We start from the raw sequence: 57,671 nt of genomic DNA on the forward strand, positions 1-57,671 counted from the left end.
CCTGCCACAGTGGCGCGTCGAGCGCCGGTACCGGACGCGTGAGGACCGGAAAGTCGCGAAGGATCCGATCGAACGCGGCGACCGGCCGCACCCGCACGCGCAACGCCGCGAGCAGATCACCGACCACCGTGCCGAACGGGAACGTCGACGGAGCAGCCGGGTCGTCGACGCCGTCCCGGACCCGTCGTCGCAGCGCCTGGCGTTCCGGTTCGGGCAGCGCCTCGATGTAGTCGCCGAGCTCGGCAATGGGGTCGCCCGGCGCGGCGATCGGGAGATCGAGGGCAGTCAGCGCACGGATTCGCGCTGCCACGGTCCGGACCTCCTCGGGCGCTCCCTCGCCGAGTTCCACACGCAGCAAGGGGCTGTCGTGTTCGCCGCTGAGCATGCGCCAGCGCGCCAGCTGCGCGAGGTCCTCGAGGAGCAGGTCGAGCGCCGGTACATCTGTCACCGAACCCGCAGGCATCTCGGAGGTCCCGGGCGCGGAGGCAGCGGAGTCCGAGTCGCGCAGCACCGTCGCGACGAGTACCGCGCACACGATCTCGTCGACGGTGTCGCGGTCGGAACCACGCACCGCGAACAGGTCCGCCGGACTGCGGCTGAACAACTCGGCTGTGGTGGGCGCGTGCGGAAGACGCGCGATCACCGTCGCCGCGGCGGCATCGAGGTCGAGCGCGGCAACCGGCATCTCCACCTCGCGACGCAACGCATCCGCGAAGCGCAGGTCCGGGTGATCGGTGACGTAGATCCGGGCCAGCTCCGCGCACATCTCGGGGATGCCCGCCTCGTGCGCGGTGTCGGCCGGCGACTGGGCCTCCCACCACCGGGTGGTGGGAGCGAGCGCCGAGAGCGCGACGGTACGCGCCGACCCGTAACGATCGAGCCAGGGCATCAGCTCACTCCACGGCCGGTCCTCGAGTTCCTCGACCGACAATGCCCGCGACCACAGCGACACGACCTGTTGCTCCTCTTCCACGACCGAGGGGACGGCCGCGGACCCCGTTTCCGCGACCGACGCCCTGATCAGGACACCCGGCCGCCAAGCATACATTTCGGCCCGTCGACCGACCTTCCGCCGCAGCGTGCACGCTCAGCGGGACAAGTCCGCATCACGTCGCCGTCGCATCACGTTCGGTCTCGCTCTGAGCTTCCGCCCGCAACCGCAGCAACACCAGGCCCGATACCGAAGCCACGATGAGCGAGCCCACCGCGCCGTGGACATGGAGGGCGTACACGGCGACGCCGGCTCCCACCAGACCGATGAGCAGCGCAAACCAGAGCAGCGCTTTCCCTACGAACACACCCATTTCCCCGTACCTTCCGGCAAGTCTCCATCCGATCCGAAGGATAGTGTCACGTGTCACAGATCCTTCACCGGGCACGCGGTGTGTCCACGAATCGTGCTCGTCTTGCCGCGCGACCATACTGGGTCCGACGAGAACGATGCGCGAGAGGGTGGAGGCACGAGGTTGACCGATCCGAAGACCGGCAACGATCCTCAGGCGGACGTAGCGATCCTGCGGGACGTGACGCTGCGTGACGGCCTGCAGCTCACCGGGAAGATGCTGTCCACCGAACGCAAGGTCGAGGTGGTGCGGGCCCTGCTCGCCGCAGGAGTACCGGAACTGGAGATCGGGTCGCTCGCTCGACCCGATCTCGTGCCTCCGATGGCCAACACCCTCGAACTGGTGTCGGCACTCACCCCGGAAGAACTCGATCGGTGCTGGGTGTGGGTCGCGACACCGCGGCACGTGGAGAAGGCGATCGCGGCAGGCGTACGCCACTTCCAGTACTGCTTCTCGGTGTCGGACGCTCACAACCGTGCCAACATCGGCCGCGACACCGACGCGAGTCTCGAGGCGATGCCGGCTGCTGTGGAACAGGCACACGCCGTGGGGGGCAGCATCCAACTGTGTCTCGCCACAGCGTTCACCTGCCCGTTCGACGGTCCCGTCGACCCCGACCGGGTGCTGGAGATCGCGAACGACCCGCGTACCGACGGCGCGGCCGACATCGTCCTCGCCGACACCCTGGGTCAGGCGGTCCCCGGTCAAGTGTCGGCGCTGGTGACTCGGGTGCGCACGGAATCACCGCAGCGGCGCATCGTCTACCACGGCCACGACACCTGGGGCCTCGGTGTCGCGAACAGTCTCGCAGCGGTCGCGGCCGGCGCGAGCGTGGTCGACGGCGCGCTCGCAGGACTCGGCGGTTGCCCGTTCGCGCCGGGAGCAAGCGGCAACACCGCCAGCGAAGACCTGCTGTTCGCGACACGTCCGTCGTGGCTGACTCCGGCCGGTTTCGGTGCGCTCGTGTCCCTCGGCGAGGACCTCGTCACCGAACTGGGCGAACCGAACCGCTCCCGGGCGCGCCAAGGCGCACGCTCCGACGCGCAGGCCTTCGAGTGGGTGCTGCGGTGACGGCGCAAGGTCCGGCGACCGATCGGCGGGTGCCGTGCGGATTCTGATCGCACCCGACAGTTTCAAGGGCACGTACGGCGCGGCCGACGTTGCCGAGGCCGTCGCCACCGGCGCCGAGTCCGCAGGACATCACGCGACACGCATGCCCGTCGCCGACGGTGGTGAAGGCACCCTCGACGCACTGCTCGGCCCGCTCGGTCTCGAGCACGTCGAAGCCGACGCGGTGAATCCGTGGCGGGTGCCGTGCCGGGCTGTCTTCGGCATCGGCGCGGACGGCACCGCCGTCGTCGAACTCGCCGCGGCGAGCGGCATCACCACGCCGCACGACGGCCCGCGAGATGCGGTCACGGCGGATACATACGGCACCGGGATGCTCATGGCCGCAGCGGCGCAGCGCGGTGCCCGGCACATCGTCGTGGCGGCAGGCGGATCCGCGACCACCGACGGTGGCCTCGGCGCCATCGCCGCGATCGACGACGCCGGCGGCCTCGGTGGCGCGCGAGTGACGGTCCTGACGGACGTCACGACCCGGTACACCGATGCGGCGCGGGTGTTCGGACCGCAGAAGGGCGCCGATCCCGCGACGGTCGAGGCCCTGACCCGGCGTCTCGAGGACACTGCCCTGTCTCTCCCGCGCGACCCGCGTGAGGTCACCGGAACCGGTGCCGCGGGCGGGTTTTCCGGTGGCATGTGGGCACGGTTCGGTGCGGAACTGCGCTCCGGTGCCGACTTCGTGCTCGACTCCGTCGGTTTCGACGCCGCGGTGCGCGAGGCGGACCTGGTGGTCGTGGGCGAAGGCAGACTCGACGGGCAGTCGCGTGCGGGCAAGATCGTCTCCGCGATTCTCGCGCGCTGTGACGGCGTGCCCGTGGTCGCGGTCGTGGGCTCGGTCGGCGACGATCTCGGCGACTATCGGACCCGCTTCACAGATGTCGTGGTCGCGTCGGACACCGACGCGATGATCCGGGCGGGTGCGGGACTGCGCCTCTGACACGGCTTTCGGCGTCAGGGCGCGACGGGGCGCTCCGGTGCGCACGGATCCGGCTCTGCGGGTACCGCACCGTCGGGACCGATGATGCCGGGGCCGGTGGTACCGGAGCCGCGATCCGCTCCGGAGGGACCGGGCAGGTCGGGATCGGACGCCCGGGCGGGCCACGACACCGGCCGTGCGGCTTCGCACGGGTCCGGCGGCACCGCGACAGGCGTTTCCGGAACCGGCACCGCCACCGATGCCGATTCCTGTGCGGGTGCAGAGGGTGACACCGACGTGCCCGGATCATCCGGCGTGGAGCCGTTCGTCTGCGCGATCCCGCCCACGGCAACGGCGAGGCCACCACCGAGAATCGCGACCAGTGCGACGAGAGCGGCCAGCAGTGCCGCTCCCCCGCCCCGGCCCGGCGCAGCCGCGGCAGCGGCCACCGGTTCGGTCCGTTTCGCCGCGACGAGCGACGCACCGGTCGCGCGATGCCAGGGCACGCCGTGCGGAGTGACGAACGGGACACCCAGGATCGTTGCCAGTTCCCTCGCCGGACCGGCGTCGCCGGGCTGGAGGTCGAGGAACACCAGGGCTTGCGGCGTCCGTCCCGCGCGGGCGATCGCTTCGTCCATCGCCTCCGGCAGCGACTCGGAGTACCCGCCGAACACGTCACCGGACGGGGAGACCGACGCGAGCACGGCACGCGACCCCGCGTCGACGATCGACGCGGATTCGACGCCTCCGGTGCGGGTGTGGACAGCGAGCACCGGGGTCGAGGAGAGTTCCGGAGCACCCGCGAGGTACGCCAGGCGCGCGTCGTCGAGGTCGACGACCTGGACGGCGCTGTCGGTGACAGCCCCGATCGCGTCGGCGATGTCCCGGGTCTCGTCGCCGCCGCCGGGCGTCACCGTCAGCCCGATCGCCTGGATCGCCAACGAGGCCGTCGCGGCCCGCTCCGTCATGGCGACGACGGCTCTCGCCGCGGTGTCCGCAGCGGCCGCACCGCGTTCCGGAACCAGCCGCTGGGAGTCGAACGGTCCGAGCGAGGGCACGTCGGCGTCGACGAGTACCGCGCACACCTCACCGTCGTCCACGGCAATGCCGAGCATCGGGCGCATATCCTGTCCCCTCGCCGACTCGCAGGTTTCAGCACGGAAAGCACGAGCGTAGCCGACGGCCCGGAGACAACCGGGGACAACTCGCCACCGGGGTCACTGTCGGTAGCAGCCGGTGGTGAGGGCGACCGTCGACGCGACGTAGCTCCCGAACGTGATGTACGAACCGTCCGCGGCGAACATCCGGAACGCGAATCCCACATCCGGCGGCATGACGAGCGGTTCGTGGAATCCCGAACGCGCCGCGACCTTCTCGACGACGGCGGCGGCCCGGCTCAGCGCGTCGGCGGGCACCGGTACCTCGGATCCGTAGATAGGCAGATGCACGAGCGTGCCGACAGCGCCGTCGGGCAGCGTGCACGCGGTCGACGTTCGCGAGAACCGCGGCGTGAAGTGCAGGTCCGGAAACTCTGCGGACAGCGCGGTGAGGACGGTGCGCTGCACGCCGGTGTAGAACTCGACAGCACCTCGGCTGGTCGATGCCACCGGTTCCGGCTTCGCGACGGGCACCGGACGTGGACCGCAGGCGGGTAGGGCAACGAGAACAGCGAGCAGTACCGCCGCTCCGGTCCCGGCGCGCCTCATGCCGCACCTCGTCCCGCGGCGCCGGAGACGACCGCGGCGACCTGGTAGGAACTCGTCGAACCGGGCTGGAGATAGGAACTGTGCCCGGTAATCGCCGTGAGTGGTTCTCCGGTGGCCGACGTGCCCGCGCCCGACGGCAGGTGCCTCAGCCCGTCGAGGAAGCTCGGGTCGCCGCCGAACGTTCCCACGTCGGCGAACGCATCCCACCTGGCTTCCACCAGATAAGCTGCGCCCTCGGACAATCCGAGATCGCGAACGTCGTCCGTGCCGATTCCCGGCGCGCCCAGAAACACCGCGGCGTCGGCGTCGGCGCCCTGCTGGAGTGCGAGACCCGCGACGACGGCGCCGTAGGAATGCCCCACCACGGTGATATCGGGGGCGTCGGCCCTCGATGCCCCGAGACCGTCCAGGAAACCCGACAGGCGTGGTGCCGCGATCTGCGCCGCGAGATCGGAGACGGGGCTGCGCTCGGTGTACGCCAGTCCCCAACCCCATTGCGGCGCCTGATAGTTCAGCCACGTGACGGCGGCGACCCTGCCACCGCTCTCCGCGGCGTCGCCGAGGTGCTGACGCGCCTCGTCGCGCAACGCCGAGACCTGCGTGTCGTACCCGCCGAGACTGCCCTGGAGCGTGGAGCCGGCGCCCGGCACGAACACGGCCACACGGTCGGCCTCGTCGACATCGCCGACCGCGACCGCCGCCATCGCCTCCCGACCTGTCAGATCGAGGGCGAGGAGATGCCGGTCGTCTCGTGCCAGCACCTCGTCGAGCGCATCGAGCGCCGCGAGTTTCTTGGCCGTCTGCTCGAGTCCGGCGTCCGCGTCGATGAACAGGCCACCGAACACGGTGCCGCCGAGTTCGGTCTGCAACTGCGCCGCGACCCCTTCGAGTCGCCGGCGTTCGATGCCGAGCAGCGCGCGGTTGGCGGCATCGCGCGCGCCGGCCGGAATTCCGTCCAGTGCTCCGATCAGCGCGGGATGCCCGGAAAGCAGGGCGGTGCGGTCGCGCTCGTCCAGCCCGGCCCACCAGCGCGCGACCACGTCGGGCGGTGTACCCGGCGCGGGAGGCCTGGGCAGGTCGGGAAGCTCCGTGCGGGTGCCACCGAACCGCAAGGACGTGACCTGCTCGGCGGGGCCGGGCTCGTCGAGTTCGCGCGAGAGCATCCACGCCGCCTCGCGGTCGAGTTCCGCGGCGCGCGCGAGCATCGCCGCGACCCGAGCCTGGATCCCGGCACGGACGGCAGTGGCCGGCGACGCGCCCGGCGCCGGATGCACGGTGCCGTCGTCGGCGACCACGACACCGTTCGCGGCGGCGTCGGACCGTATCGCCTCGAGTTCGGCGCGGAGCGCCCGCAGTCTCGGTGCGACCAGGAGCGCGCAGTCGCGCACCCGGCGAAGCGAATCCGACTGGGCCGCAAGCGCCGCGGCGCACATCGCGAAATGCCGACCGGCAGCGTCGTGCGCGTCACCGCGCCATCGGCCTTCACAACGCGTCCGCATGGTCACCGCCTCGCGCACGTGCTCCACACCGGCGGCACACCGCCCCAGGCCGGCCTCGAAGTCGCTCAGCGCGTCCGGATCCCACCGGATCAGATCGTGCATCCTCATGATCTCCACCCCCTGCCGCGGCAGCGTAGGGGCAGAAATGCGGCCGGCCCGGCGGAGTGTCTCCGCCAGGCCGGCCGCTGTGGATGAAAGGGAAGACTGTGGATCGTCTCCCCGTCAGAGGTCCGAGATCGCCTCCAGCGGAGGTGTCTTGGCGGCACGATTGCCGGGCCACAACGCGGCCAGCACGCCGATCACACCGGACGCCACCAGCATCCCCACGACCTGCGACCACGGCACCGAGATGATGTCGAGTCCCTGGTCGGCGAGAGTCCGTACGAACGCCCAGCCGAAGGACAAGCCGAGGATCACCCCGACGATCGCACCGAACACCGCGATCAGCAGGGACTCGAGATAGATGGTGCGTCGCACCTGGGCGCGTTGCATCCCCACCGCACGCAGCATGCCGATCTCACGTCGCCGTTCGACCACCGAGAGCGCCAGTGTGTTGACGATGCCGAGGATCGCGATGACCACAGCGAGAGCGAGCAACCCGTACAGGATGGCGAGCAGCATGTCGATCTGCTGTGCCTGCTCACCCTTGAACTGCTCACGGTCGAGAACCTGGACGATCACGTATTCCTTGGTGGCGGCCTCGAGACCGGACCGCACGGCACTCGGGTCCGCCCCGTCCGCGACGTTCATCAGCACGACGATCGCCGACCGGGTTGCCGGGGGCGTGAACTGCTCGTAGATCTGCTGCGACATCACCCAGGGGCCGATGATCTGGCTGTCGGTGTAGACACCGGCCACGGTCGCGTCCACGGTGTCGCCGTCACGGCTCGTGACCGGGACCGTCGAGCCGACCGTCCAGCCCTTCTCACTCGCGGTGCTCTGGTTCACGAGCATTTCGTTGCCCGTGGCCTCCGGCTCGCCTTCCACCATCTGCAGATCGATCACGTCGTCGAGCACGCCCGTCACCGCCGTGCCGAAACCGTCCTCTCCGTCGAGATTCGCCCGCACGCCGTGGACCGGCACCACTTCAACCACACCCTCGACCCCTTTCGCCGCGTCGGCGGCCGGGAGCGGCACTCCGAACATCTGCGGTCCGGTGAGCATGAAGTCGGCTTGGACTCCGTTGTCGACGGCAGCGTCCACACTGGCCTTCGCCGACGAACCGAAGACACCGATCACGGACACGAGCATCAGGCCCAGAGTGAGTGCGAATGCGGTGGCTGCGGTGCGGCGCGGGTTGCGGGTCGCGTTGGTGCGCGCCAGCCGGCCGACGGCGCCGAACGGGCGCGCGAACACCGCACCGAGAGCACCCACGACGGGCCGCGACAGCGCCGGTGCGGCGAGCATGACCGCGACGACGAGCAGAAACGCTCCACCGCCGACGGCGGAGGCCGCACCTCCACCGGTGCCCTGCGCACCGAACACGACGAGCACGACACCCACGACGGCCGCGACAATGCCCGCGATCGTCCGCACCCGCAGGCCTTCGACGGTCCCGGTGGACTCCTCCCGCATCGCGGCGACGGGCGGCACCCGCGTCGCGCGGCGTGCCGGGGCATAGGCACTGACTGCGGTGACGACGATTCCGACGATCAGGGCCACGACGACCGTGCGCGGCGCCAGTTGCAGCGGACCGGACGGCAACCCGAGGTCCGCGGCGTTCAGTGCGGCACGCAGGCCGTAGGCGAGGGCAACACCCGCGGCGATACCGATGATGCTGCCGATCAGTCCGACGACGAGCGCCTCGAGCGTGACGGAGCGGCCGACCTGTTTCCGGCTCGCGCCGATGGCTCGGAGCAGCGCGAGTTCGCGGAGTCGCTGCGCGACGATCATCGAGAACGTGTTGTAGATGATGAACGTTCCTACCAGCAACGCGATGCCACCGAACGCGAGCAGGAAGTAGTTGAGGAAGTTCAGCGCTTCCGAGACCTGGGACTTCGTCTCTTCGGTGACCTCCGCCCCGGTCTGCACCTTCATGCCCGGCACAGCCGCCGCGATCTCGTCCCGCAGTTCCTCCGGGGACAGGGAGCCGTCGCCCGCGATGTTGAGGTATCCGACGTGCCGGCCATCGGTGAACAGCGTCGACGCCTGCGATTCGGTGAACATCGCCCCGATGTAGCCGCCGGTGTCGGTCTCGAGGTTGTAGATGCCACTCACCGTCACGGGGACCATGCCCTGCGCGATCGAGAGGATCGAGGTCTGGTCTCCGACTTCGAGGCCACCGCGCTCGGCGGCGCTGGCGTTGAGCGCGATCTGGCCGTCTTCGGCGGGTGGGGTGCCCTCGATGAATTCCTGTGACTCGCCGACGAATTCCTCGGGCGGGAAGTAGGCGTACCCCTCCACCGGGGCGCCCCCGGTCTGGATCGCGGCACCGTCGGAGCCGAGAAGGACGAGCGCACCGCCGATGTACGGGGTGGTTCGGTCGACGGCGGGAAGCGCCTCGACCGTCGCGATATCCTCCACCGGCACGCCGCTCGAACCGGATTCCTCGGCACTGACGCGAACGTCGACGCCCTGCGCGACGTCGCCGAAGATGCCGTCGAACGTGCGCTGCAGCGTGTCGGTGAAGACGAACGAACCGGTGATGAACGCCGTGCCGAGCACGACGGACAGCACGGTCAGCGCAAGCCTCACCTTGTGGGCGGCAAGGTTGCGCAATGCCACCTTGCGGATGGGATTTCCACTCATGCTCGGATCGCTCCTACTTCGCCAGAGGTGACATGGCGGCGGGATCGAACTGCTTCATGCGATCCAGGACCGAGTCGGCGGTGGGGTCGCGCATCTCGTCGACGACCCTGCCGTCGGAGAGGAACACAACGCGGTCGGCGTATCCCGCGGCACGCGGGTCGTGCGTGACGATCACGACCGTCTGCCCGAACTCGTCCACCGAGGCGCGCAGGATGGACATCACCTCTCCGGACGAACGCGAGTCGAGGTTGCCGGTCGGCTCGTCACCGAAGATGATCTCCGGGCGGCCTGCAAGCGCACGGGCACACGCGACGCGCTGCTGCTGACCACCGGACAGCTCACCCGGGCGGTGGCCGAGACGGTCACCGAGACCGAGTCGCCCGATGACGGTGTCGAGCCACTCCTGGTCGACTTTCCGTCCGGCGATGTCGACGGGCAGCGTGATGTTCTCGAGCGCGGTGAGCGTCGGGACGAGGTTGAACGCCTGGAAGACGAAGCCGACGCGGTCGCGCCGCAACTGCGTCATTTCCTTGTCGGACAGGCTCGTGAGATCGGTGTCGCCGATGAACACCTGCCCGGAGGTCGCGCTGTCGAGACCGGCGAGGCAATGCATCAACGTCGACTTGCCCGATCCGGACGGGCCCATGATGGCGGTGAATTCGCCGGTGGCAAATTCCACCGTCACACCGTCGAGTGCGTGAACGGCGGTTTCGCCGGTTCCGTAGATTTTCTTGAGATCCTGGGATCGGGCTGCGGGAGCCGAGTTCGATGGCATGAAACCATCTTCCTCGGCCGGACCCTCTTGCACCATCGGGGAGGACCCTGATCCCTGTTTCAGGGATTCTGCGGGTGCACCGCCTACCTGCACCGCCTATCTGCGTCGGCAGCGGATCAAGCCCAGCGTGCCTGCCCACCGTCGAGCGGAACCGTCGCACCGGTCAGGTAACGGGCGTCGTCGCTGACGATCCACGCGACCGCCCGGCCGATGTCTTCCTCGCAGTCGCCGATACGCCGCAGCGGGATGGTCGCGACGAACTCCGCGGCTTCCTCGGGGCGGTTCTCCGTCCACCACGCCAATCCCGGGGACATGGCGTGGGGCGCCACGGCGTTGACGCGGATACCGTCGACACCCCATTCGGATGCGGCGGCCCGGGTCAGCGATCTGAGCGCCTCCTTGACCGAGGCGTACCCGCCGTACCCGGACATGTCCCAGCGCACGGCCGCAGAACTGACCATGTTGACGATCGAGCCCCCACCACGCGCCTTCATCAGGGGATACACCGTCTGCATCGCGTGCAGGGCCGCCACCGGCCCGGTGCGGTAGGCCTTCTCCATCAGCTTCGCGGTCAGGTCGAGAACGGGTCCGAGCGGGTTGAGACTCGCATTGTTGACGAGGATGTCGACGCCCCCGAACAGCTCGGCTGTCCGCTCCACCGCGGCGGTGATCTGATCGAGGTCGGCGATGTCGCATCGGAGGGGCTCGGCTGTGCCGCCCACCTCCCGGATCTGCCGGACCGTGTCGTCGAGCTTGCTCTCGGTGCGGCCGGTCACCGCAATGGCGGCACCCTCGCGGGCCAGAGCCAGCGCGACGCCCTGTCCGATTCCCTGCCCGGCACCGGTGATCAGCGCGACCTTGCCGTCCAGCTTCCCCATGAAGTCTCCCCTGTCGTCGGTCGACCGAATCAAGCAGATCCCGCGACCGCGCGCGGCATTGCCGTCCCAGTGACCGGGAAGCTCCCCTACCCTGGTTCCATGCGGATAGGCGCGCACGTCCGTCAGGACGACGACCCCATCGGGCAGGGTGAGCGGCTCGGCGCCGATCTGGTGCAGCTGTTCCTCTCGGACCCGCAGAAATGGGACACCCCGGGTGAGCACCCGCGGAAGGATCAGATTCTCGCCTCGGACATCGACGTGGTCGTGCATTCGCCGTACGTCGTGAACGTCGCGAGTCTCAACAACCGGTTGCGGATGCCCTCCCGCAAGGCCGTCGCCGAGCATGCCGAGGCCGCGTCGCGAATCGGGGCTCTCGGCCTGGTGGTCCACGGTGGCCATGTGCGCGACGGCGAGAATGTCGCGGCCGGTGTCGAGAACTGGCGGAAGCTGTTCGAACGCCAGGAGGACAAGGGCGGCTTCCCGGTGCCGATCCTGGTCGAGAACACCGCGGGCGGTGATTTCGCGATGGCCCGGTACATCGACGCGATCGGCAGGCTGTGGGATGCCATCGGCGATTACGGCGCCGGTTTCTGTCTCGACACCTGCCATGCTTGGGCGGCGGGCGAGGATCTCGTCGACGTTGTCGATCGTGTCAAAGCCGTGACCGGCCGCATCGACCTGGTGCATCTCAACAATTCGAGAGACGAATTCGATTCGGCGCGCGACCGGCACGCGAACCTCGCCGACGGCACCATCGATCCGCAGTTGCTCGCCGAGATCGCCGTCGCGGCCGGTGCGCCCGTCGTCCTGGAGACGCCCGGCGCCGGTATCGCCGAAGACATCACGTATCTGCGCAAGCACACCGCGTAGGGCTCGGGAGGTGTCAGCCGGCCGGCAGGTCGCCGGTGAGGTAGCGCTGCAGCGTCGGAGCGACGATCTCCACGATCTGCTCCGACGGCAGCGACGCGAGCGGTTCGAAGGCGAGGATGTACCGCACGAGCATGATCCCCGTCATCTGCGTCGCCACGAGTTCCGCCCGAAGCCGTCCCGTTCCGACGGGGTGGTCGATCCGGACGAGCAGCGGCTCGAGCGCGACCTCGAGCAGCAGGGTCCGGATCAGACTGCCCTCGCCGCCCGCAATCTCCGAGCGGAACATCGCGACAGCGGCGTCGCGGTGCTCGGAGTCCCACAGTCCGATGACAGCGGTGGCGAGAGCGTGTCCGATGTCCTCGACGGGCGATGCGTACACCGGCGCAAGGACGTCGTGCGGATCGACGGGCAGTGCGATCGACGCGATGAACAGATCGACCTTGGAGCCGAAGTAGTGATGCACGAGGGCCGGGTCGACATCCGCTCTCACCGCGACCGCACGAATCGTGGTCTTGTCGAACCCGTTGGCAGCGAAGAGTTCCCGCGCGGCGTCGAGGATGGTCTCACGCGCGCCGGACGTTCCCGGCCGCCGTCCCGACCGCGGGCTCACTGTGTGCGACGACGGAGGGTGGCCGCCCCGAGTGCCAACGCCACCGCGACGAAGCCCACGACGACGAGAAGGTCGCGGATCATCAGGCCCGTGGTGCCAGGATGGTTGGCGACCTGCTGCAACGCTTCGACCGCGTAACTGAGCGGAAGGACGTTGCTGATCCAGCGGAGCCAGTCCGGGAGATCCTCACGCGCGACGAGCAGGCCGCACAGCAGGAACTGCGGGATCACGAGCACCGGCATGAATTGCACAGCCTGGAACTCGGTGCGGGCGAAGGCGCTGCACAACAATCCGAGCGAGACCCCGAGAACTGCCACCAGGATCGCGATCACGAGAACCCACGCGACCGCTCCCTCGGCGGCTACACCGAGCAGGCCGAAGGCTACGGCGCACGCAAGTCCCGCTTGCACCACCGCAGCCGACGAGAACGCGCTGGCGTATCCGGCGAGCAGGTCAAGTTTCGCCAGGGGTGTGGCGAGAATCCGCTCCAGAGTTCCGGAGACCCGTTCGCGTTGCATCGCAATGGACGTGACGAGAAACATGACCACGAACGGCAGTATCCCGAGCATGACGATCGCGATGCGGTCGAACAGGGTCCGGCCGTCGGGGCCGGCCGGGGTGTTCTGGTAGATGAAATACAGCAGGATCATCAGAAGAGTCGGCACCAGGGCGATCATCACGACTGTGCGGTGATCCGCCTTCAACTGCCGCAGGATTCGTTCGGTGGTGGCCGCATACGCAACCGGATTCATGACGGTGCCTCCGTCCTCGTGCGGATCAACCGAAGAAACGCGTCCTCGAGGCGGGTTTCCCCGGTTTGGTCGCGCAATTGCGCAGGGGTGAGTTGGCCGACGAGTCGGCCTTCACGCATCAACAGCAGGTCGTCGCAGCGGTCGGCCTCATCCATCACATGACTGGACACGAGCACGGTGACCCCACGTCGGGCAAGTGAGCGGAAGTGTTCCCACAGTTCAACTCTCAGCAGCGGATCGAGCCCAACGGTCGGCTCGTCGAGCACCAGGAGTTCAGGATCACCGACAAGCGCGCACGCGAGTGACACGCGTCCGAGTTGCCCACCGGACAGTGCGTCGGCGCGCGTGCGCGCGTGACTGGTGAGCCCCACTGCGTCGATGGTGGCCCCTACCGTGGCGCGAGGTCTGCCGTAGAGGGACGCGAAGTAGGAGACGTTCTCGGTGACGGTGAGGTCCTGGTAGACGCTCGCCGCTTGCGTGACGTATCCGACCCGACGGCGCAGTTCGGCGGTCCCGGCGGGGAGATCGAGCACGGTCACGGTGCCGGATTCGACGATCTGGCTGCCCACGATCGAGCGCATCAGCGTGGTCTTTCCGCATCCCGACGGGCCGAGCAACCCGGTGATCGATCCGCGCGAGACCTGAAGGGAGACGTCGTCGAGGGCGAGATGGGAACCGCGGCGAACGCGAAGATCGTGCACATCGACGGCGAGGGAGTTCGATGGAGTATTCATCGCTACTCAATTCATCGAGCGTTGAAATATGCGTAACGCCCACTGTCCGCCGTGACGTGATCGACGTCAAGCCCTCCGAGCGCCTTCCCGGATTCCTGAGTTGCGCGCCGTACCATGTGCCCCATGCTTCGCACCCGTATCGGCCTCGCCGTCTCTGCCGCCGCGTTGGTTCTCGCGGGTTGCTCCGCTTCCGACAGCGATCCGGCACCCTCGCCGGCCGTGTCGGTGAACACGCCGACCACGCAAGCGCCGGAGCCGGACTCCTCGAATGCCCCCACCGATGCGGCCGACAAGGTCTCCCCCGCGGGTGTGGGAGCGAAGCTCACGGTCACGGACATCCGGACCGGAGTGCACGAGGGCTTCGACCGCGTGGTGTACGAACTCGACGGCGAGGGCACACCGGGCTGGCGGGTCGGCTACGTGGCCGAAGCCGTCCAGGACGGGAGCGGCAACGAGGTCACCGTCGCCGGTGATGCCGTCCTGCAGGTCCTGATCGACGGATCCGCCTACCCGTTCGACAGCGGTGTCGAGCCGTACGCGGGGCCCGATCCCGTCCTCGCCGCGCCGGGCGGTTCGGTGGTCGAGGTCAGCGGCTCCGGCGTCTTCGAAGGCGTCACCCAGTCGTTCATCGGCGTCTCCGAGACCGGCACCCCGTTCGTGGTCTATTCGCTCGCCGACCCCGCCCGTGTGGTGATCGACGTCGCCCGCTGAGGCGAAGAGAGCAAAAGCGGTTGGGTCTCGGACCGCCCGTAACCCTAGGCTTGACCTCTACCGCACTCGAGGTTTTACCGTCGGGTGCGAGCTGAGGAGGCCCCCGTCCATGAGCATGGAAATCACCGCGTGGAACGCGATGTACAACGCGATGCACGCAGAGAGCGATCGACGCCCGTTCTCGCGGGCCACGCTGAAGCGGATCGCCGCGTTCGCCGGTCCGCACCGGCGGAACATCACCATCTATCTCCTCCTGAGCGTCTCGATCGCCGCGCTCGGCGTCGCGACACCGGTCCTCGCCGGCCGCGTGGTCGATGCGATCGTCGACAACGCCGCGGTGTCGGTGGTGGTGTGGCTCGCCGTGATCATCGCAGCGATCGCTCTCGTCGAGGCCGGACTCGGGATCGCCAATCGGTGGTTGTCCGCGAGCATCGGTGAGGATCTCATCCTGGATCTGCGCACCACGGTGTTCGACCACGTGCAACGCATGCCCGTCGCGTTCTTCACCCGTACGCGCACCGGCGCACTCGTCTCTCGCCTGAACAACGACGTGATCGGCGCGCAGCGCGCCTTCAGCGACACGCTGTCGGGGGTGGTCGGCAACCTGGTCACCCTCGTCATCACGCTCGTCGTGATGCTGGGAATCTCATGGCAGATCACCCTGCTCGCACTGTTGCTGCTCCCCATCTTCATCGTGCCCGCGCGCCATATGGGGACCCGGCTCGCGCAACTGAGCCGGGAAGCGGCTAACCACAACTCGGTCATGAACACCCAGATGACCGAACGGTTCTCGGCGCCCGGTGCCACGTTGATCAAGCTGTTCGGCCGGCCGTCCCAGGAATCCACGGAGTTTGCCGTCCGCGCGCGCCGGGTGCGCAACATCGGCGTGCGCACCGCGATGCTCCAGAGCGTCTTCGTCACCGCCCTGACCCTGGTGTCCGCGCTCGCACTCGCAATCGTCTACGGGCTCGGCGGCTTCTACGCGCTGCGCGACCAACTGGACCCCGGGTCGGTGGTCGCGATGGCCATGCTGCTCACCCGCCTCTACGCCCCGCTCACGGCGTTGGCCAGCGCCCGTATGGATGTGATGAGCGCGATGGTGAGCTTCGAGCGGGTCTTCGAGATTCTCGATCTCGAACCTCTCATCAAGCAGTCCCCCGACGCCCGCGACGTGCCGAAGGGACCGGTCTCGGTGGAGTTCCGCGACGTGAGCTTCGCGTATCCCTCTGCCGACAAGGTGTCGCTCGCGTCGCTCGAGGAAGTCGCGGTGCTCGATTCCCGCGGCGGTGAGACCGTGCTGCACGATCTGTCGTTCCGGGTGGAACCGGGCCACATGGTTGCACTCGTCGGATCGTCCGGTGCCGGCAAATCCACCGTTGCACAATTGATTCCGCGCCTCTACGACGTAGACTCCGGGTCCGTGTCGCTGGGCGGAGTCGACGTGCGCGACCTCAGCACCGATTCGATCCGCAGCACCGTGGGACTCGTGACCCAGGACGGACATCTGTTCCACGACAGTGTGCGAGCGAATCTGCTCCTCGCCCGGCCCGACGCCACCGAAGACGAACTGTTCGACGCGCTGCGCCGTGCGCGACTCTCCGACCTGATCCGGTCACTGCCCAACGGACTCGACACCGTCGTGGGCGAACGGGGCTACCGCCTGTCCGGCGGCGAACGCCAGCGGCTCACCATTGCGCGTCTGCTGCTCGCTCACCCCCAGGTCGTGATCCTCGACGAGGCCACCGCGCACCTGGACTCGACGTCCGAAGCCGCCGTGCAGGAGGCACTCACCGAAGCACTCGCGGGACGGACGTCGGTGGTCATCGCGCACAGACTGTCCACCATCCGGGCCGCCGACCAGATCCTGGTGGTCGAGGACGGCCGAATCGTCGAGCGCGGTACCCACGCCGAACTCCTCGCGGCCGGCGGGCGCTACGAAGAACTCCACCGAACCCAGTTCGCCGATTCAGGACCGAAGTCGTCCGCATTGGTCCCCACACTGGGGTCATGACTACGAACGAATCGGAACTGATCCTCTCGCTGCTCGACAACCAGTACTCGGCGCTCCGCAATGCGGTGTCCGACCTGACCGAAGAACAGGCACGTTCTGTACCGAGCGCGTCGTCGCTCAGCCTCGCGTCACTGGCCAACCATCTCGTGCAAGGGCATGCCGCTGCCGCCGACCGGATCGCGGGCACGGTGAACCCGGACCGCGATCCCGTCGAGGATTGGCAGTCCGCGTGGCTGGTCGACGACGCCGACAGCGCGGCCGACCGGCTCGCACGACTCGACGCCGTCGCCGACCAGTTCGCCGCGGTGCTGCGTGCCGAACCCGACCTCGATCGCGTCGTCGACCTGCCGGCGGATATCGCCAAGTGGCTGGTACACGACGGCCCACTCACCGTCCGGTTTCTTGCTCTGCACCAGATCGAGGAGTGGGCTCGTCATGCCGGTCATGCCGACGTCATTCGTGAATCGATCGACGGCGCGACCGCCGGTACGCTCAGCGGCGCGACGTGGTGACCTGACGGTCAGTCGCGGGCACGGAATCCGCCGCCGCTCTGCTCGCGACGGTCGCCGCGATCCTTGCGGTGGGTGAAGTCTCCGCTGCCGCGGCGGTCTCCTCCACCGGTTCGACGGTCGCCTCCGCGGTCGTCGCGGCCACGGTAGTTGTTGCTCGGGCGACCTCCGGGTGCACCCGAATCGGGCTGCAACTGGATGAGCACACCCGAGATGCGGGTTGCCCGCAGCGCGTCGAGCGTCTGCGCAGGCAGATCCTTGGGGAGTTCCACCAGGCTGTGGTCGGCGCGGATGCTGATGTGCCCGAAGTCGCCGCGGCGGAGGCCACCCTCGTTGGCGATGGCACCGACGATCGCTCCCGGCTGCACGCGGTGCCGCTTGCCCACCGAAATCCGGTAGGTAGCCATCTCCTGGCCGTCGCGACCGACCTTCGGTCCGTCGTCGAATCGACGCGCGGGACGCTCGCGCGGCTCGCGTTCACGGCGCGGAGCTGCGACGGGCTCGGGCTCGTTCTCCAGGAGGAACGACTCGCCGTCCCGCGACATCAGGGCCAGAGCGGCCGCGATGTCCGCGAGCGGTACGTCGTGCTCGCGCTCGTAATCCTCGATGAAGGTGCGGAACAACTGGAGGTTCTCGGACGTGAGCGCCTCGGTGATCGCGTCGTAGAACTTCGACACACGCTGCGCGTTGACATCGTCGATGCTCGGCAACTGCATTTCGGCGACCGGCTGGCGGGTAGCCCGCTCGATCGACTTGAGGAGATGCCGTTCACGCGGGGTCACGAACAGCAGCGCGTCGCCGGTGCGTCCGGCGCGGCCGGTACGGCCGATGCGGTGCACGTACGACTCGGTGTCGTGCGGGATGTCGTAGTTGACCACGTGGCTGATGCGGTCGACGTCGAGGCCACGTGCCGCGACGTCGGTCGCCACGAGGATGTCGAGGGCACCGCTCTTGAGCTGTCCGATGGTGCGCTCACGCTGCGCCTGCACGATGTCGCCGTTGATCGCGGCGGCGGAGAACCCACGGGCGCGCAGCTTCTCTGCCAGATCCTCGGTGGCCTGCTTCGTGCGGACGAAGATGATCATGGCCTCGAACGACTCGACCTCGAGGATCCGGGTGAGGGCGTCGAGCTTGCGCTGATGGGACACCGACACCCAGCGCTGGGTGGTGTTCGCAGATGTCGTCGTCTTCGACTTGACGGTGATTTCCTGCGGGTCCTTCAGGTACTTCTTCGACAGACGGCGGATCGCGCCCGGCATGGTCGCCGAGAACAACGCGACCTGCTTGGTCTCCGGGGTGTCGGCGAGGATCCGCTCGACGTCTTCCTGGAAGCCCATCGTCAGCATCTCGTCGGCCTCGTCGAGGACGAGGTATTCGAGTTCCGAGATGTCGAGGGTGCCCTTGGCAAGGTGATCGATCACACGTCCGGGGGTACCGACGATGACCTGTGCGCCGCGGCGCAATCCTGCCAGCTGAACGCCGTAGGCCTGGCCGCCGTAGATGGGCAGCACATGCAGCCCGGGGATGTGTGTGGAGTACTTGCCGAAAGCTTCCGCGACCTGCAGTGCAAGCTCGCGGGTCGGCGCAAGGACCAGCGCCTGCGGCCGCTTCTTCGTGGTGTCGATCCGCGAGAGGATCGGCACCGCGAATGCGGCAGTCTTGCCGGTGCCGGTCTGAGCGAGACCGACGACGTCCCGTCCCTCCAGCAGTGGTGGTATGGTCGCCGCCTGAATCGGCGACGGGGTCTCGTAACCCACGTCCGAAAGGGCCTGCAGCACACGGGGGTCGATGTCGAGATCGGCAAACGTGATAGCTGCGGTCTCCTGGTTGGGGGCGTCTTCTATTTCACTCATTTGACCAGCAGTTTATCGGATCGATGCGGCTTGCCGCGCCACACCCCGGCTATGAGAGTGCTTTCACCTCCCTGCCAGGGCGTGTTCGCTCACACCTTCGGGCACGCGACCACGCCTTCCCCGACAACGAGAGGACCACCGCTATGCCGGACTCCCAAGCCATCCCCACCCACTGGTACAACATCGCCGGAGACCTGGATGTCGCGCCGCCTCCGCACCTGCATCCCGGCACCCGGGAACCGGTGACAGCCGACGATCTCGCGCCACTGTTCGCGACGGGCTTGATCGAACAGGAGTTGTCCACCGAGACGGACATCGCGATCCCGGAACCCGTCCGCGAGGCGTATGCGAACTACCGCACCACGCCGCTGATCCGCGCCCGGTCGTTCGAGAAGGCCCTGGGCACCCCTGCCCGCATCTACGTCAAGTACGAAGGGGTCAGCCCTGTAGGCAGTCACAAAGTCAACTCCGCCGTCGCGCAGGCCTACTACAACTCCCTCGACGGGGTCACCCGCCTGACCACCGAGACCGGCGCCGGGCAGTGGGGCTCGGCACTGGCGTTCGCGTGTGCCAAGTTCGGTATCGACCTCGAGGTGTGGCAGGTGCGCGCCTCGTACGACTCCAAGCCCTACCGACGCTTCCTGATCGAGACCTACGGCGGCACGGTCCATGCGAGCCCGTCGGAGCTGACCGAGGCGGGACGTGCGGTGCTCGCCCGGGACCCCGGCACCCCGGGCTCGCTCGGCATCGCCGTGTCCGAAGCCGTCGAGGTCGCGGTGAAGGACCCGCACGCCCGGTACACGCTCGGCAGCGTGCTCAACCACGTCGTGCTCCACCAGACGGTGATCGGGCTGGAGGCGGTCGAACAGCTACGCGCAGCGGGCGAGGACAACGCCGACGTCGTGTTCGGCTGTGCCGGTGGTGGTTCCAATCTCGCCGGCCTGGCGTTCCCTTTTATCCGCGAAGTGATCCACGGTCGCGCGAAGACGCGTGTCGTGGCCGTCGAGCCGACCGCGTGCCCCTCCATCACGCAGGGTGAGTACCGGTACGACCACGGTGACATCGCCGGACTGACCCCGCTGCTGAAGATGCACACCCTCGGACAGGACTTCATTCCCGACCCGATCCACGCGGGTGGGCTCCGGTACCACGGCATGGCGCCGCTCCTCAGCCACACAGTCGAACTCGGATACGTCGAAGGCCGGGCGGTCCGTCAGACAGACGCCTTCGCCGCCGCCGTGGAGTTCGCGCGGAACGAGGGAATCGTTCCCGCACCCGAGGCGTCACACGCGATCGCGGCTGCCGCCGACTACGCCAGGGGGCTCACCGAGCCGGAGGTGATCGTGATCGGCCTGTCCGGCCACGGGCAGCTCGACCTGCCCGCCTACGACGCCTATCTCTCCGGGCGCCTGACCTAGCCGATCCGGCCGGCGGCCGGTCCACGACGTGCCGCTCGGCCATACTGGAGAGGTGCCGTATGCCTCTCGAGAGGACGCCGGGCGGCAACTCGCCCGCGCGGCAAGGCACCTGCGCGACGCTCGCGATCCCGTGGTGCTGGCTCTGCCGCGCGGGGGGATCCCTGTCGCGCGGGAAGTCGCCCTCGCGCTGGGCGCCCCGCTCGATGTCCTGGTGGTGCGCAAACTCGGGGTGCCGTGGCATCCCGAGCTTGCGATGGGAGCCATCGCGGAAGGCGGGTTCCGCGTCCTCAACGACGACGTCGTCCGGGTGAGCCGGATCGACGACGCCACGATCGCAGCCGTCGAAGCGCGGGAGCGCGCCGAACTCGAGCGGCGGGCCGACCTGCTGCGCGCCGGGCACGCGAGACTCGAGTTATCGGGCCGCACCGCGTTGATCGTCGACGACGGCATGGCTACCGGCGCCACGGTCGCGGTGGCGTGCCTGGCTGCGCGTGCGAGCGGCGCCGTTGTCGTGATCGTGGCCGTCCCCGTCGCCTCCCCCGAGGCTGCCCGCCGGGTTGCCCGGGTCGCCGACGAGGTGCTCTGCCCCTGGATTCCGCGCGACACGAACAGCGTGGGCGCCGCGTACGACGACTTCCATCAGCTCGAGGACGACGAGGCTGTCCGGATCCTTCGCAGCAGTCGACTGTGATCTGCAACTCATCGACCATGTAGCATCGTGCCCATTACCCGGCGGTAGGTTGTGTTGTGCACATCACGCTTATCGGACTGTAAATTATTCGCAAATCGGACGCCCGGGTGATGCAAATCCCAATGAACTGTGATGCAATGCACACCGCAGATTCAAAAAGATGGAGGGTCGCAGTGAGTGAGATTGCCGTACCACAGTCGTTCTCGATTCCGGAGAACGTCTCGATGGCCGATTCGGTGTTCCGGCACGAGAAGGAGTCCCCGGAGTTCGTAGCGTTCGAGCGGCCCATGGACGGCAAGTGGGTGAAGGTCTCCGCACGAGAGTTCGCCGACCAGGTCCGCAGCGTCGCCAAGGGCCTGATGGCCTCGGGCATCGAGCTCGGTGACCGCGTCGCGATCCTCGCCGGGACCCGCTACGAATGGGTCCTGCTGGACTACGCGATCTGGACCGCGGGTGGCGTCACGGTGGCCATCTACGAGACCTCCGCCGCCGATCAGTCCAAGTGGATCCTCGAAGACTCGGGCACCTCGATTCTCGTGGTGGAGAAGGACGAGTACGCCGACGTCGTGCGTGAGGTCGCCGACGCCGCACCTGCCCTTCGCGAGATGCTCACGATCGAGCCCGGCTCCGGCGGCAAGAGCGCCGTCGACGAGCTCATCGCCCGCGGCGCCGCGATCACCGACGAGCAGGTCGAGGAGCGCCGTGCCCAGGTCGTCGCGGAATCCGGCGCGACCCTCATCTACACCTCGGGCACCACGGGCCGCCCCAAGGGTGTGCTGCTCAAGCATCGTCACCTTTACGCCGAGTCGACGGCGTGCGCCATCGCCCTGCCCGACAGCATGCAAGCCGGCCGTCGCACGCTGCTCTTCCTGCCGCTCGCGCACGTCTTCGCGCGCCTGATCTCGTTCTCGGCCTTCGACAGCCGGGTGACGGTCGCGCACACCTCGGACCTGACGACCCTGCTCGACAAGTTCGCCGAGTTCCAGCCCGACTTCATCCTGTCGGTGCCCCGGGTCTTCGAGAAGGTCTACAACTCCGCGAAGCAGAAGGCCTACGACGGCGGCAAGGGCAAGATCTTCGAGAAGGCCTCCGACGTCGCGATCCAGTACAGCCAGGCGCTCGAGACGGGCGGACCGGGCCTGGGCCTGAAGATCAAGCACGCGGTCTTCGACCGGCTCGTCTACGGCAAGCTGCGTGCTGCTCTCGGCGGCAAGGCGAGCATGGCCGTCGCCGGCGGTGCCGCACTCGGCGCACGCCTCGGACACTTCTTCCGCGGGGTCGGCGTCAACGTGCTCGAGGGCTACGGCCTTACCGAGACCACCGGCGGCATCATCATGAACACCCCCGCCGCGCAGAAGGTCGGCAGCGTCGGCAAGCCCTTCAACGGCTGCGCCGCGAAGATCGCCGAAGACGGCGAACTGCTGCTCAAGGGCCCCCAGGTCTTCGAGGGCTACTGGCAGAACGACGAAGCCACCAAGGACGCGATCCGCGAGGGCTGGTTCCACACCGGCGACATCGGAGCGATCGACGAGAACGGTTTCGTCTCGATCACGGGCCGCAAGAAGGAACTCATCGTCACCGCGGGCGGCAAGAACGTCGCTCCGGCGATCCTCGAGGATTCGCTGCGTGCGCACCCGCTGATCAGCCAGGTGATCGTCGTCGGTGACGCGAAGCCCTTCATCGGTGCGCTGATCACGATCGATCAGGAGGCGCTTCCGGGTTGGCTCGAGCGCCACAGCCTGCCGGCCGGCACTCCCGTCAGCGACCTGATCAAGAACGCAGACCTGATCGCCGAGATCGACACTGCTGTCGCCGACACCAACAAGAAGGTGTCCAAGGCCGAAGCGATCAAGAAGTACCAGATTCTCGATACCGACTTCAGCATCGAGACAGGCGAATTGACGCCGACGCTCAAGCTCAAGCGGAACATCATCCACGAGAAGCACGGCTCGGAGATCGCCTCGATCTACAACTGATCGAGACAGTTCTACGTAGTAACGCTGCACACTGTGCCCCTCGCCCAACCGGCGAGGGGCACAGTGCGTTTCACCCATCCCGGTCACGCCAGCGGGCGCGCCGCCGCACCCGCCGCGTTCACGACACCTCGAGCACGAACCCGGCGACCTCTTCCGTCACGAGCCGGTGTCCGGGCTCGTGCAGCAGGTCGTGCCCGGCATCGGCATAGTCCCGCCACCGCAGAGTGGGGATGGACGCGGCCCACTCACGCACGGGTCCGACGGGCGCCAGCCTGTCGTCGAGGCCGTGCAGGGCGAGCGCCGCCGAGCCGGTCGTGGAGAGCAGAGCCGCGGTCTCCGGAACCGCAGCTCGGCGCGGCGTGCCACAGAGCACGACACCGACGAACCGTGCCGCATCGGAGCGCAGGAGCGCGAGAGACGACGCCGCGCCGAGCGAGTGGCCCATGAGCACGAGCGGCACTCCACTCGATTCGGCGATCGCGGTGAGCGTTGCGAGATCCGCGGCATGGTCCGCTATGTCTCCGGCCCGCCCCGGTTGCCCTTCCGACAATCCGTGCCCCGCCAGATCGAGGCCCCACAGTGCGATGCCGTGCGCGGCGAGTCCCCCGGCGAACCGGTGGTAGTGACCGGTGTGCTGACCCATCCCATGCGCGAAGATCACTCCGGCGCGGGGCTCGTCGACGGACCACTGCCGCCAATGCATCCGGCCGGTGCTTCCCGGGAAGAACGGCATGGGCGCATTCTTCCATCCGGGTCACCAGCCGGGGGTTCACCAGCAATGGCCCTCGCCACGGTAAGTGGGTACTTCGGCGCAGGTCTCGCCGTCCACGACGTACAACCGAGCGAAACGCTCACACAGTTCACCGGCCTTCGCGTGCCGGAACCAGACCCTGTCGCCGATCGGGATGTCCCGGGCCGCACGACCCGTCACCGGTGTCTGCACCTCCCCGGCACCCTCGTTACGGAGCAATCTCAGTCCCGCAGGCCGCACGGGCCGCGGCACCCGCGAGCCGGAGGCCGGTCCCGAGGCGATGTAGCCGCCGCCGAACAATGTCGTGATCGCCGCTGTGGGTTTCCGCACCGCGGGCAACGCGAAGAAGAGCGACGGCTGGGGGGTGAAAGCGCGGTAGTGGTCGAACAGCGTGGGTACGTAGAGTCCGGATCCGGCGGTGACCTCGGTGACGACCGCATCGGCGGAGCTGACCTCGAGAGAACCCGTTCCACCGCTGTTGACGATCTCGAGGTCGCCGATGACCGCACGCACCGCGTCGACCACGGTCCCGCGCCGGGTGGCGAGCTCGGCAGCGGACGCGCGCTTGACCCAGCGGACCGGAGCCGAAGAGTCCGGGAGACCGGCGATCTGGGCTTCGTAGAACATCACTCCGACCACGGTGAAGCCGGCGGAGTCGGCACGGCGCGCCAGCGCGGCCACTTGGTCCGGGGTGCGCAACGGCGAACGTCGCACCCCCAGATGCACCGGTCCGACGCGAAGCGATGCGTCGACGTCCACGCACACCCGTGGCCGTACGCGCGCCGCCCCCATGGCATTACGGATGATGCTCAGGTGCGCGTCCGAATCGATCATCAACGTGATCGAGTCGAGCGCGGCGGGGCGAGAAGCCAATTCGGCGAGTGCGCCGCGATCGACCGTCGGGTAACCCATCAGCACGTCGCGTGCTCCTTGTTCCACGAGCCACAACGCCTCCCGCAGGGAGTACGCCATGATCCCGCGGAATCCCTCACGCTCCGTCAGTTCGGGACCGAGAACCTCCTCGAGGACCGCGCGGCACCGCACCGATTTGCTTGCGACCCGGACGGGCGTGCCTCCCGCACGCCGGAGCAGGTCCTGTGCATTTCCGCGCAGGGTCTGCAGGTCGAGTGCAGCGAAAGGCGGATCGAGTTCGGCGGTGGCGGCGTCGAGTCGGTCGAGGGCAGCGTGGAGCACGGCACATCCATCCGGTTGTCGGTCGGAAACGTCGATCGGGTCGATCAAGGTCGTTCGATGGCGCGGGAGGCGATGATCCCCGCAAGGTTGTCCAGTTCGATGGTCACCGCGTCGTTGTCCTGATCGACGAGCCAGCGGAGCACGAGCCCGTCGAGCAGCGCCAGCGCCAGTCGCGCGAGGCTGGGGACGGGTTCGATCCATTCGGTGCCGGATCGGTCGGCGCACGCCAGCAGGAAGTGGCCCGCGTGGTCGTCCATCCGCTGGTACTGCAGTGCCGCGATGTCGCCGCTCGCAACGGGCGAACCCGCACCGGTGGGCGCGATCCCGGCGGGCCGGTGCCGCAACGAGTACGCGGTGATCTCGTAGGTGAGCAGCTGGCGTCCGGCCGTGAACTCGAGAGCGGGCCACATCGCGGTGAGGCCCGCGTGCAGGAGCTGACGGAGTCCGATCAGCCCCTCCGGGCCGGGCCCGTCGTCGGGAATGTCGAAGGCCGCGTTCATGGCCTCGCCCAGCTGGTCGATGAGCGTTTCCGCCATCGCGATGACGAGCGCTTCCTTGTTCTCGAAGCAGTAGTGCACGACACCGAGGGATACCCCGGCCTTCTCGGCGACCGCACGGACGGTCACCGCGCCCACTCCTCCCTGCTCGGCGAGCGCGAGCGCGGACTCGACGAGTTGTGCCCGGCGCTCATCCGCGGGCAACCGATTCAGCATGGTCCGATCGTAGATCGCGGTGTCACTCCGGTGTGGCTATTGACCTGAACGGTTGTCCAAGATCATGATTGTGCGATGGCAACCTGGCACAACTGGGCGCGGACCGAAGCGGCGTCACCCCGGCGTTTCGACACCCCCCGCACGATCGACGATCTCGTCGCCGTGGTTGCCCGCGCGTCCCGGCGCGACGAGCACGTCAAGGCGGTGGGCGCGGGCCATTCCTTCACAGGCGTCGCCGTCACCGACGGCACGCTGGTGTCGCTCGGCGCCCTCTCGGGAATCCTCTCGACGGAACAGACCCCCACCGGAGCCCTCGTGACCGTGTCCGCGGGCACGCGCCTGCGCGACCTGAGTTCGATGCTATGGGAGATGGGACTGGCGGTACCCAACCTCGGCGACATCGACGTCCAGACCATCGCAGGTGCCATCTCGACCGGAACACACGGCACCGGAACGGGTTTCACAGGCCTCGCGGCTTCGGTGCGGGGACTGACCATCGTCCTCGCCGACGGAAGTGTGGCGGAATGTTCACCCGAGCGCGACCCGGCGCTGTTCGAAGCCGCCCGGCTGGGCCTCGGCGCGCTGGGCATCCTCGCGACGGTCACCCTCGACTGCGTACCGGCGTTCCGGCTGCGCGCACACGAAGCGCCGTCGTCCTTGCACGAGACACTCGAAAACATCGAATCGCTTCGGACCGGCGTGGACCACTTCGAGTTCTACTGGTTTCCCCACACCGACGGTGTGCTGACCAAACACAACACCCGACTGGGCGGCGCCGCCCCCACCCAGCCGGTCGGACGGTTCCGAGGACTGCTCGACGACGAGGTCCTCTCCAACGGCGTGTTCGGAGCCTTCCAGCACGTCGGCACCCGCGCTCCCGGCGCCATCCCGCAGCTCAACCGGATCGCCTCGCGCGCCCTGTCCGCCCGCACCTTCGTCGACCGCAGTTACCGGGTGTTCGCCTCCCCGCGCCGGGTCCGGTTCCGCGAAATGGAATACGCCATCCCGGTCGGGACCCTGCCGGAGGTGCTCCGCGAGATCGACTCCTGGCTGGAGGCAAGCGGCACCCGGATCGGGTTCCCCGTGGAAGTGCGCTTCGCCGCACCGGACGACGTCTGGTTGTCGACCGCGTACGGCCGCGAGACCGCGTACGTCGCCGTGCACCAGTTCCACCGGCGCGACCATCGCGCGTACTTCGATGCGGTCGAGTCGATCATGCGTGCCGTGGGCGGCCGTCCGCACTGGGGAAAGATGCACGGACGCGCCGCCGGCGACCTGCGCGCGACCTACCCACGATTCGATGATTTCCTGGCCGTACGCGATCGGGTGGACCCCGCCCGCATGTTCGCCAATCCGTATCTCGACCGGGTGCTCGGCGCATGACGGACGCCGCCGCGCTCAGGTGAACGCAGCTCGGATCGAATTGCGCGCGAGGAGCTTCCGCTCCTCTTCGGTGAGACCGAGCTCGTCGTGCAAGGCAGCGAATACGTCGTCGATGTAACCGCCGAAGTACGCGGGATCATCGGAGTTGATGGTCACCGCCAAGCCTGCATCGAGCATCCGGTGCAGCGGGTGCGCTGCCAGCGAGTCGACGACGTGCAACCGCACGTTCGACAGCGGGCAGGTGGTAAGCGGGATCTGTTCCTCGACGAGGCGCTCGATGAGGGCAGGATCTTCCAGCGAACGAATCCCGTGGTCGATGCGTTCGGCACCGAGCAGATCGAGCGCCTGCCACACGTACTCGGGCGGCCCCTCTTCGCCGGCATGCACGGTGATGTGCAAACCCTCCGCCCGGGCGCGCGCGAAGACGTCTTCGAAGAGTGACGGCGGGTACCCGACCTCCGCCGAATCGAGGCCGAGCGCGACGATCGGAGCCTGAAGGCGCATCAGCTCACCGAAGATCGCGTGGGCGTCCGGTACCGGATGGTCGCGCACGATCGAGGCGATCATCGCCGCGTCGACGCCGAACTCCCGGCGGGACACCGCGACGGCATCGGACAGCCCCTCCACCACCTCCGTGAGCGGGACTCCGCGCACCACATGCGCCTGCGGATCGAAGAAGAACTCGGCGTGGGTGATCCCGGCACGTGCAGCGCGCGCAAGGTACGCACGGGCGAGATCGGAGAAGTCCTCAGCGGTGCGGAGAACCTCCATGTTCGCGTAGTACAGATCGAGAAACGACTGCAACCCCGTGAACTCGTGCCCGGCCAGGAGGTAGTCGACGTCCCCGTGCGGCAACGTCACGCGGTTGCGTTCGGCCAGTTCGAGCATCATTTCCGGCTCGAGCGTGCCTTCGATGTGCACGTGCAGTTCGGCCAGTGCATCTTCCGGTGACGCGTGCTGTCCCACGTCGCCGAGGTCGTCCCTCGATGTCACGGGCGTGTCCCCTCTGCCGGCCCTACCGGCCCTGCCACACGGGTGGCCGCTTTTCCGCGAACGCCGTCGCACCCTCGCGCGCATCTTCGGAGACGAACACGGGAGCGGCCAGTTCCATCTGCTTGGAGAATGCTTCGTCCGACGCCCAGTCCACCGACTTGGCGATGATCTCCTTGGTCACCGCCACGGCCAGCGGACCGTTGGCGGTGATGCGCTCGGCCAGCGCGAGAGCGCCGTCGAGTGCCGCACCGGGCTCGGTCAGCGTGTTGACGAAACCGAAGCCGTGGGCTTCCTCCGCAGTGAAGGAGTCGCCGGTCAGAGCCAGTTCCATCGCCTTCTGGTACGGAATGCGGGACGGAAGCCGCAGCAGGCCACCGCCTGCCGCGACCAGACCTCGTTTGACCTCGGGGATGCCGAACTTCGCGTTCTTCGCCGCGACCACCAGGTCGGTCGCGAGAACCAGTTCGGTGCCGCCGGCCAGCGCGAAACCTTCGACGGCCGCGATGAGCGGCTTGCGGGGCGGGGCTTCGGTGAAGCCGAGTCCCTTACCGGGGATCGCAACGTTCTCACCCGCGACGAATGCCTTGAGGTCCATCCCGGCGCAGAAGTTCCCGCCGGCGCCGGTCAGCACACCGACCGAGAGTCCGGCGTCCTCGTCGAGGGTGTCGACCGCGTCGGCGAGACCGCGACTGACCGCCGCGTTGACCGCGTTCCGCGCGTCGGGCCGGTTGATGGTGATGATGAGGACTCGGCCACGACGCTCGAGCAGGACTTCGTCGGACATGAATGCATCCTTCTGTTGTGGGGTGCGGACCGTCCCCGCTCGCCCGGCCGGAGAATTCGGTTACCCGGTGTATACCGGACGCCGGCGGTCGCGAGATGTCCTGTCCCACCGCTCACGCCACCCGCACGGCCACCGGATAGACGAACCCCTCGTCGTCGATGTACACCTGGTCGCCGGTACGGAACCACCCGTCGTCGGAGAACGTGTCGGCCGTCCCTACCGGGTCGTTCCAATAGCGTCTCGCCACGCTGGGGCCCCGGCACAGCAACTCACCGACACCGCTTTCGGCGCCGGGGCCGAGAAGTCCCACCTCGATTCCCCCGAACGGGACACCCACACTGCGGGGATGCTCCTTGCGGTACTCGGACGGCAGCAACAGCCCGATGCCGCCCGTCTCGGCCACTCCCCATCCGCGGACGCATCGCGCGGAGGGGAACGACGCACGAGGATGCCGCCACGGCACCCTGATCCCGCGCGAACCCGACGCGACCACCGTGCCGCCGAACGCCAGCGTGGGCAGCAACTGCACGCTGCATCCGACCGACGTCGACAGCGGCGCGGTGATGACCGTGCGGGCACTCTCCCCCGCCAGATTCATCGCGCGCGCGACTGCTTCGATCGTCGACAGCACGTTGGTGTTGGTCAGTTCGACCCCGTGCATGCCTCCGCCCCATCTGCGCACGTAATACAGCAGTGCAAGTTCGTCCGGCGACGCTCCGCCGTCGAGGAACGCGATGCCGTCGGGCGGTGGACCCTGAAGGCAGAGCACCGCACCGCTGTCGGACACGATCCACTCGAGTTCGGCTTCGCTGCACGCCGGATCGGGCAGAACGGGTACGGCACCGGCGAGTACGACGCCGAGAAACGCTCGCAGCCACTCGAAACCGTTGCAGTAGTCCACGACCACCCGGTCTGCCGGTCCGACCCCTTGGTCGAGCAACCCTCCCGCGACCCGCGCCGCCGCCGACCACAGGTCGCGATACGTGAGGGTGTTTCCCGAACGATCAACCGCTGCAACATTGTTCGAGAATCTGAGTGCACTGCGATCGAGAAGTTCTGCCAGGCACGTTTCCAGCCCTTCGTACTGGAGGATGCCCCCGGAACGACGCGTGACGCGCTCGTCCCTCAACCACCCGGCCCCAGCGGGAATCTCCACCACCGCCAATGACATGCCACCTCCCACGGCTGCGCGTGGTTGAACTATATGGCGCGCGTCACACTCGGGGGGCGTGAACGACGAAGCGGCGTAGAACGCACACGCCGGGTCACAGTGCAGCGCTCTCGGCAGCAGTCTGCGCGCCCGCCTCGCGCCGCAGTCTCTGGCTCCGCGGACGTTCGAAAGCCAGCGACGCGACGAGACCCACCAGCAGGACTGCCGTCGGCAGCCACATGGACTGGGCCATCGCCGCCGCGAACGGTTCGCGCAGGGAGACCGGCATCTCGAGGGCATCCATCTCGGACGCACCACCACTACCCAAGCCGTTCGTCGACAGTCGCGCTGCCATGAGCGATCCCAGTGCCGCGCTGCCGAGCACCGCCCCGACCTGCCGGGTGGTGTTGTACACACCGGAACCTGCACCGGCGAGGCCCCGCGAGAGGTGATTGGTGGCGGTCGCCGACAACGGCGACCAGATAGCGGCGCTCGCGACGCCCATCAGCCCGATCGGCAGCAACAACTGCAGAGTGGACGTATCGGGGGTCATGACCAGCGACAGCCATGCGAACGCGATGGTGAGGAGGGCGAACCCGCCGGACGCGATCACCCTCGGATGCACCCGGTCGACGAGACGGCCCACGCCCGGTGCGAGCACCCCGCTCAGCACCGCCATCGGAATCATGAGCACTGCTGCGCCGGTCGGGCTCAGCCCCCGCACCGCCTGGGCGTAGAACATGAACGGCAGCATCACGGACGTGATCGCGAAGCCGATCGAGGCGATCCCCACGTTCGCCAGGCAGAAGTTGCGGTCTCGGAACAACACGAGCGGCACGAGTGCCTCGCCGCGGGTGACCGCCTGATACCGGACGAACGCCACCAGCAACGCGATGCCGGCACCGATCAGCAACCACACCCTCGCGGACCAGTCGTACGAGTTGGCTTCCTGGATGCCGAATACGAGACAGAACAAGCCCAGACCGCTCAATATCACGCCGGGAATGTCGAGGCGGTGAGCGTGAGTGGGCAGAACCGGCACATACCGGACGGCGAGAAGGAACCCGACGATGCCGACGGGGACGTTCACGAAGAAAATCCACTCCCACCCGAGAGTGTCCACCAGAACACCGCCGGCGAGGGGACCGGCCAACGTCGCGATGCCTGCCACCGCCCCCCACAACCCCATGGCACTGCCACGACGGCCGGGCGGAAAGATCCGGGTGATCACGGTCATTGTCTGCGGCGACATCATCGCGGCGCCGAACCCCTGGAACACGCGCGCCACGATGAGCATCTCGACCGTCGACGACATGCCGCACCACAGCGACGCTCCTGTGAAGACGACGAGACCGCTCAGGTACATCCGCCGGGGGCCGAAACGATCGCCCAGCCGTCCGGTGACCAGTAGCGGCACCGCGTACGCGAGCAGGTAGGCGCTGGTGACCCAGACGACGCTGTCGATGTCGGTCTCGAACGCACGCAGGATCGCCGGGTTCGCCACGGCGACGATGGTGCTGTCCACCAGGATCATGAAGAACCCGAGGCACAGCGCAGCCAAGGCCGCCCATTGCCCACCGGTCCCCTCCGACGTAGCCGCACCGCTCCCCTCGGTAACACCGCTCACGAAAACCCCTCCGCTCCTCGAAGGTCTACGGTATCCCGGTGGACCCGCATCTCTCGAGCATCGCCACCTTGGCATGGTGCCGTGCACTCGGACTCGCCGACACCGCACTCACCACGCCCGGTGCGGTACTGCGCGTGGACGCGACGACGCGGACCCTTCGCATCCTGCGGGTGGGCGACGCCGTCGCGGTGGTCGGTCCCGAATCGGCCGTGTCGGCGATCGCGGAACTCACGCCCGACCGAATCGACGAGACCGCGGTACGCAACGCCACCGGCGGGCGCGCGGTACGCATCGAGGATCTCGGACTGTGCGCCGACTGGGTGGACGCGACGCGCGTACGCGACCCCCTCGTCTCCCACGAGGCCGAGGACCTCGCCGAACTCTTGCGTCACTGCCCTCCCGACGACGTGACCGAAACCGATCTGCCGCTCGCGTGGCCGAGCCGATCGTTCGTTCTGCTCGACGACGATCGCCGGCCCCTCGCCGGAGCGGGCTACCGCGAACTGCATTCGCTGCTCGCCGACGTGCGTGTGATCTCCGCACCCGAGTACCGGCGGCTCGGACTCGCCGCGACCGTGACGACGCTCGCGACCCACGACGCGCTCGACACAGGCTTGATCCCCATGTCCCGGGTGCGGCGGGGCAACGTCGCCGCCCGTGGACTCGCTGCCGTGTCGGGGTACACCGAATGGGGAACACAGATGACCGTGCGACTACCCGCCGACCCGTAACACGCGTCGGCCCGAGACAGAGCGAGGTGCGCCGTGGCCGAGAACCGCGGATCAAACAAGAAGACCGGCGGCACCTACGTCGAGCCCGGTTCCGGCTTCACGCGTGACACCCGGTACATCGACACCCGCATCACCGCCGACGGCCGCGACGGCTATCCCGTCGAACCCGGGCGTTACCGGCTCGTCGCGGCGCGGGCGTGCCCATGGGCGAACCGCGCCGTGATCGTGCGGCGACTGCTGGGGCTCGAAGACGCGCTGTCGCTGGGCCTGTGCGGTCCCACGCACGACGAACGCAGCTGGACCTTCGACCTCGATCCCGGCGGCGTCGACCCGGTACTCGGCATCCCGCGGCTGCAGGACGCCTACTTCGCCCGGTTCCCCGGGTACGACCGGGGAATCACCGTTCCCGCGATCGTCGACGTCCCGACAGGCGAAGTCGTCACCAACGACTACGCGCAGATGACGCTCGACTTCTCCACCGAGTGGACGCAATATCACCGGGACGGCGCACCCGAGTTGTATCCGGAGAGGTTGCGGGACGAAATCGACGAGGTGGCCGACGCCGTGTACCGCGACGTGAACAACGGCGTGTACCGGTGCGGGTTCGCGGGTTCGCAGGCGTCGTACGACCAATCCTTCGACCGGCTGTTCGCGCGACTCGATCAGCTCGAGGAACGACTGGGCACCCGTCGTTACCTCGTGGGCGATTCGATCACCGAGGCCGATGTGCGACTGTTCACGACTCTGGTGCGCTTCGATCCGGTCTATCACGGCCACTTCAAGTGCAACCGGAATCCGCTCACGGCGTTTCCCGCGCTCTGGGGATACGCCCGAGACCTGTTCCAGACACCCGGTTTCGGCGACACCGTCGATTTCGTGCAGATCAAGCAGCACTACTATCTCGTGCACACCGATATCAATCCGAGCCGGATCGTTCCGCGAGGGCCCGATCTGTCGAATTGGCTCAGTCCGCACGGACGGGAAGTCCTGGGCGGGAGACCGTTCGGCGACGGCACTCCGCCACCGCCGCCGCGCGTGGCCGAGAGCGTGCCTCCCGACCACGCGCCGCGTCGTCACTCGCCGAATCCGTGACCGGGGTAGGTGCCGATACTGAAGTACACGCCGTGCGGGTCGCGGCAGGTGAACCCGTGTGATCCGTAGTCCTCGTCACGGAGTTCGACGGTGATGGTCGCACCGGCGTCGACGACCTTCCGGTACAGGTCGTCGGCTATGGAGTCCTCGGGTACGACGAGATACACCGAGCCGTCGTCGGGCTGCGGCCTCAACGCGGTCTCACGCTTGACGGACCCGAGCATCAGTCCGCCGCCGTACGGCCACGTCAGTTCGGCGTGGTCGACGCGGTCTCCCTCCCCGTAGACGGCGCTTTCGGCGAATCCGAGGGTGTCGACGAGGAAACGAATCGCGGCCCGCGCGTCGCTGTAGGACAGGCAGGGCCACACTCCGGGGGCCTGGCCGAGCGATCCGCTGCCGGTGGTTGTCGTCGTTGCTGTGGTATCCGATGTGTTTGTCATGGCCCCAGTCTTCGCGCCGGCGGCTCACTCGTCTTGGACGATTGGGAACACTTCCTCGGCCAGCCAGCGGGACGGCGGCACACCGGCGAGGTCGCGCCACTCCCGGGCCAGGTGGGCTTGGTCGTAGTAGCCGCACACGGCGGCGACGTCTGCGAGGCGATGCGGTCCCGCGGTACGCAACAGGTTCCGTGAGCGGTGAAAACGCGCGACCCGCGCGACCTCTTTGGGTGGGAGGCCGAATTCCGCGACGAACCGTCCGGTGAGATGCCTTCGGCTCCACCCGAGTTCGTCGGCCACTGCCCGAACCGGACGTCCCGGATCGGACACCAGCATCCGCCACGCCTGCGAGAGTGCGCTCTCTATTTCCACGTCGCCACTCGCCACGAGGCGTCTGGCGAGGACGCGATCGAGAATGGCGAATCTCGCCGGCCACGTGGGCGTGCCGGCCAGACCGTCGTTCAGTTCCCGATAGTCCACGCCCAGCACGTCCTCGAGATCGACAGCCCACGACCCCAGTGCGGCGGCGGGTACGCCGAGGAGGGCGCGGGCGCCCGAGGGTGTCAGCGACAACTGGATCCCGTGCTGGAATCCGGTGTGCGCGATGATCACCGGCTCGGACGACAAACCACTCGCGAGTGCGTCGAATATGTCGGGCGGTCCGACGTCGGGAAGCAGGGCAATCGGCTCGCCAAACGTGATAATTACCGTAACTTCCGGTGACGGCATACCGCGGTGGATTCCGGGCGGAAAGCCCGCCAGCCGATATCCTTCGTACCAACGCACGAACGGTCTCAGCAGCGGCGCAGGCCGCTGCCGAGCACCCTGGGAAACCCCAACTGCGCCAGACGAGCCGGTCACACGACAAGCGTAACCAGCTCCCGCAGGAAAGAGGACAGAAGCCGAATGAAGGACACCACGGGACCCGTCGAGAAAATGCTCGTGCGGTTGCTCGACAACGGCAGCAGGCTGCAGGGACCCGCAGTTGCGAAGTACGTCGAGCTCCTGCGTCGCGCGCATCCGGACGAAACCCCCGCACAGATCATCACTCGTCTCGAAAAGCAGTTCCTGCTCGGCGTCACGGGCAGCGGGTCCGCAGTGGGCGCGACCGCGGCCTTCCCCGGAGTGGGCACCGTCGCGGCGATCGGCGCGGTGGGCGCAGAGACGATCTTCTTCCTGGAAGCGTCGGCGCTGCTCACCCTCGCGATTGCGGCCGTACACGGCATCGAACCCCACGACCACGAACAGCGACGGGCACTCGTGCTGGCGGTCGCGCTCGGCGACGCCGGCAAGGAGATCGTCGCGGCGGCCACAGGTACGTCGATGAAGAACTTGCCGAAAGCGCTCACCGGCCAACTCGACAACAAGCAGTTGAAAGTCGTGAACAACTCGCTCGTGAAGGGGTTCGTTCGCAAGTACCTCGCCAAACGGAGCGCACTGGTGCTGGGCAAACTGGTCCCCGCCGGAATCGGTGCGGCGATCGGTGGTGCGGGCAACCGTGCGATCGGCAAGCGCACCATCACCAACGCCCGCGACGCCTTCGGCCCGCCGCCTGCGACGTGGAGCGAACTCCGGACGGTGCCTCCCGCGGTCTGACGGTGGACGCGCCGTCGGGCGCCCACAGCACCAGGACGCGTTGACCCGCCGGGATGCTGCGATCGGCGACGACGACATCGCGCGTCGTGCGACGCCGATTGCAGCCCCGGAACCGCTCCCCGGGCACGTTTCCGTCCTCCCGCGTGGACTCGGTCGTCTGCCCATTCCCGTGATACGGACATCGTGAGTCGTCGCGGTCCTGCACGTAAGCTCACGAAGGCTCGTGGCACGGTGCCGCGTGGCCGAGTGCAAGGGGGTTCTCACCGGTGACAACACCGTCAGCGCACACGCCGTACGGCGGTGCAGGATTCGGTGGGCAGCCGTCTGTGCCGCCCGCGGGGATCGTCGTCCAGGGACTGACCAAGGCGTTCGGCACACACACCGCGGTGGCCGACCTGAGTTTCACGGTTCCTCCCGGTTCCGTCACCGGTTTCCTCGGCCCCAACGGTTCCGGTAAGACGACCACGCTGGGCATGGTGCTCGGCCTCATCCGCCCGACCTCCGGAGCCGCTTTCATCGACGGTGTCCCGTTCACGGACCTCGAGCACCCCGCACAGATCGTGGGCGCGGTACTCGACGCGCGCAGCGCACACCCGAAACACACGGCTCTGACACACCTGCGCGTGTACTGCGCGGCAATCGGGGTTCCCGACACCCGCGCGACGCAGATGCTCGATCTGGTCGGTTTGGCGCCCGCCGCGAGGCGCCATATCGGTGAGTTCTCGCTCGGCATGCGCCAGCGCCTCGCGCTCGCGACAGCGCTGCTGGGGCAGCCGCGGTATCTGGTCCTCGACGAACCGGCCAACGGTCTCGATCCCGAGGGCATGGCCTGGCTGCGCGATTTCCTCGTCTCCTACGCCCGCAACGGCGGGACGGTGCTGATCTCGAGCCACATCCTGCGCGAGGTCGAACAGATGGCGGACCGCCTCGTCATCATCAGCAACGGAGCACTGGTGGCCGCGAGCAGCATGGAGGAACTCCGTGCGACGTACCGGCCACGTGTCCTGGTTGCCGCATCGGACCCTGCCCGGCTCGCCACCGCCCTCGCCGCGGCCGGGCACACCGACGCGCAGGTCCAGCCCGACGGGCGCCTGGCGGTCGTGGGCCTCTCGGCCGACCGGATCACCACACTCGCCGCCGAATCAGACGTCACCCTCTTCGGCACGACGGTCGAAAGTGTCGACCTCGAGCAGGTGTACCTGTCGATGACCGTCGGTCGCTACACGGCTACGCACCCCGGACCGGGCGGCCCGTGGAGCGGCCCCGGCGGGGGACAGACGCCGTACCCGCCCCAGCACTACCCGGCCCAGCAATATCCGCCTCAGCAACACCCCGGCCAGCAGTATCCGAACCCGCAGTACCCCGGACCCCACCAGCAGTACGCGCCGCAGCCGTATCCCCCGCAGCCGTACTACGGCCCACCGCAGCAACAGCCGACCGGATCAGAAGGACCCTCCGCATGACCGCGCTCCTGACTGCCGAGTTCCGCAAGGTACTGAGCCTGCGCTACTGGTGGATTCTCGGCATCGCTCCGCTCCTCGTCGGATTGTTCTGCGGGGCGCTGACGCTGCCGGTGATGCGTCAACTGGAAGACGTGGTCGGCGAAGACTTCGCGGAGGCCGCCGCAGCGGCAGTGGGTATCTCGCTGGCCCTGGCACTGGTGTTCCTCTTCTCGGCGTTGTTCGGGGTGGTCAACACCGGCAGCGAATTCCAGCACCGGACCGTGATCACGACGTTCCTCACCACGCGGGGCCGCGACCGGGTTCTCGCGACAAAACTGGCGGTCGTCGCGATCTTCGGTCTGGCGTACTGTCTCGTCGCCGAAGCCGTTTCCGCCCTGACCATCTTGTTGTTCGGCGGCGGGTTCAGCGGTGCCGATTTCGGAACGGTCGGCGCGGTCCTCGGGACCGGTCTGCTCTGCGCGGTGCTGTGGGCGCTGATCGGCGCGGGACTCGGACTGCTCACCGGCTCGATGACGGGTTCCGTCCTCGCGATCTGCGCGTGGATCCCGTTCGGTGAACTGATCGTCTCGCTGGTCCTGCACGGGATCGGGCTGGGCGCGATCGCGCAATACCTGCCCGGACAGGTCACCTGGTACACGCTGTTCTCGGTGGTCGAAATGCCGGACGACGCCGAGATGGCGGTGCGGTGGCCGCTCGCACCCCTCGTCCTGATCCTCTGGACGGTGCTGTTCTGTGGCCTCGGCTGGTGGCGGACCCGCAACCGCGACTTCGTCTGACCCCGCGCGCTCACCGGTGTCACCGGGCGGCGATAGTGTCGATTCGATGGCACACCTCACAGCACCGGAGTCGCCTCCGACCGGCTGGATACGTCGGCTCGGAGGCGAAGCCCTGCGCCACCGCAATCAGGCGCTGGGGGCGCTCGCGGTCACGATCGTCGCTGCACTGATCGACATCGCGTTCCCGCTGCTGACGAAGGTCGCACTCGACAGCGCGACCGGACAGGGCGACGTCGCCCCGGACGACACGCGACTGATCGGGCTGGCCGCAGGCGCGATCGCTGCCGGTGCGGTCGTCCGGTTCGGATGTCAGTACGGCCGGCGCATGCTCGCCGGACGCTTGTCTCTGAACGTTCAGCACGACCTTCGGCTCCGCCTGCTCGGATCGCTGCAACGGCTCGACGGTCACGGACAGGACCGGATCCGAACCGGCCAGGTGGTATCCCGGTCGATCACGGACCTGCAACTCGTCCAGGGACTGCTCGCGCTCGTACCGATGTCTGCGGGTGCGCTGTTGCAGTTCGTTCTCTCCGTCGTGATCATGCTCGCGCTGTCCCCGCTGCTCACCCTCGTCGCAGTGGTGGCGGTGCCGATCATCGTGACGGTGGTCCGCGTCGTCCGTCCCACACTGTTCGCGGCCACGTGGTCGGCACAGCAGCGTGCGGCGGATCTCGCGCAGCACGTCGAGGAAACGGTCACCGGCGTGCGGGTGGTCAAAGGTTTCGGACAGGAAAGCCGGGCGGTCGACCAACTCGAGGACCACGGGCGCCGGCTCTACGCCGAACGATTGCGCGCGGCCCGGGTGAACTCCCGGTTCGCCGCACCGATGGGCGCCATCCCTCAGCTGGGACTGGTAGCCACCATTGCGATCGGCGGCTGGCTCGCCCTCGAGGGCACGATCACCGTCGGTACGTTCGTCGCGTTCACGGCGTATGTCGCGACGACCACCGCGACGACACGGACACTCGCCCAGGTCGTGATCATGGCGCAACTCTCCCGTGCGGCGGTCGAGCGTGTGTACGAGGTGATCGACACCGAGCCCGATGTCGCGGATCCCCCGTATCCGGCGACTCTCCCCGAGGGTCCGCTCGGACTGGCCTTCCGCAACGTCACCTTCGGTTTCGAACCCGGCCGCGATGTCCTTCGCGGCGTCGATCTCGAGCTGTCTCCCGGCGAGACCGTCGCGGTCGTCGGCCCGGCCGGTTCCGGGAAAACCGCCATGTCGCTGCTCGTCCCGCGTTTCTACGCGCCCCACGCAGGATCGGTGTGCGTGACCTCGAACGGCGAGGACGTCGACGTCGCATCGCTTCGCGCCGCCGACGTGCGTTCGGCGGTGAGCCTGGTCTTCGACGAACCGTTCCTGTTCTCCGACACCGTGGCCTCCAACATCGCCCTGGGTCGTCCCGACGCGACCGACGAGGAGATCCGAGCCGCCGCCACCGCGGCACGGGCCGACGAGTTCATCGAGGCGCTGCCCGACGGGTACGACACCGTCGTCGGCGAACGGGGATTGACTCTGTCCGGCGGACAGCGACAGCGCGTCGCACTCGCGCGGGCTCTGCTCGTCGACCCGCGTGTCCTGATTCTCGACGATGCAACGTCGGCGGTGGACGCGGAAACCGAAGCCGCGATCTACGCCGCGCTCCGGGCACAGCCCCAGCGCACCACCCTCGTGCTCGCCCATCGCCGCTCCACGCTGGCTCTCGCCGACCGCGTCGCGGTGCTCGACGGCGGCCGGATCGTCGACGTGGGCACCGCGGACGAACTCGACGCACGCAGTCCTGTGTTCCGGCGCCTTCTGTCGAGCAGCGAGGTTCTCGACGAGGACCGGCCCGACGAGCCGAAGTCCCTCGACGCCCATGTCCTCTGGCCCGCCGAATTCGAGCCCGAGGCCACCACACCGACTGCCACCGGGGCACCCCCCGCTCCACGCGGCCCCGGAGGCGGTGGACCGGGCAGCGGCGCGCTCGGCGCCGTCGCTCCGACACCGGAGTTGCGCGCAGCGGTGGCCGCACTCCCACCGGCTACCGAGACCCCGGGTGACGCCCCGGCATTGCGTTCGGAGGCGCTGCGCCGACCCGATCCCGAGTTCCGCTTGTGGACGACGCTGCGGCCGGTGCGACTGTTGCTCGCCGCCGTAGCGCTGTGCTTGGCGGTCGAGTCGCTCACCGGAATCGCTTTTCCGACGATCGTGCGATTCGCCGTCGACCGCGGCGTGACCCCCGGCAACCCGCAGGCGCTGTGGGAAGCGGCGTTCGCGGGCACAGTCCTCGCGCTGATCGGCTGGGCGGCGGTGGCGATCCTGACGATCCTGACCGCCCGGGCCGGCGAGCGGGTCCTGTTCGGACTGCGCGTCCGCAGTTATGCGCACCTGCAGAGACTCGGACTCGACTACTACGAACGGGAACTGTCGGGCCGGATCATGACGCGCATGACGACGGACGTGGATGCGCTGTCCCAGTTCATTCAGACAGGTCTGTCGACCGCAGTGGTCAGCGTGCTGACGCTGACCGGCATCTCCGTCGCACTGATCGTGACCGACGGGTCGCTGGCCCTCGTGGTTCTGGCCGCGATCCCCGTCCTCATCGCGGTGACATTCTGGTTCAGGGCCATCTCACGCGATGCATATGCGCAGTCCCGTGAGCGCATATCGCAGGTCAACGCGATGTTCCAGGAGAACGTGACGGGTCTGCGGGCCGCGCAGGCCTATCGCCGTGAGGAGAACGCGGCCCGACTGTTCGCCGAACGTGCCGACTCGTACCGTCGCAGCCGCATGCGGTCGCAGCGAGCGATCTCGCTGTACTTCCCCTTCATCTCGCTGCTCTCGGACCTGGCGCTGGCCGCGGTCGTGTTCGTCGGCGCGCGCGAGGTCGCGTCGGGTGCGGCAACCCCCGGTGTGCTCATCGCCTTCGTGCTCTATCTGAATCTGCTCTTCGCTCCCATCCAGCAGTTGTCGCAGGTGTTCGACGGCTACCAGCAGGCACGCGTCGGGCTGCGTCGCATCGGCGACCTTCTGCGCACCGAGAGTTCCCTCGAAACCGGGCCGACCGGGGACGTTCCCATTTCCGGTCACCTGCGCGGCGACGTGAGCCTCCGCGGCGTCGGGTTCCGGTACAGCGGCGCCGACAGCGACGCGCTCACCGACGTGGATCTCGACATTCCGGCGGGCGCGACCGTGGCTCTGGTCGGCCGGACCGGCGCCGGAAAGTCGACGGTCGTCAAACTGCTGGCGCGGTTCTACGACCCCACCTCCGGTGCGGTGCGCGTCGACGGAACCGATGTGAGGCGTTACCGCCTGCCGGACTACCGCGCAAGGCTCGGCGTGGTGCCGCAAGAGGCACATCTGTTCACCGGGTCCATCGCGAGCAACATCGCCTACGGCCGGCCCGAATCGAGTCGGGAGCGCATCGAGAGTGCGGCCCGGGCCGTCGGTGCTCTGGACATGATCGCCGGGCTGAGCGGCGGTATGCACCATCCCGTCGGCGAGCGCGGGCAAGGACTGTCCGCGGGGCAGCGCCAGCTCATCGCGCTCGCCCGCGCGGAACTGGTCGACCCCGACCTGTTGCTGCTCGACGAGGCGACCGCGACCTTGGATCCCGCCACGGAACGCGCGGTGCTCGAGGCGGGGGCGACGGTCACGCGTTCGCGCACCGCGGTCGTCGTCGCGCATCGCCTCGCAACGGCAGCGCGCGCCGACCTGATCCTGGTGGTGGACGGCGGACGGATCGTCGAAACCGGACCCCACGAGACACTGCGGCATGCCGGCAGTCTGTACACCACATTGTGGCAACTCGCCAGCGGAGCGCTCGTGCCGGAGACCGTGGGCGACGGCGTCGTACGCCCGCCCTCGTCACAGATCACACGTGAGTCCTCGCATTTGTAACGGGGTCCGTTCTGCGGCGATGCACGATTGAGGGAATAATCGGCGGTCGAGAACCGTCGTCGATGGTGACCCCGTCGACTCAAACTGTGAGGTGGCTCTCGGGCATGGATGATCAGTTCGGATCGTCACACACCCACCAGCTAGCCTCATATACATAGGCGCTCCGATCGGGTACCGAAGAAAGAAACGAGGCGAACAACTGCCGTGAGCAGCAGCTCTACATCACAGTTCGGACAGAACCAGTGGTTGGTTGACGAGATGTACCAGCGGTTTCAGGACGATCCGTCGTCCGTGGACGAAAGCTGGCACGAGTTTCTCACCGACTATTCTCCCGAGGCACACGTGGCCGGAGGTTCCAACGGCGCCGAGGTGAAGACCGCCGAGAAGTCCACTCAGCCCTCCGCCACCACGACGGCCCCGGCCGCTGCACCCGCAGCGCCGAAGGCGTCCGCCTCGTCCACCAAGGCTCCGGCGAAGTCCACCGGCAACGCCGGTAACTCCGCTGCGAAGTCGGCTGCCGCGCCGGCGAAGCCTGCCCCGGCCAAGCCTGCGACCGCGTCCAAGCCTGCTCCGAAGCCGGCGAGCGCCTCTTCCGACAAGAAGTCCGAGGAGACCAAGGTTCTCCGGGGCGCGGCTGCTGCCGTCGCGAAGAACATGAACGCCTCGCTGTCGATCCCGACGGCCACCAGCGTTCGCGCGGTGCCCGCGAAGTTGATGTTCGACAACCGCATCGTCATCAACAACCACCTCGCCCGCACCCGGGGCGGCAAGGTCTCGTTCACTCACCTTCTCGGCTACGCGATCGTCCAGGCGGTCAAGGCGTACCCGAACATGAACAACCACTACGCCGAGATCGACGGGAAGCCCCACCTCGTCACCCCCGCGCACACCAACCTCGGTCTCGCGATCGACCTGCCGGGCAAGAACGGTTCCCGTTCGCTCGTCGTCGCCGCAATCCGCAACTGCGAGACGATGAACTTCGCGCAGTTCTACTCGGCGTACGAGGACATCGTCCGCCGCGCGCGCGACGGCAAGCTCACCGGCGAAGACTTCTCCGGCGTCACCATCTCGCTGACCAACCCGGGCGGCATCGGCACCGTGCATTCGGTACCGCGTCTGATGGGCGGACAGGGAGCGATCATCGGTGCGGGTGCGATGGAGTACCCCGCCGAGTTCCAGGGCGCATCCGATGCCCGTATCGCCGAGATGGGCATCGGCAAGCTGCTCACGCTGACCTCGACCTACGACCACCGGGTCATCCAGGGCGCCGAGTCGGGTGAGTTCCTCAAGACCGTCCACCAGCTGCTGATCTCCGACGAGTTCTACGACGAGATCTTCCACACGCTGCACATTCCTTACGAGCCGGTCCGCTGGCGCAAGGACGTGCCCGAGGGTCTGGTCGACAAGAGCACCCGTGTGCTCGAGCTCATCGCCGCCTACCGCAGCCGCGGCCACCTCATGGCCGACACCGATCCGCTGCAGTTCGTCCGCGACAAGTTCCGGTCGCATCCGGATCTCGACGTGATCACCCACGATCTGACGCTGTGGGATCTCGATCGCGAGTTCAACGTCGGCGGCTTCCACGGCAAGCAGAAGATGAAGCTGCGCGACGTCCTGTCGGTGCTGCGTGACGCGTACTGCCGCCACGTCGGTATCGAGTACACGCACATCCTCGAGCCCGAGCAGCAGCAGTGGATCCAGGAACGCGTCGAGGCGCACCACGTCAAGCCGACGGTCGCCCAGCAGAAGTACATCCTCAGCCGCCTCAACGCCGCCGAGGCGTTCGAGACGTTCCTGCAGACCAAGTACGTCGGCCAGAAGCGTTTCTCGCTCGAGGGCTCCGAGTCGGTCATCCCGATGATGGACGCCATCATCGATCAGGCCGCCGAGCACCAGCTCGACGAAGTCGCCATCGCGATGCCGCACCGTGGCCGCCTCAATGTGCTCGCCAACATCGTGGGCAAGCCGTACTCCCAGATCTTCACGGAGTTCGAGGGCAACCTGAACCCGGCCGCCGCACACGGCTCCGGTGACGTGAAGTACCACCTGGGCGCCGAGGGCACCTACATCCAGATGTTCGGCGAGAACGACATCAAGGTGTCGCTCACCGCCAACCCGTCGCACCTCGAAGCCGTCAACCCGGTGCTCGAGGGCCTGGTTCGCGCCAAGCAGGACATCCTCGACAAGGGCGAGAGCGGCTTCACCGTTCTGCCGCTGCTGCTTCACGGCGACGCCGCGTTCGCGGGTCAGGGTGTCGTGGCGGAGACCCTCAACCTCGCACTGCTGCGCGGCTACCGCACCGGCGGCACCGTGCACATCGTGGTCAACAACCAGGTCGGCTTCACCACCGCACCGGAGCACTCGCGTTCGTCGGAGTACTGCACCGATGTGGCGAAGATGATCGGTGCGCCGATCTTCCACGTCAACGGTGACGACCCCGAGGCGTGTGTGTGGGTTGCGCAGCTCGCCGTGGACTTCCGCGAGAAGTTCCACAAGGACGTCGTGATCGACATGATCTGCTACCGCCGCCGCGGCCACAACGAGGGCGACGATCCCTCGATGACGCAGCCGGCGATGTACGACGTCATCGACACCAAGCGCAGCGTCCGCAAGAGCTACACCGAGGCCCTGATCGGCCGCGGGGACATCTCGCTCAAGGAAGCCGAAGACGCCCTGCGCGACTACCAGGGTCAGCTCGAGCGTGTCTTCAACGAGGTGCGCGAGCTGGAGAAGTACCAGCCGGAACCGTCCGAATCGGTCGAGCTGGACCAGACTCCTCCTGAGCGTCTGAAGACTGCTGTCGACAAGGAGGTGCTCGAGCGGATCGGTGACGCGTTCGCCGATGTGCCCGAGGGCTTCAGCGTGCACCCGCGCGTCAAGCCGGTCATCGAGAAGCGTCGCACGATGTCGCGCGAGGGCCACATCGACTGGGCCTACGCCGAGCTTCTCGCATTCGGTTCGCTCGTCGAGCAGGGCGCACTCGTGCGTCTGGCCGGCCAGGACTCGCGCCGCGGCACCTTCACGCAGCGTCACTCGGTGCTGATCGACCGCAAGACGGGCGAGGATTACAGCCCGCTCGCGGCAGTCGCCGCCGAGGCCGGTAACGGCGGACGCTTCATGGTGTACGACTCGGCCCTGACCGAGTTCGCGGGCCTGGGCTTCGAGTACGGCTACTCGGTGGGCAACCCCGATGCACTCGTGCTGTGGGAGGCGCAGTTCGGCGACTTCGTCAACGGTGCGCAGTCGATCATCGACGAGTTCATCTCGTCGGGTGAGGCCAAGTGGGGCCAGCTTTCGGACGTCGTGCTGCTGCTGCCGCACGGCCACGAAGGTCAGGGCCCCGACCACACCTCGGGCCGTATCGAGCGCTGGCTGCAGCTGTGCGCCGAGGGCTCGATGACCGTGGCGATGCCGTCGACGCCGGCGAGCTACTTCCACTTGCTGCGCCGGCACCACCTGGACGGCATCCGCCGCCCGCTCGTGGTGTTCACGCCGAAGTCGATGCTGCGCAACAAGGCTGCGGTCAGCAACATCGAGGACTTCACGGAGGGCAAGTTCCGGTCCATCCTCGAAGAGATCCCGTACGAGGACAACACCGCCGATCGCTCGAAGGTCGAACGGGTCCTGCTGACCTCCGGCAAGATCTACTGGGAACTGCTCGCGAAGAAGCAGAAGGAAGGCCGCGACGACGTCGCGATCCTCCGTGTCGAGCAGCTGTACCCGGTGCCGCGTCGCCGTATCGCCGAGACGCTCGAGAAGTACCCGAACGCGTCCGAGTTCTTCTGGGTCCAGGAAGAACCGGCGAACCAGGGTGCATGGCCGTTCTTCGGTCTGGCGCTGCCCGAGATGCTCCCGGAGAAGCTGGCCGGGATCAAGCGGATCTCGCGTCGCGCGATGTCCGCGCCGTCCTCGGGATCGAGCAAGGTCCATGCTGTCGAACAGCAGGAGATCCTCGAGAAGGCCTTCACGCGGTAGAAGCCCCGTTGCGGTCCCTCACGGGGGCCTGACGGTTCTCATGCGAGCCGGGTCGGTTCGTCCTACGGGACGACCGGCCCGGCTCGCGGGGTTTCGGCGGCGACCGGCTCCGACGGCAACCCGCCGCTCGAGACCAATTGAGCCGACGCCACCACGGCAGGGAGCGCGGCGACCGCCAGATCGACGAACTGCTCGCGTGTGAGCGCGGAGTCGTGGTTCGGGACCGTGTCCGGGTCGTGCGCGGGAGTGGGCGAGATGCCCTGCTCCTGCAGCCACGCGATCGTGATGTCCTCGACGAACGCCACCCATCCGCGGACCGCGAGGCGGACCGCAGCGTCGGCGTCGATGCCGATGCTCGGCAGGTGCGTGACCGTGCGCTCGACCATGGCGCGCCGGGTCTCCTCGAAGACCGCCCGCATGTCGGGGTCGCCGCTGACCGAGCCCCGCAGCATCGACACGTAGGTGTCGGGTCGCTCGGTGACGTAGTCGACGTACGCGACGACGGTGCCGCGCAGCATCTCCATCGGGTCCAGACTCTCGTCGGGTGCGGTCCGTTCGAGCATGTCGCGGCTGACGTGCTGCACGACCGCCACCTGGAAATCGTGCTTGGACCCGAAGTAGTGGAACAGCAGCCCGCGCGACACCCCGGCGCGGTCGGCGATGTCCTCGACGGAGATCTGGTCGAGGGAACGGCTGGCGAGAAGCTCCACGCCGAGCTCGATCAGTTGAGCACGGCGTTGCTGTGGACTCAGGCGGGTTCGCCGCCCTCCTTTCACGGAGCTGTTGCCTTTCACCGTTCCATGCAAGCATTCTTATTGAATAATGGTCAACAACCTATTGACCACGTCACGCCGACCCCTTAACCTCAGATACATGAGTCTTCCGGTTACAGACACCTCCGCCGGTGAGAGCACCCGCCGGATCGATACGCTGATCATCGGCAGTGGGTTCGCCGGACTCGGCGCCGCCATCAAGCTCTCGCAGGCCGGCAAGGAATTCCTGGTCCTCGAACGCGCGTCCGAGGTGGGTGGCACCTGGCGCGACAACACCTATCCCGGTGCCGCGTGCGACGTGCCGTCGAACCTCTACTCCTACTCGTTCGCGCTCAATCCCGGGTGGACCCGCTCGTTCTCGCCCCAGCCCGAGATCCAGGCGTACATCACCTCCGTGGCCGACAAGCACGACGTCCGTCGGCGCACCGTGTTCGGTTGCGATGTACAGGACGCACGCTGGAACGGTGCCACGCACCGCTGGGACGTGCGCACCACCCGTGGCGATTTCAGCGCCAAGAACCTCGTCTCCGCGGTCGGCGCCCTGTGCGAGCCCTCGCTGCCCGACATCGCGGGTATCGACCGCTTCGGCGGCGAGATCTTCCACTCCGCCCGGTGGAACCACGATGCAGACCTCACCGGCAAGCGGGTTGCCGTCATCGGGACCGGCGCCTCGGCCATCCAGATCGTGCCCGCCATCGCCGGCACCGTCGCGCACCTCGACGTGTATCAGCGCACGGCTCCGTGGGTCCTCCCCCGCGCCGACCGCGAGTACACGAAGGCCGAAAAGTTCGCCTTCCGTTACATTCCCGGATTCCAGCGACTCTCCCGCACCCTGCAGTACCTCATGCGGGAAACACAGGTGGTCGGGCTCGCCAAGGCACCCGTCTTCATGAAGCCGCTCGAACTCGCCGCGCGCGCACAGATCCGCCGGGGCATCTCCGATCGCGCACTGCGGCGCAAGGTCACCCCGAATTTCGCAATCGGCTGCAAGCGCATGCTGATCTCCAACAACTACTACCCGGCACTCGACCGGGCGAACGTCGACCTGGTCACCGACGGCATCGCCGAGGTTACCGCCGACGGCATCGTGACGAAGGACGGCACCACCCGTGAGGTCGACGCGATCGTCGTCGCCACCGGTTTCCACGTCACCGACTCCCCGATGTTCGCGGGGATCTTCGGCAAGGACGGCCGCTCTCTCGCAGACGTTTTCGACGAAACGGGCATGCAGGGATACAAGGGCTCCACGGTCGCGGGGTTCCCGAACCTGTTCTTCCTCGTCGGCCCCAACACCGGCCTCGGACACACGTCCATGGTGTACATGATCGAGTCGCAGCTCAACTACCTCGTCGACGCGATCGACACGATCGATCGGCATCGCCTCGGCACCGTCGAAGTGCGGCAGGACGCCCAGGACGAGTACAACCGGGGAATCCAGGACGCACTGAAGAACAGCGTGTGGAGCAACGGCGGCTGCGCGAGCTGGTACCTCGACAAGCACGGCAACAACACGACGCTCTGGCCCGGTTTCACGTTCGAATTCCGCCGCATCACCAAGAATTTCGACCTCGACGCCTACCGTAGCGTCGCCGAGTCCGATCTTCCGGCGCCGACCGAAGCCGTCGAATCCGTCGGCACCCCCACCGAGCGCACCGCGCCCGCATCCAGGAAGGCTGCACTCCAGTGAGCGAATTCGAAGGCAGGGTCGTCGTCATCACGGGAGCCGCGTCCGGAATCGGACGGGCACTAGCCGTCGACCTCGCCGGTCGGGGCGCCGCACTCGCACTGTCCGACGTGGATACGGTGGGTCTGGCGGAAACCGCGCGTCTGGCAAGCAGTCTCGGCGCCGAGGTGAAGTCCGATCACCTCGACGTCACGCAGCGCGAAGCTGTGTACGCGTACGCCGAGGCCGTCGTCGCCCGCTTCGGCAAGGTCAACCAGTTGTACAACAATGCGGGAATCGCCTATCACGGTGAGTTCGAACGGTCTGAGTTCAAGGACATCGAACGGATCGTCGATGTGGATTTCTGGGGTGTCGTCAACGGCACCAAAGCCTTTCTGCCGCACCTGATCGCATCCGGCGACGGGCACCTGATCAACGTGTCGAGCCTGTTCGGCCTGCTGGGTATCCCCGGCCAGACGGCATACAACGCCGCGAAGTTCGCGGTGCGCGGGTTCACCGAATCGTTGCGTCAGGAAATGCTGATCGCCAAGCATCCCGTCCGCGTGACGTGCGTGCACCCGGGTGGCATCAAGACCGCCATCGCACGGAACGCGGCCGTGCCCGACGGTGACGACCAGCAGGGCTTCGCGCAGTTCTTCGACAGCAAACTCGCCCGTACCACGCCGGAGGCCGCCGCGAAGACGATCCTCCGGGGCGTCCGGAAGAACCGCCCCCGCGTGCTCATCGGCGCCGACGCCAAGTTGCTCGACGGCTGGGTCCGGATCGTCGGTCCGTCCTACCAGCGTGTCGTAGCGACGGTGGCGGGTCGCATCATGCCCAAGAACTAGGCTGCGCCGATGCCACACCTTCCTTTGCGCCTCGTGCGGACGACACTGCGTCCCCTCTACCGGCTCACCCTCAATGCGCGGCTGCCGTACTCGGTGCAGCGGCGGTTGCTCGAAGCCGCCGCACCGATCCAGCCGTTGCCGAAGGGCACCGTCGTCCGCAAGGTCACGCTCGGCGGACGACCCGCCGAACGGGTCACGGTGGGGGCGACGGAGCGACCCACAGCGGTGCTGTATCTGCACGGCGGCGCATACACCTGCGCCTCCCCCGCCACCCACCGGTCGCTGGTCGCGCATCTCGCCGCCGCGACCGGGTCGGTCGTATACACACTCGACTACCGCCTCGCTCCGGAACACCCGTACCCCGCCGCGCTCGACGATGCGGTGGCCGCGTACATCGACCTCATCACCGAGCACGGGGTCGACGCAGCGAGCACCCCGATCGTCGGCGATTCCGCCGGCGGCGGACTGTCGGTCGCCACCGCGCGCCGGCTCATCGATCGGCACGGCGTCACACCGGCAGCGCTGGGTCTGCTGTCGCCCTGGGTCGATCCGGGCTCCCGCACCGTGCCGTTCGACCGGGACGTCGTCGTCAACACCGCGTGGGCGTTCTCGTCCGCCGAGGCCTACCTCGGCACCGGGGACCCGGCCGATCCCGGTTACGCGCCGCTGCACGGAGACCTGACGGGACTCCCACCGACGCTGATCCAGGTGGGAGTCAGCGAAGTGCTGTACCCGCAGATCTCCGAGTTCGCGGAGAAGCTGCGTACGGCAGGCGTCGACCTGGAGTACACCGAGCAGCCCGAGTTGTGGCACGTCGCGCACCTGCAGGCCGGACTCGTACGCGAAGCGGCCGAGGCGGTGGACGATGTCGGAACGTTCCTGCGCCGGCACATGTCCGGTGCCGCAGCGGCAGGCACACACGACTGACAGTCGACCGGAAGACGCCAGTGAATCTATAGTTGAGACTCCGACAATTCGACCCGGACGGCGGATCTCATGACGGACGACCCGAACTCCCCGGACATCCTGCTCAGCGATACCGAGCGTCTGCATGCGCTCAACGTCCTGAGTGAGCACTATGCCGCAGGCCGGCTCGACTCGTCGGAGTTCTACGACCGATCCGGCTGGGTCGCGCAGGCACGCACCCTGTCTGCCACCCGGCCGGCCTTCGACGGACTTCCCGGCGGCGTGCCGTTGGAAATCGCCGGCGGGCACGTCCGGGTGGTCGACGGGTCTGCGTCCGTTCCGGCGGTGCGCCCGAAGGATGAGCCCGCACCCACGGATCCGGAAACCGAACTCGTCTCGCTGCGTCAACGGGGAAGTGTGGTCGAGTCTCTCGACTGGATCATCATCGGCATCACCTTGATGACGTTTCTCGTGCTGCAGATGATCGTCGAATGGGACTACGCCTGGGTGGTGTGGCCGTCGCTGATCGTCACGCTCAGCGTGCCCCGCATGATCCTGGGTTTCAGCGACGAGGACGAAGAGATCTACGAGGAGCTCAAGGAATCGGCCACAGATGAGCGTAAAGCGCGCCTACGGGAAGCAGCGGCACGCATCCGGCAGCTCGAGAGCGGCGACAGCAAACGGGAGAAGTGACGCCCATCGTCGGCCTGCGTCTCAGCGCGCGGCGAGCCAGTCGTCGGCTGCGCGGTCGGGTTCGAGGTCGCCGCGGCGCACCGCGTCCCCCATCTCGGCGAGCTCGTCGGTGGTGAGTTCCCCGGCCACCACGTTCAACGCTTTCACCTGTTCCGGGGTCAGCGCACCGCTGCGGATCAACGGGACGACATTCGCGGCCGCCGCCGAGCTTCCGGCGTCCCCGGCATCTCCCGACCCGGGCTGCTCGGCGACCGCATAATCGGAGACCGAGAGCCCCTGCGGCAGCGATCTGTTCAATTCCTCGAACACCTCGTCCGGTTCGATCGCAGTGGCGCCGGGCTGCAACCGCAACAGCAGCCCACCCATGTATTCCGGCAACACATCGACTTCGCCGGAATCCAGCGCCGCCAGATCCTCGCCTTCGGAGAGTCCGAACCGGGTATCCACGGGCGCCCCGGTGCCGCGCAGCACGGCTGCGTAGATCTCGGCGAGGACCCGGCTGTCGGGCGACTGTCCTGAGCCGACGGTGAGCACATCGGGATCCGAGTGCGTCGACAGGACCTGGCCGGTCGAGCATCCGACGAGTGTCGCGGCCGTCGTCATCATCGCCGCGACGCCGAGCATCCGTGTCTTCACCGATCGTCACACTCCTCGAACTCGCCCGTTGCTAGGCCGCCTCCTATCGTCCCACCCGGTTGCGGCAGCCTCGGCGGGAGGCACCGCAGCACCGTTTCCGTCTCGCCGACGCCGAACGCCCGCCCGGAGTCCCGGACGGGCGTTCGGCGAACAGAACAGCTCGGATCAGGCGACGCCCTCAGCCTTGGCCGCTGCCGCAACAGCTTCCGCGACGGCCGGCTCGACCCGCGGATCCAGCGGGCTCGGCACGATCTTGTCGACGGACAGTTCGTCGGCGACGACCGAGAGGATCGCGTCGGCGGCGGCGAGCTTCATGCCCTCGGTGATGCGCCGGGCACCGGCGTCGAGCGCGCCCCGGAACACACCCGGGAACGCGAGCACGTTGTTGATCTGGTTCGGGAAGTCGCTGCGACCGGTGGCGACGATGGCGGCGTACTTGCGCGCGATGTCGGGGTGGATCTCCGGGTCGGGGTTGGACATCGCGAAGATGATGGCGTTGTCGGCCATCGTCGCGATGATCTCCTCGGGGACGGTGCCTGCGGACACGCCCAGGAACACATCGGCCCCGTCGAGAGCCTCGATCAGACCGCCGCGACGATCCGCCGGGTTGGTGCGCGAAGCCAGGTCGGCCTTGATCGGGTGCAGGTCGGCACGGTCTGAGGAGACGATGCCCTTCGAATCGAGCACCACGATGTCCTCGATGCCTGCGGCAAGAAGGATGTTCGCGCAGGCCACACCCGCGGCACCGGCGCCGGAGATGACCACGCGCAGCGTCCTGATGTCACGGTTCTGCACCTTCACGGCGCCCTTGAGCGCAGCCAGCGCGACAATCGCGGTGCCGTGCTGGTCGTCGTGCATGACGGGGCAGTCGAGTGCCTCGATGACGCGCTTCTCGATCTCGAAGCATCGCGGCGCCGAAATGTCCTCGAGGTTCACGGCACCGAAACTGGGACGCAGCCGGATCAGCGTCTCGACGATCGCGTCGGGATCCTTCGTGTCGAGCACCAGTGGAATCGAGTTGAGCCCGGCGAACTTCTTGAACAGCGCGGACTTACCCTCCATCACGGGCAGCGACGCGCGGGGGCCGATGTCGCCGAGTCCGAGCACGGCCGTGCCGTCGGACACGACCACGACGAGCCGGCTCGTCCAGGTGTAGCGCGCGGCGAGCGTCTCGTCGGCAGCGATCGCACGGCTGACCTGGGCGACGCCCGGGGTGTAGGCGATGGAGAGGTCGCGCTGCGTCTCGAGGGGCGCGGCGAGTTCGACCGAAAGCTTCCCGCCCACATGGCTACCGAAGATCTCTTCGTCGGTCAGCTCGAGCTTCTCGGGGGTATGTGCAGCAGACACAATTGACACGATGACACTCCTGCGTGTTCCGAGACCAGTCCTGGCCTCGGTTACTGCGAAGAAACTGCACTCTCATGCGTTTCACATGGAGATACGGTGCTCCGCCAAGGACATATTCGATGAAGCATCCGGGGCGCGATCATGGTTACGGCTGTGGAACGCTGTACGTCTTCCGGAGCGCGATGGCGCCGGGGCGGGTGGCCTCGGCGACAAGCCCTCGAGCGGCTCTGCCATCTTTCTTCCGATACCGGAAGGGTGACTCCGGCCTCGGTCGTGGTGGCGAGTTTGCCACCTTTACAGACCAACAATCAAATCGGCATCGATTGCAAAGGTTTCACCTTTTTGCGGTCTCACCTGTGAGTTTGCGGTAACCCCGGGTACGGCGCAACCCAGTTCCTGGGGATTCTCCGGTGCTACCGGTCGGTAGCACCGAAGCGCCGGCGATTCAGCCCCACCACTGCGTGATCAACAGAATCGATGCAGTGACGATGACCACAACGGGTGCGGCGAATGCGGCGAAGCCCCGTGCGCGGTCGGCGACGATCTGGGCGACGACGACCACGAGTGCCGCGAGGACGTGGGCGGCCACCGAAGTCGATCCCGGTCCGGGAAAGCCCCGCTCGCCGCCGAGATACTGCGCACCGACCACCACCACGGCCAGCACGAGCACTGCCCCGGCGACCACACCGGACACGACCCGTCCCGCACGAACCGGCAACGATGCCGTACGCGGTTGCCCGGGGTGCCCGCCCCTGCCGTACTCCCGGCTGTCGTACTGCCGCCTGTCGTACGCCCGGCTGTCGTACTGCCGTCCGTCGTACGCCCGGCTGTCGTAATACTCCGGGGCCGCGACGAATTCGTCGTCCCTTCCGGAGCCCGGATGCCCCGTCCCCGACGCCCTCATCCCACGACCACCTCGACTCCCTTCGCCCCGTCGAGCAGAGCTTCGTATGCGCCGGGGTCGGTCGTGAACCGTCCGAGCGCGATGTCCTTGTTCAGTCCGTGATAGTCCGACGATCCAGTGACGAACAAGCCCAGACGCTCGCCCAGGTCACGCATCAACCGGGCATCCGCGTCGCTGTGGTCCGGGTGATCCGCTTCGAGTCCGCCCAGACCGATCTCCGCGAGTTCCTCGATCTGGTCGAGGGCCAGCAGGCGCCCGCGTGCACGCGCACGAGCGTGGGCGATCACGGTGACACCGCCCGCCGCCGTCACCATCCTCACCGCGTCCGCGAGCGGCGTGTCTGCCTTGGACACGTAATAGCGGCCTCTCGGCGACAACAGTTCGGTGAACGCTTCGCCCACGGTCGCGACCACCCCGGCGTCGACGAGTGCCCGGGCAAGATGCGGCCGGCCCGCCGCCGGTCCGGCCTGTGCGAGGACGGCGTCGGCATCGATCGGGAGCCCGTCGTCGGCCATGCGTTCGGCCATCGTCCTGATCCGCGAGACGCGTTCTCCTCGCAACCGCCCGAGTTCGACCACGAAGTCCGGGTCGTCCGGGTCGAACAGGTACGCCAGCAGGTGCACCGCGACGGGCGCGCCGTCCTCGCCGCGCCCCGTGCACGACATCTCCATCCCGCGCACGAGTCGCAGCCCGGACGGTGTCGCCGCGGCCGCCTCGTCCCATCCGGATGTGGTGTCGTGGTCGGTCAGCGCCACCACGTCCAGCCCCGCCTCGGCGGCCCTGCGAACCAACGCGGACGGACTGTCCGTACCGTCGGACGCCGTGGAGTGGGAATGCAGATCGATGCGCACGTCACCAGTCTGTCAGGTGTGGCGACTAACATGACGGCGCGACATCTCGTGCCGCTCGACCACAACGGAGGAGGGAGACCATGGCGGACCTGCCCTCCCGATCGGACCGGCAGATCTCGGTGACCCCACCCGAGGCGGCCGCGCCGCCCCCGCCGGTGCCCACCGAACAGGCCGTGGTGGACTGCGCGGTCTATATCGACGGCCGGCGCGAACCGGGCAAGTACACGCACTCCGCGGCACTTGCCGAAGTGCGTCGCCGCGGAAACGGATTCGTATGGCTCGGCCTGCACGAACCGGACGAACAACAGATGACGAGCGTGGCCCGGACGTTCGGCCTGCACGAACTGATGGCGGAGGACGCGGTCCACGCGCACCAGCGCCCCAAAGTCGAGCGTTACGACGATCTGCTGTTCCTGGTTCTGCGGACCGTGAGCTACATCGAGCACGAGAGCGTGACCACGACCAAGGACATCGTCGAAACCGGCGAGATCATGCTGTTCACCGGGCCGGACTTCATCATCAGCGTGCGACACGGCGACCATTCCGAACTCTCCCGGGTGCGCAGCCGACTCGAGAAGAATCCGGCGCGGCTGATGCTCGGTCCCGCCGCGGTGCTGCACGCGATCGCCGACCACGTCGTCGATTCCTATCTCGCGGTCACCACCGCCGTGCAACCCGATGTCGACGATCTCGAAGAACTCGTCTTCACGCCCGACACGCATATCGCGGTCGAACAGATCTACCTCCTCAAGCGCGAGATCGTGCAGTTGCGACGTGCCGTCGTCCCGCTCGCCGAACCGTTGCAGCTACTCATCCGGTCGCCGGGCAACCCCGTGCCGAAGGACGTGCGTCGCTACTTCCGTGACGTCGCCGACCACCACACCATCGTCTCCGACCGCATCGCCGCGTTCGACGAGACTCTCGGCACGCTGCTCGACGCGGCCATCGCGAAGGTCACCGTGCAACAGAACACCGACATGCGCCGCATCTCGGCGTGGGTCGCGATCGCCGCGGTGCCTACGATGATCGCCGGTATCTACGGAATGAACTTCGACAAGATGCCCGAGTTGCATTGGGATTACGGCTATTTCCTCGTGTGGGGTGTCATCGTCGTCATCACCGTGGGGCTGTTCGTCACCTTCCGACGCAACAAGTGGCTGTGACGACCACACTTTTCGAACGTGGGTCCGGAAGTCCTGCGGCGCAGCACGACCGGGGCCGGACCGTCCTGGTCGTCGCCCTCGCACTGATCGCGACGCAGGTGGCGTTCCGGACGGCGATCGCGGTCACGAGTGAGTTCTACTGGGACGACCTGATTCTCATCGGGCGGGCCGGCACCCAGCCGCTGCTGTCGGAGTCCTTCCTGCGGTACGACCACGACGGCCATCTCATGCCCGGGGCGTTTCTCGTCGCAGGGCTCGCCACCATGATCGCCCCGCTGCAGTGGTGGCCTGCCGCGGTGACCCTCGTGCTGGGGCAGGCACTCGCCTCGCTCGCGGTGCTCCGTGTGCTGTGGCTGTTGCTCGGTGCGCGGCGCGCGCTCTTGGCGCCTCTCCTCTTCTACCTGTTCACCCCGCTGACCCTGCCTGCGTTCGCATGGTGGGCGGCGGCACTCAATTCGCTACCGATGCAGGCGGCTCTCGCCTGGGTCGCGGGCGACGCCCTTCGGTACGCTCGCACCGGCCGGCGCCGGTATCTCGTGAGCGGCGTGCTCGTCACTGCCCTCGCCGTGATGTTCTTCGAGAAGGCGATCCTCGTTCCGTTCGTCGCGTTCACCGTGCTCGCCCTGACCTACCGCGTCGACGGGCAGCGCCGGCCGGCGTGGACCGCGCTGCGGCGGGCGGCACCGCTGTGGCTCGCCTCGGCGGTCGTGCTCGCGGTGTGGGGCGGGGTCTACGTCTCCACGGTGGAATCCCGGTTCGGCGTACCGACCGCCGACATGGCCCTCGGATTGAGCCACCACGGCCTGTCGTACGGACTGCTCCCCTCCCTGGTCGGTGGGCCGTGGCAGTGGGACCGGTGGAACCCCGGACCGCCGTGGGCGGACCCACCGGTAGTGCTCGTCGTCGTCGCCTGGGCCGCGCTCGCCGGCGCGCTCGCATGGAGCCTGCGGACACGGCAGCGCACCGGATTCGTGTGGGTCGCGACCGGCGCATACGTCGCGGCGTCGATGGTCGCGATGATCAGTACCCGGTTCGGCCCCGGCACCACATACGAACTCGCCCAGACGCTGCGGTACTTCGCCGACTCCGCTGTCGTCGTCGCAGTCGCGGCCGCGCTGATCCTGCGGGCGCCGCCCCGGCCGGGTGCGCCGGCGATCCCCACGTCGGCGATGCGGGCGGTCGCGGCCGTGGCCGCAGCCGCGTTCACGATCGGTTCCCTGTGGTCCACAATGACGTTCACCCGAAGCTGGACCGACAATCCGACCGGCGAGTACCTGGAGAATGCTCGCTCCGGTCTGGCCTCCCGCCCGGACGTGCCCGTTCTCGACCACCCGGTCTCGGTGTGGGTCCTGCTGCCCGTGACGTTCCCGCACAACCTGATGGGATCGGTGTTCGCCGCGCTCCCCGACCGGTCCGACATCGGCGACAGCACGACGGAACTGCGCGTCCTCGACGAGTCGGGGGCGATCGTGCCCGCCGATCTGATGGCGGTGCGCTGGGTCGATCCGGGCCCCGAACCGGGATGCGGTCGGCACGTGGTGCCCGGCGCCACCACGATGCTGCCGACCGGGCCGATGCTGGAGGCGACGTGGACCGTCCAGCTGAACTATCTGGCGTCGGCCGACGGCGAGATCGAGGTGGGTTTCCCGTCGCGGGAACCGGCCCGCGTCACCGTCACCGAGGGTCCGGGCACGGTGTACGTGCGGGTGCCCGGTGGCGGCGACGGTCTGCAGGTTCGCACCGCTACCCCCGGTATGAGCGTGTGCGTCGGTGCGGGGCCGGTGGGAGTGGTCGTACCGCGTTGACGCACCCGCGTTCAGAAGCGAGCTTGCGCCCTCGTCGGGTCGCGGAGATCGATGCCTGCCTCGGTCCATGCCTCGCGCAGCGCGTCCGCGCCGCGTAACCGCTTCCACGCCGCTTCGGTGCCGGTCAGCGGGATCGCGTCGAAGAATCGCACCGGATCGGCCGGCTCGGGCAACACCAGATCCGGCACGTCGCCGCCGTGGAGCAGCACCGCGGTGAACGGTGCGCCCTCCCAGAGCGGCTCACCGAGATCGAGCAGGGCGTCGTCGGTCAGCACGACCCCCTCCACCGCCGGAAGGGCGGCGAGCAACGCGAGCGTGCGGTGCACCCCGGTCGTAAGGCCCTCCGCATTTCGCAGGCTCAGGACGAGTTCGGCACGAGGCCCACGATTGGGGTCCGCGACCATCTCCG

General features: G+C 67.8%; 50 protein-coding genes (2 of these 50 running past the window's edge). 23 read left to right on the forward strand and 27 right to left on the reverse strand.

Features of this window, described 5'->3' with window-relative positions; all coding sequences use genetic code 11:
* Window positions 1–1,048, reverse strand: partial view of a hypothetical protein gene (locus tag ACFWU2_RS07050; RefSeq protein WP_378603054.1) — the 5' portion only. 1,148 nt of this gene lie to the left of the window's left edge; only the first 1,048 of its 2,196 coding nucleotides appear in the window; the start codon lies at window positions 1,046–1,048; its stop codon lies beyond the left edge, outside the window.
* 58 nt (window positions 1,049–1,106) lie between these two features.
* The gene (locus ACFWU2_RS07055; protein WP_378603057.1) at window positions 1,107–1,304 is read right to left on the reverse strand and encodes a hypothetical protein; all 198 of its coding nucleotides are present in this window, start codon (window positions 1,302–1,304) and stop codon (window positions 1,107–1,109) included.
* Between the two features lie 162 nt (window positions 1,305–1,466).
* Between ACFWU2_RS07055 and ACFWU2_RS07060 the strand changes: the two genes are divergently transcribed.
* Together ACFWU2_RS07060 and ACFWU2_RS07065 are read left to right on the forward strand one after the other, a co-directional pair.
* A complete protein-coding gene (locus tag ACFWU2_RS07060) occupies window positions 1,467–2,414 on the forward strand; it encodes a hydroxymethylglutaryl-CoA lyase (protein ID WP_378603060.1) in 948 nt (315 codons plus the stop codon).
* 34 nt (window positions 2,415–2,448) lie between these two features.
* A complete protein-coding gene (locus ACFWU2_RS07065; RefSeq protein WP_378603063.1) occupies window positions 2,449–3,405 on the forward strand; it encodes a glycerate kinase in 957 nt (318 codons plus the stop codon).
* Between the two features lie 14 nt (window positions 3,406–3,419).
* Here ACFWU2_RS07065 and ACFWU2_RS07070 read toward each other — a convergent pair whose 3' ends face one another.
* From ACFWU2_RS07070 to ACFWU2_RS07095, 6 genes are all read right to left on the reverse strand, one after another.
* A complete protein-coding gene (locus ACFWU2_RS07070; protein WP_378603066.1) occupies window positions 3,420–4,499 on the reverse strand; it encodes a hypothetical protein in 1,080 nt (359 codons plus the stop codon).
* 102 nt (window positions 4,500–4,601) lie between these two features.
* Window positions 4,602–5,090, reverse strand: coding sequence for an LppA family lipoprotein (locus tag ACFWU2_RS07075; protein ID WP_378603069.1), 489 nt, complete (start codon window positions 5,088–5,090; stop codon window positions 4,602–4,604).
* Window positions 5,087–6,697 (reverse strand): alpha/beta hydrolase, encoded by a 1,611-nt coding sequence (locus ACFWU2_RS07080; protein WP_378603072.1) that lies wholly within the window; start codon window positions 6,695–6,697, stop codon window positions 5,087–5,089. The genes ACFWU2_RS07075 and ACFWU2_RS07080 overlap by 4 nt, the downstream gene beginning before the upstream one ends.
* A 114-nt stretch (window positions 6,698–6,811) precedes the next feature.
* Window positions 6,812–9,337 (reverse strand): ABC transporter permease, encoded by a 2,526-nt coding sequence (locus ACFWU2_RS07085; protein WP_378603075.1) that lies wholly within the window; start codon window positions 9,335–9,337, stop codon window positions 6,812–6,814.
* Between the two features lie 13 nt (window positions 9,338–9,350).
* The gene (locus tag ACFWU2_RS07090; RefSeq protein ID WP_378603078.1) at window positions 9,351–10,112 is read right to left on the reverse strand and encodes an ABC transporter ATP-binding protein; all 762 of its coding nucleotides are present in this window, start codon (window positions 10,110–10,112) and stop codon (window positions 9,351–9,353) included.
* A 116-nt stretch (window positions 10,113–10,228) separates the two neighbouring features.
* Window positions 10,229–10,990 (reverse strand): SDR family NAD(P)-dependent oxidoreductase, encoded by a 762-nt coding sequence (locus ACFWU2_RS07095; RefSeq protein ID WP_378603081.1) that lies wholly within the window; start codon window positions 10,988–10,990, stop codon window positions 10,229–10,231.
* Window positions 10,991–11,089: 99 nt separating this feature from the next.
* Here ACFWU2_RS07095 and ACFWU2_RS07100 point away from each other — a divergent pair, with 99 nt between their 5' ends.
* Window positions 11,090–11,860 carry a deoxyribonuclease IV gene (locus tag ACFWU2_RS07100; protein WP_378603084.1) on the forward strand — a complete coding sequence of 257 codons (771 nt, stop codon included), beginning with the start codon at window positions 11,090–11,092 and terminating at the stop codon, window positions 11,858–11,860.
* 13 nt (window positions 11,861–11,873) lie between these two features.
* Here the strand turns inward: ACFWU2_RS07100 and ACFWU2_RS07105 are convergent, their stop codons facing one another.
* The 3 genes from ACFWU2_RS07105 to ACFWU2_RS07115 are packed head-to-tail and all read right to left on the reverse strand — an operon-like array spanning window position 11,874 to window position 13,956.
* Window positions 11,874–12,470 carry a TetR family transcriptional regulator gene (locus ACFWU2_RS07105; RefSeq protein WP_378603087.1) on the reverse strand — a complete coding sequence of 199 codons (597 nt, stop codon included), beginning with the start codon at window positions 12,468–12,470 and terminating at the stop codon, window positions 11,874–11,876.
* Entirely contained in the window at window positions 12,467–13,222 is a 756-nt protein-coding gene (locus ACFWU2_RS07110; protein WP_378603090.1) for an ABC transporter permease, read from the reverse strand. The genes ACFWU2_RS07105 and ACFWU2_RS07110 overlap by 4 nt, the downstream gene beginning before the upstream one ends.
* Window positions 13,219–13,956 carry an ABC transporter ATP-binding protein gene (locus ACFWU2_RS07115; protein WP_378603093.1) on the reverse strand — a complete coding sequence of 246 codons (738 nt, stop codon included), beginning with the start codon at window positions 13,954–13,956 and terminating at the stop codon, window positions 13,219–13,221. Before ACFWU2_RS07115 ends, ACFWU2_RS07110 begins: the two co-directional genes overlap by 4 nt.
* A 123-nt stretch (window positions 13,957–14,079) precedes the next feature.
* On the opposite strand from ACFWU2_RS07115, the gene ACFWU2_RS07120 reads away from it, so the two are divergent.
* The 3 genes from ACFWU2_RS07120 to ACFWU2_RS07130 all read left to right on the forward strand — a co-directional run bounded on the left by ACFWU2_RS07120 (window position 14,080) and on the right by ACFWU2_RS07130 (window position 17,190).
* Window positions 14,080–14,667, forward strand: coding sequence for a hypothetical protein (locus ACFWU2_RS07120; protein WP_378603096.1), 588 nt, complete (start codon window positions 14,080–14,082; stop codon window positions 14,665–14,667).
* A gap of 109 nt (window positions 14,668–14,776) precedes the next feature.
* Window positions 14,777–16,678: an ABC transporter ATP-binding protein gene (locus ACFWU2_RS07125; RefSeq protein WP_378603099.1), complete on the forward strand. Its 1,902-nt coding sequence runs from the start codon at window positions 14,777–14,779 to the stop codon at window positions 16,676–16,678.
* Window positions 16,675–17,190 carry a DUF664 domain-containing protein gene (locus tag ACFWU2_RS07130; protein WP_378603102.1) on the forward strand — a complete coding sequence of 172 codons (516 nt, stop codon included), beginning with the start codon at window positions 16,675–16,677 and terminating at the stop codon, window positions 17,188–17,190. Before ACFWU2_RS07125 ends, ACFWU2_RS07130 begins: the two co-directional genes overlap by 4 nt.
* Window positions 17,191–17,198: 8 nt before the next feature.
* On the opposite strand, the gene ACFWU2_RS07135 is transcribed toward ACFWU2_RS07130, so the two are convergent.
* Window positions 17,199–19,040 (reverse strand): DEAD/DEAH box helicase, encoded by a 1,842-nt coding sequence (locus ACFWU2_RS07135; protein ID WP_378603105.1) that lies wholly within the window; start codon window positions 19,038–19,040, stop codon window positions 17,199–17,201.
* 143 nt (window positions 19,041–19,183) lie between these two features.
* Between ACFWU2_RS07135 and ACFWU2_RS07140 the strand changes: the two genes are divergently transcribed.
* From ACFWU2_RS07140 to ACFWU2_RS07150, 3 genes are all read left to right on the forward strand, one after another.
* The gene (locus tag ACFWU2_RS07140) at window positions 19,184–20,458 is read left to right on the forward strand and encodes a TrpB-like pyridoxal phosphate-dependent enzyme (RefSeq protein ID WP_378603108.1); all 1,275 of its coding nucleotides are present in this window, start codon (window positions 19,184–19,186) and stop codon (window positions 20,456–20,458) included.
* A gap of 52 nt (window positions 20,459–20,510) precedes the next feature.
* Window positions 20,511–21,149, forward strand: a complete 639-nt coding sequence (locus ACFWU2_RS07145) for a phosphoribosyltransferase (protein WP_378603111.1) — start codon at window positions 20,511–20,513, stop codon at window positions 21,147–21,149.
* Between the two features lie 173 nt (window positions 21,150–21,322).
* Window positions 21,323–23,125 carry an AMP-dependent synthetase/ligase gene (locus ACFWU2_RS07150; RefSeq protein ID WP_378603114.1) on the forward strand — a complete coding sequence of 601 codons (1,803 nt, stop codon included), beginning with the start codon at window positions 21,323–21,325 and terminating at the stop codon, window positions 23,123–23,125.
* A gap of 118 nt (window positions 23,126–23,243) precedes the next feature.
* Here ACFWU2_RS07150 and ACFWU2_RS07155 read toward each other — a convergent pair whose 3' ends face one another.
* The 3 genes from ACFWU2_RS07155 to ACFWU2_RS07165 are packed head-to-tail and all read right to left on the reverse strand — an operon-like array spanning window position 23,244 to window position 25,783.
* Window positions 23,244–23,858 carry an alpha/beta hydrolase gene (locus tag ACFWU2_RS07155; protein WP_378603117.1) on the reverse strand — a complete coding sequence of 205 codons (615 nt, stop codon included), beginning with the start codon at window positions 23,856–23,858 and terminating at the stop codon, window positions 23,244–23,246.
* Between the two features lie 36 nt (window positions 23,859–23,894).
* On the reverse strand, window positions 23,895–25,070 hold the full coding sequence (locus tag ACFWU2_RS07160) for an amino acid deaminase/aldolase (protein WP_378603120.1): 1,176 nt from the start codon (window positions 25,068–25,070) through the stop codon (window positions 23,895–23,897).
* Between the two features lie 44 nt (window positions 25,071–25,114).
* Window positions 25,115–25,783: a TetR/AcrR family transcriptional regulator gene (locus ACFWU2_RS07165; protein ID WP_378603123.1), complete on the reverse strand. Its 669-nt coding sequence runs from the start codon at window positions 25,781–25,783 to the stop codon at window positions 25,115–25,117.
* A 75-nt stretch (window positions 25,784–25,858) separates the two neighbouring features.
* Here ACFWU2_RS07165 and ACFWU2_RS07170 point away from each other — a divergent pair, with 75 nt between their 5' ends.
* Window positions 25,859–27,166 (forward strand): D-arabinono-1,4-lactone oxidase, encoded by a 1,308-nt coding sequence (locus ACFWU2_RS07170; RefSeq protein WP_378603126.1) that lies wholly within the window; start codon window positions 25,859–25,861, stop codon window positions 27,164–27,166.
* A gap of 15 nt (window positions 27,167–27,181) precedes the next feature.
* Here the strand turns inward: ACFWU2_RS07170 and ACFWU2_RS07175 are convergent, their stop codons facing one another.
* The 4 genes from ACFWU2_RS07175 to ACFWU2_RS07190 all read right to left on the reverse strand — a co-directional run bounded on the left by ACFWU2_RS07175 (window position 27,182) and on the right by ACFWU2_RS07190 (window position 31,720).
* Entirely contained in the window at window positions 27,182–28,159 is a 978-nt protein-coding gene (locus tag ACFWU2_RS07175) for an adenosine deaminase (RefSeq protein ID WP_378603129.1), read from the reverse strand.
* Between the two features lie 22 nt (window positions 28,160–28,181).
* Complete coding sequence (locus ACFWU2_RS07180; protein WP_378603132.1) at window positions 28,182–28,943, reverse strand: crotonase/enoyl-CoA hydratase family protein; 762 nt, start codon at window positions 28,941–28,943, stop codon at window positions 28,182–28,184.
* A 112-nt stretch (window positions 28,944–29,055) separates the two neighbouring features.
* Window positions 29,056–30,114: a class I adenylate-forming enzyme family protein gene (locus tag ACFWU2_RS07185; RefSeq protein ID WP_378603135.1), complete on the reverse strand. Its 1,059-nt coding sequence runs from the start codon at window positions 30,112–30,114 to the stop codon at window positions 29,056–29,058.
* A 94-nt stretch (window positions 30,115–30,208) separates the two neighbouring features.
* Window positions 30,209–31,720, reverse strand: coding sequence for an MFS transporter (locus ACFWU2_RS07190; RefSeq protein WP_378603138.1), 1,512 nt, complete (start codon window positions 31,718–31,720; stop codon window positions 30,209–30,211).
* 38 nt (window positions 31,721–31,758) lie between these two features.
* Here ACFWU2_RS07190 and ACFWU2_RS07195 point away from each other — a divergent pair, with 38 nt between their 5' ends.
* Window positions 31,759–32,451 (forward strand): GNAT family N-acetyltransferase, encoded by a 693-nt coding sequence (locus tag ACFWU2_RS07195; RefSeq protein ID WP_378603141.1) that lies wholly within the window; start codon window positions 31,759–31,761, stop codon window positions 32,449–32,451.
* Between the two features lie 33 nt (window positions 32,452–32,484).
* Entirely contained in the window at window positions 32,485–33,543 is a 1,059-nt protein-coding gene (locus ACFWU2_RS07200; RefSeq protein ID WP_378603144.1) for a glutathione S-transferase family protein, read from the forward strand.
* Here the strand turns inward: ACFWU2_RS07200 and ACFWU2_RS07205 are convergent.
* Both ACFWU2_RS07205 and ACFWU2_RS07210 read right to left on the reverse strand, forming a co-directional pair.
* Entirely contained in the window at window positions 33,525–33,983 is a 459-nt protein-coding gene (locus ACFWU2_RS07205; RefSeq protein WP_378603147.1) for a VOC family protein, read from the reverse strand. The two genes, ACFWU2_RS07200 and ACFWU2_RS07205, sit on opposite strands and share 19 nt — an antisense overlap.
* Before the next feature lie 24 nt (window positions 33,984–34,007).
* Window positions 34,008–34,841, reverse strand: coding sequence for a helix-turn-helix domain-containing protein (locus ACFWU2_RS07210; protein ID WP_378603150.1), 834 nt, complete (start codon window positions 34,839–34,841; stop codon window positions 34,008–34,010).
* Between the two features lie 45 nt (window positions 34,842–34,886).
* Here ACFWU2_RS07210 and ACFWU2_RS07215 point away from each other — a divergent pair, with 45 nt between their 5' ends.
* The 5 genes from ACFWU2_RS07215 to ACFWU2_RS07235 all read left to right on the forward strand — a co-directional run bounded on the left by ACFWU2_RS07215 (window position 34,887) and on the right by ACFWU2_RS07235 (window position 45,673).
* A complete protein-coding gene (locus ACFWU2_RS07215) occupies window positions 34,887–35,576 on the forward strand; it encodes a hypothetical protein (RefSeq protein ID WP_378603153.1) in 690 nt (229 codons plus the stop codon).
* 266 nt (window positions 35,577–35,842) lie between these two features.
* On the forward strand, window positions 35,843–37,039 hold the full coding sequence (locus ACFWU2_RS07220) for an ABC transporter ATP-binding protein (protein WP_378603155.1): 1,197 nt from the start codon (window positions 35,843–35,845) through the stop codon (window positions 37,037–37,039).
* Window positions 37,036–37,815 (forward strand): ABC transporter permease, encoded by a 780-nt coding sequence (locus ACFWU2_RS07225; RefSeq protein WP_378603158.1) that lies wholly within the window; start codon window positions 37,036–37,038, stop codon window positions 37,813–37,815. The genes ACFWU2_RS07220 and ACFWU2_RS07225 overlap by 4 nt, the downstream gene beginning before the upstream one ends.
* Before the next feature lie 46 nt (window positions 37,816–37,861).
* On the forward strand, window positions 37,862–41,698 hold the full coding sequence (locus tag ACFWU2_RS07230; RefSeq protein ID WP_378603161.1) for an ABC transporter ATP-binding protein: 3,837 nt from the start codon (window positions 37,862–37,864) through the stop codon (window positions 41,696–41,698).
* Window positions 41,699–41,902: 204 nt separating this feature from the next.
* A complete protein-coding gene (locus ACFWU2_RS07235) occupies window positions 41,903–45,673 on the forward strand; it encodes a multifunctional oxoglutarate decarboxylase/oxoglutarate dehydrogenase thiamine pyrophosphate-binding subunit/dihydrolipoyllysine-residue succinyltransferase subunit (RefSeq protein ID WP_378603164.1) in 3,771 nt (1,256 codons plus the stop codon).
* A gap of 62 nt (window positions 45,674–45,735) precedes the next feature.
* Here ACFWU2_RS07235 and ACFWU2_RS07240 read toward each other — a convergent pair whose 3' ends face one another.
* Window positions 45,736–46,467, reverse strand: a complete 732-nt coding sequence (locus ACFWU2_RS07240; RefSeq protein WP_378603167.1) for a TetR/AcrR family transcriptional regulator — start codon at window positions 46,465–46,467, stop codon at window positions 45,736–45,738.
* 79 nt (window positions 46,468–46,546) lie between these two features.
* Between ACFWU2_RS07240 and ACFWU2_RS07245 the strand changes: the two genes are divergently transcribed.
* From ACFWU2_RS07245 to ACFWU2_RS07260, 4 genes are all read left to right on the forward strand, one after another.
* Window positions 46,547–48,133, forward strand: coding sequence for a flavin-containing monooxygenase (locus ACFWU2_RS07245; RefSeq protein ID WP_378603170.1), 1,587 nt, complete (start codon window positions 46,547–46,549; stop codon window positions 48,131–48,133).
* The gene (locus ACFWU2_RS07250) at window positions 48,130–48,957 is read left to right on the forward strand and encodes an SDR family NAD(P)-dependent oxidoreductase (RefSeq protein ID WP_378603173.1); all 828 of its coding nucleotides are present in this window, start codon (window positions 48,130–48,132) and stop codon (window positions 48,955–48,957) included. The genes ACFWU2_RS07245 and ACFWU2_RS07250 overlap by 4 nt, the downstream gene beginning before the upstream one ends.
* 9 nt (window positions 48,958–48,966) lie before the next feature.
* Window positions 48,967–49,884: an alpha/beta hydrolase gene (locus tag ACFWU2_RS07255; RefSeq protein WP_378603176.1), complete on the forward strand. Its 918-nt coding sequence runs from the start codon at window positions 48,967–48,969 to the stop codon at window positions 49,882–49,884.
* Window positions 49,885–49,953: 69 nt separating this feature from the next.
* Entirely contained in the window at window positions 49,954–50,556 is a 603-nt protein-coding gene (locus ACFWU2_RS07260) for a DUF1707 domain-containing protein (protein ID WP_378603179.1), read from the forward strand.
* Window positions 50,557–50,577: 21 nt separating this feature from the next.
* Here ACFWU2_RS07260 and ACFWU2_RS07265 read toward each other — a convergent pair whose 3' ends face one another.
* The 4 genes from ACFWU2_RS07265 to ACFWU2_RS07280 all read right to left on the reverse strand — a co-directional run bounded on the left by ACFWU2_RS07265 (window position 50,578) and on the right by ACFWU2_RS07280 (window position 54,294).
* Window positions 50,578–51,192: a glycine betaine ABC transporter substrate-binding protein gene (locus ACFWU2_RS07265; protein ID WP_378603182.1), complete on the reverse strand. Its 615-nt coding sequence runs from the start codon at window positions 51,190–51,192 to the stop codon at window positions 50,578–50,580.
* 165 nt (window positions 51,193–51,357) lie between these two features.
* Window positions 51,358–52,548: an NADP-dependent malic enzyme gene (locus ACFWU2_RS07270; protein WP_378603185.1), complete on the reverse strand. Its 1,191-nt coding sequence runs from the start codon at window positions 52,546–52,548 to the stop codon at window positions 51,358–51,360.
* 436 nt (window positions 52,549–52,984) lie between these two features.
* Window positions 52,985–53,443 (reverse strand): hypothetical protein, encoded by a 459-nt coding sequence (locus ACFWU2_RS07275; protein ID WP_378603188.1) that lies wholly within the window; start codon window positions 53,441–53,443, stop codon window positions 52,985–52,987.
* Window positions 53,440–54,294: a PHP domain-containing protein gene (locus ACFWU2_RS07280; RefSeq protein ID WP_378603191.1), complete on the reverse strand. Its 855-nt coding sequence runs from the start codon at window positions 54,292–54,294 to the stop codon at window positions 53,440–53,442. Before ACFWU2_RS07280 ends, ACFWU2_RS07275 begins: the two co-directional genes overlap by 4 nt.
* Window positions 54,295–54,374: 80 nt before the next feature.
* On the opposite strand from ACFWU2_RS07280, the gene ACFWU2_RS07285 reads away from it, so the two are divergent.
* Together ACFWU2_RS07285 and ACFWU2_RS07290 are read left to right on the forward strand one after the other, a co-directional pair.
* Complete coding sequence (locus tag ACFWU2_RS07285) at window positions 54,375–55,457, forward strand: magnesium and cobalt transport protein CorA (protein WP_378603194.1); 1,083 nt, start codon at window positions 54,375–54,377, stop codon at window positions 55,455–55,457.
* Window positions 55,448–57,262, forward strand: coding sequence for a hypothetical protein (locus ACFWU2_RS07290; protein WP_378603197.1), 1,815 nt, complete (start codon window positions 55,448–55,450; stop codon window positions 57,260–57,262). Before ACFWU2_RS07285 ends, ACFWU2_RS07290 begins: the two co-directional genes overlap by 10 nt.
* An 11-nt stretch (window positions 57,263–57,273) precedes the next feature.
* Here ACFWU2_RS07290 and ACFWU2_RS07295 read toward each other — a convergent pair whose 3' ends face one another.
* Window positions 57,274–57,671 carry the 3' portion of a suppressor of fused domain protein gene (locus ACFWU2_RS07295; RefSeq protein ID WP_378603200.1) on the reverse strand. Its footprint extends 199 nt past the window's final position, so only the last 398 of its 597 coding nucleotides appear in the window; its start codon lies off the right edge, out of view; the stop codon is at window positions 57,274–57,276.

The sequence above is a fragment of the Rhodococcus sp. NPDC058639 genome (assembly GCF_042717545.1).
Classification (GTDB): domain Bacteria; phylum Actinomycetota; class Actinomycetes; order Mycobacteriales; family Mycobacteriaceae; genus Rhodococcus.

Coding starts and splice junctions, on each gene's coding strand:
- ACFWU2_RS07110 (WP_378603090.1), bottom strand. CDS start 13,222: ATGAATCCGGTTGCGTATGCGGCCACCACCGAACGAATCCTGCGGCAG.
- ACFWU2_RS07115 (WP_378603093.1), bottom strand. CDS start 13,956: ATGAATACTCCATCGAACTCCCTCGCCGTCGATGTGCACGATCTTCGC.
- ACFWU2_RS07070 (WP_378603066.1), bottom strand. CDS start 4,499: ATGCTCGGCATTGCCGTGGACGACGGTGAGGTGTGCGCGGTACTCGTC.
- ACFWU2_RS07125 (WP_378603099.1), top strand. CDS start 14,777: ATGAGCATGGAAATCACCGCGTGGAACGCGATGTACAACGCGATGCAC.
- ACFWU2_RS07185 (WP_378603135.1), bottom strand. CDS start 30,114: ATGTCATTGGCGGTGGTGGAGATTCCCGCTGGGGCCGGGTGGTTGAGG.
- ACFWU2_RS07285 (WP_378603194.1), top strand. CDS start 54,375: ATGGCGGACCTGCCCTCCCGATCGGACCGGCAGATCTCGGTGACCCCA.
- ACFWU2_RS07100 (WP_378603084.1), top strand. CDS start 11,090: ATGCGGATAGGCGCGCACGTCCGTCAGGACGACGACCCCATCGGGCAG.
- ACFWU2_RS07155 (WP_378603117.1), bottom strand. CDS start 23,858: ATGCCGTTCTTCCCGGGAAGCACCGGCCGGATGCATTGGCGGCAGTGG.
- ACFWU2_RS07255 (WP_378603176.1), top strand. CDS start 48,967: ATGCCACACCTTCCTTTGCGCCTCGTGCGGACGACACTGCGTCCCCTC.
- ACFWU2_RS07130 (WP_378603102.1), top strand. CDS start 16,675: ATGACTACGAACGAATCGGAACTGATCCTCTCGCTGCTCGACAACCAG.
- ACFWU2_RS07225 (WP_378603158.1), top strand. CDS start 37,036: ATGACCGCGCTCCTGACTGCCGAGTTCCGCAAGGTACTGAGCCTGCGC.
- ACFWU2_RS07090 (WP_378603078.1), bottom strand. CDS start 10,112: ATGCCATCGAACTCGGCTCCCGCAGCCCGATCCCAGGATCTCAAGAAA.
- ACFWU2_RS07260 (WP_378603179.1), top strand. CDS start 49,954: ATGACGGACGACCCGAACTCCCCGGACATCCTGCTCAGCGATACCGAG.
- ACFWU2_RS07165 (WP_378603123.1), bottom strand. CDS start 25,783: ATGCTGAATCGGTTGCCCGCGGATGAGCGCCGGGCACAACTCGTCGAG.
- ACFWU2_RS07275 (WP_378603188.1), bottom strand. CDS start 53,443: ATGAGGGCGTCGGGGACGGGGCATCCGGGCTCCGGAAGGGACGACGAA.
- ACFWU2_RS07230 (WP_378603161.1), top strand. CDS start 37,862: ATGGCACACCTCACAGCACCGGAGTCGCCTCCGACCGGCTGGATACGT.
- ACFWU2_RS07055 (WP_378603057.1), bottom strand. CDS start 1,304: ATGGGTGTGTTCGTAGGGAAAGCGCTGCTCTGGTTTGCGCTGCTCATC.
- ACFWU2_RS07075 (WP_378603069.1), bottom strand. CDS start 5,090: ATGAGGCGCGCCGGGACCGGAGCGGCGGTACTGCTCGCTGTTCTCGTT.
- ACFWU2_RS07140 (WP_378603108.1), top strand. CDS start 19,184: ATGCCGGACTCCCAAGCCATCCCCACCCACTGGTACAACATCGCCGGA.
- ACFWU2_RS07135 (WP_378603105.1), bottom strand. CDS start 19,040: ATGAGTGAAATAGAAGACGCCCCCAACCAGGAGACCGCAGCTATCACG.
- ACFWU2_RS07120 (WP_378603096.1), top strand. CDS start 14,080: ATGCTTCGCACCCGTATCGGCCTCGCCGTCTCTGCCGCCGCGTTGGTT.
- ACFWU2_RS07215 (WP_378603153.1), top strand. CDS start 34,887: ATGAAGGACACCACGGGACCCGTCGAGAAAATGCTCGTGCGGTTGCTC.
- ACFWU2_RS07080 (WP_378603072.1), bottom strand. CDS start 6,697: ATGAGGATGCACGATCTGATCCGGTGGGATCCGGACGCGCTGAGCGAC.
- ACFWU2_RS07085 (WP_378603075.1), bottom strand. CDS start 9,337: ATGAGTGGAAATCCCATCCGCAAGGTGGCATTGCGCAACCTTGCCGCC.
- ACFWU2_RS07180 (WP_378603132.1), bottom strand. CDS start 28,943: ATGTCCGACGAAGTCCTGCTCGAGCGTCGTGGCCGAGTCCTCATCATC.
- ACFWU2_RS07205 (WP_378603147.1), bottom strand. CDS start 33,983: ATGACAAACACATCGGATACCACAGCAACGACGACAACCACCGGCAGC.
- ACFWU2_RS07245 (WP_378603170.1), top strand. CDS start 46,547: ATGAGTCTTCCGGTTACAGACACCTCCGCCGGTGAGAGCACCCGCCGG.
- ACFWU2_RS07095 (WP_378603081.1), bottom strand. CDS start 10,990: ATGGGGAAGCTGGACGGCAAGGTCGCGCTGATCACCGGTGCCGGGCAG.
- ACFWU2_RS07170 (WP_378603126.1), top strand. CDS start 25,859: ATGGCAACCTGGCACAACTGGGCGCGGACCGAAGCGGCGTCACCCCGG.